This window comes from Rhodococcus sp. LMD (assembly GCF_056108245.1).
Genome location: NZ_CM148557.1, coordinates 3082452 through 3140122, shown reverse-complemented (window position 1 = coordinate 3140122; position 57671 = coordinate 3082452). Strand labels below are relative to the sequence as shown.

At 70.9% G+C, this 57671-nt stretch carries 52 protein-coding genes and 1 riboswitch (2 of these 53 cut by a window edge); of the genes, 30 read left to right on the top strand and 22 right to left on the bottom strand.

Annotation, left to right across the window (positions count from 1 at the left end):
- Positions 1-739, bottom strand: the 5' portion of a protein-coding gene (panB, locus tag ACWPQI_RS14370; protein WP_010594310.1) for a 3-methyl-2-oxobutanoate hydroxymethyltransferase. Its footprint begins 110 nt before the window's first position; only the first 739 of its 849 coding nucleotides appear in the window; the start codon lies at positions 737-739; its stop codon lies off the left edge, out of view.
- 222 nt (positions 740-961) lie between these two features.
- Here panB and ACWPQI_RS14365 point away from each other — a divergent pair, with 222 nt between their 5' ends.
- The 4 genes from ACWPQI_RS14365 to thiM all read left to right on the top strand — a co-directional run bounded on the left by ACWPQI_RS14365 (position 962) and on the right by thiM (position 7944).
- Entirely contained in the window at positions 962-2494 is a 1533-nt protein-coding gene (locus ACWPQI_RS14365) for an alpha/beta hydrolase (protein WP_040275225.1), read from the top strand.
- A gap of 84 nt (positions 2495-2578) precedes the next feature.
- Entirely contained in the window at positions 2579-3916 is a 1338-nt protein-coding gene (locus ACWPQI_RS14360; protein WP_010594312.1) for a glutamine synthetase family protein, read from the top strand.
- A 118-nt stretch (positions 3917-4034) separates the two neighbouring features.
- A complete protein-coding gene (locus tag ACWPQI_RS14355) occupies positions 4035-7046 on the top strand; it encodes a bifunctional [glutamine synthetase] adenylyltransferase/[glutamine synthetase]-adenylyl-L-tyrosine phosphorylase (protein WP_040275228.1) in 3012 nt (1003 codons plus the stop codon).
- 55 nt (positions 7047-7101) lie between these two features.
- Positions 7102-7944: a hydroxyethylthiazole kinase gene (gene thiM / locus ACWPQI_RS14350; protein WP_026137662.1), complete on the top strand. Its 843-nt coding sequence runs from the start codon at positions 7102-7104 to the stop codon at positions 7942-7944.
- 19 nt (positions 7945-7963) lie between these two features.
- On the opposite strand, the gene ACWPQI_RS14345 is transcribed toward thiM, so the two are convergent.
- Complete coding sequence (locus ACWPQI_RS14345; RefSeq protein ID WP_010594315.1) at positions 7964-8284, bottom strand: PASTA domain-containing protein; 321 nt, start codon at positions 8282-8284, stop codon at positions 7964-7966.
- Between the two features lie 579 nt (positions 8285-8863).
- Between ACWPQI_RS14345 and ACWPQI_RS14340 the strand changes: the two genes are divergently transcribed.
- A complete protein-coding gene (locus ACWPQI_RS14340) occupies positions 8864-12325 on the top strand; it encodes an indolepyruvate ferredoxin oxidoreductase family protein (protein ID WP_237210810.1) in 3462 nt (1153 codons plus the stop codon).
- Positions 12326-12426: 101 nt separating this feature from the next.
- Complete coding sequence (locus ACWPQI_RS14335) at positions 12427-13500, top strand: Leu/Phe/Val dehydrogenase (RefSeq protein WP_210062894.1); 1074 nt, start codon at positions 12427-12429, stop codon at positions 13498-13500.
- Between the two features lie 146 nt (positions 13501-13646).
- Here the strand turns inward: ACWPQI_RS14335 and ACWPQI_RS14330 are convergent, their stop codons facing one another.
- Positions 13647-14156: an Lrp/AsnC family transcriptional regulator gene (locus ACWPQI_RS14330; protein WP_010594318.1), complete on the bottom strand. Its 510-nt coding sequence runs from the start codon at positions 14154-14156 to the stop codon at positions 13647-13649.
- Between the two features lie 215 nt (positions 14157-14371).
- Between ACWPQI_RS14330 and ACWPQI_RS14325 the strand changes: the two genes are divergently transcribed.
- Positions 14372-15913, top strand: coding sequence for an amino acid permease (locus tag ACWPQI_RS14325; protein ID WP_010594319.1), 1542 nt, complete (start codon positions 14372-14374; stop codon positions 15911-15913).
- A gap of 123 nt (positions 15914-16036) precedes the next feature.
- On the opposite strand, the gene ACWPQI_RS14320 is transcribed toward ACWPQI_RS14325, so the two are convergent.
- Positions 16037-16651: a TetR/AcrR family transcriptional regulator gene (locus tag ACWPQI_RS14320; protein ID WP_040275251.1), complete on the bottom strand. Its 615-nt coding sequence runs from the start codon at positions 16649-16651 to the stop codon at positions 16037-16039.
- A 242-nt stretch (positions 16652-16893) separates the two neighbouring features.
- On the opposite strand from ACWPQI_RS14320, the gene ACWPQI_RS14315 reads away from it, so the two are divergent.
- Both ACWPQI_RS14315 and ACWPQI_RS14310 read left to right on the top strand, forming a co-directional pair.
- The gene (locus ACWPQI_RS14315) at positions 16894-17820 is read left to right on the top strand and encodes a metal-dependent hydrolase (RefSeq protein ID WP_059174729.1); all 927 of its coding nucleotides are present in this window, start codon (positions 16894-16896) and stop codon (positions 17818-17820) included.
- A 12-nt stretch (positions 17821-17832) separates the two neighbouring features.
- A complete protein-coding gene (locus ACWPQI_RS14310; RefSeq protein WP_048770953.1) occupies positions 17833-18978 on the top strand; it encodes a hypothetical protein in 1146 nt (381 codons plus the stop codon).
- Positions 18979-19082: 104 nt separating this feature from the next.
- Here ACWPQI_RS14310 and glnA read toward each other — a convergent pair whose 3' ends face one another.
- A complete protein-coding gene (gene glnA / locus ACWPQI_RS14305; RefSeq protein ID WP_010594323.1) occupies positions 19083-20519 on the bottom strand; it encodes a type I glutamate--ammonia ligase in 1437 nt (478 codons plus the stop codon).
- Positions 20520-20731: 212 nt separating this feature from the next.
- Here glnA and ACWPQI_RS14300 point away from each other — a divergent pair, with 212 nt between their 5' ends.
- Entirely contained in the window at positions 20732-21208 is a 477-nt protein-coding gene (locus ACWPQI_RS14300; RefSeq protein WP_026137663.1) for an RDD family protein, read from the top strand.
- 72 nt (positions 21209-21280) lie between these two features.
- On the opposite strand, the gene ACWPQI_RS14295 is transcribed toward ACWPQI_RS14300, so the two are convergent.
- The 6 genes from ACWPQI_RS14295 to ACWPQI_RS14270 all read right to left on the bottom strand — a co-directional run bounded on the left by ACWPQI_RS14295 (position 21281) and on the right by ACWPQI_RS14270 (position 28509).
- Positions 21281-22021: a DUF4191 domain-containing protein gene (locus ACWPQI_RS14295; RefSeq protein WP_010594325.1), complete on the bottom strand. Its 741-nt coding sequence runs from the start codon at positions 22019-22021 to the stop codon at positions 21281-21283.
- Positions 22022-22077: 56 nt separating this feature from the next.
- Complete coding sequence (gene lipA / locus ACWPQI_RS14290; RefSeq protein WP_026137664.1) at positions 22078-23088, bottom strand: lipoyl synthase; 1011 nt, start codon at positions 23086-23088, stop codon at positions 22078-22080.
- 66 nt (positions 23089-23154) lie between these two features.
- A complete protein-coding gene (gene lipB, locus ACWPQI_RS14285) occupies positions 23155-23937 on the bottom strand; it encodes a lipoyl(octanoyl) transferase LipB (RefSeq protein WP_017680361.1) in 783 nt (260 codons plus the stop codon).
- Positions 23938-23983: 46 nt separating this feature from the next.
- Positions 23984-24874, bottom strand: coding sequence for a TIGR01777 family oxidoreductase (locus ACWPQI_RS14280; RefSeq protein ID WP_010594328.1), 891 nt, complete (start codon positions 24872-24874; stop codon positions 23984-23986).
- Positions 24875-24985: 111 nt separating this feature from the next.
- Complete coding sequence (gene sucB / locus ACWPQI_RS14275; RefSeq protein WP_474738383.1) at positions 24986-26743, bottom strand: 2-oxoglutarate dehydrogenase, E2 component, dihydrolipoamide succinyltransferase; 1758 nt, start codon at positions 26741-26743, stop codon at positions 24986-24988.
- 257 nt (positions 26744-27000) lie between these two features.
- Positions 27001-28509, bottom strand: coding sequence for a leucyl aminopeptidase (locus tag ACWPQI_RS14270; protein ID WP_064066134.1), 1509 nt, complete (start codon positions 28507-28509; stop codon positions 27001-27003).
- A 74-nt stretch (positions 28510-28583) separates the two neighbouring features.
- Here ACWPQI_RS14270 and gcvT point away from each other — a divergent pair, with 74 nt between their 5' ends.
- Positions 28584-29684: a glycine cleavage system aminomethyltransferase GcvT gene (gene gcvT, locus ACWPQI_RS14265; protein WP_026137665.1), complete on the top strand. Its 1101-nt coding sequence runs from the start codon at positions 28584-28586 to the stop codon at positions 29682-29684.
- Between the two features lie 33 nt (positions 29685-29717).
- Complete coding sequence (locus ACWPQI_RS14260; protein ID WP_010594332.1) at positions 29718-30821, top strand: branched-chain amino acid aminotransferase; 1104 nt, start codon at positions 29718-29720, stop codon at positions 30819-30821.
- A 15-nt stretch (positions 30822-30836) separates the two neighbouring features.
- On the opposite strand, the gene ACWPQI_RS14255 is transcribed toward ACWPQI_RS14260, so the two are convergent.
- A complete protein-coding gene (locus tag ACWPQI_RS14255; protein ID WP_048770961.1) occupies positions 30837-31589 on the bottom strand; it encodes an adenosylcobinamide-GDP ribazoletransferase in 753 nt (250 codons plus the stop codon).
- Positions 31589-32692, bottom strand: coding sequence for a nicotinate-nucleotide--dimethylbenzimidazole phosphoribosyltransferase (gene cobT, locus ACWPQI_RS14250; RefSeq protein ID WP_474738382.1), 1104 nt, complete (start codon positions 32690-32692; stop codon positions 31589-31591). The genes ACWPQI_RS14255 and cobT overlap by 1 nt, the downstream gene beginning before the upstream one ends.
- Positions 32693-32826: 134 nt before the next feature.
- On the opposite strand from cobT, the gene ACWPQI_RS14245 reads away from it, so the two are divergent.
- Positions 32827-33042, top strand: coding sequence for a hypothetical protein (locus tag ACWPQI_RS14245; protein WP_040275257.1), 216 nt, complete (start codon positions 32827-32829; stop codon positions 33040-33042).
- A gap of 103 nt (positions 33043-33145) precedes the next feature.
- Here ACWPQI_RS14245 and ACWPQI_RS14240 read toward each other — a convergent pair whose 3' ends face one another.
- Positions 33146-33811, bottom strand: coding sequence for a DUF3043 domain-containing protein (locus ACWPQI_RS14240; RefSeq protein ID WP_010594336.1), 666 nt, complete (start codon positions 33809-33811; stop codon positions 33146-33148).
- A 145-nt stretch (positions 33812-33956) separates the two neighbouring features.
- Here ACWPQI_RS14240 and ACWPQI_RS14235 point away from each other — a divergent pair, with 145 nt between their 5' ends.
- Positions 33957-34307: a HesB/IscA family protein gene (locus tag ACWPQI_RS14235; RefSeq protein ID WP_010594337.1), complete on the top strand. Its 351-nt coding sequence runs from the start codon at positions 33957-33959 to the stop codon at positions 34305-34307.
- Between the two features lie 113 nt (positions 34308-34420).
- Positions 34421-35392, top strand: coding sequence for a carbohydrate kinase family protein (locus tag ACWPQI_RS14230; protein WP_010594338.1), 972 nt, complete (start codon positions 34421-34423; stop codon positions 35390-35392).
- 63 nt (positions 35393-35455) lie between these two features.
- Here ACWPQI_RS14230 and asnB read toward each other — a convergent pair whose 3' ends face one another.
- Positions 35456-37381, bottom strand: coding sequence for an asparagine synthase (glutamine-hydrolyzing) (gene asnB, locus ACWPQI_RS14225; protein ID WP_010594339.1), 1926 nt, complete (start codon positions 37379-37381; stop codon positions 35456-35458).
- Between the two features lie 272 nt (positions 37382-37653).
- Between asnB and ctaC the strand changes: the two genes are divergently transcribed.
- Together ctaC and ACWPQI_RS14215 are read left to right on the top strand one after the other, a co-directional pair.
- Entirely contained in the window at positions 37654-38718 is a 1065-nt protein-coding gene (gene ctaC, locus ACWPQI_RS14220; protein WP_119699851.1) for an aa3-type cytochrome oxidase subunit II, read from the top strand.
- Positions 38719-38749: 31 nt separating this feature from the next.
- Entirely contained in the window at positions 38750-39166 is a 417-nt protein-coding gene (locus ACWPQI_RS14215) for a cytochrome c oxidase subunit 4 (RefSeq protein WP_010594341.1), read from the top strand.
- A gap of 102 nt (positions 39167-39268) precedes the next feature.
- On the opposite strand, the gene ACWPQI_RS14210 is transcribed toward ACWPQI_RS14215, so the two are convergent.
- The gene (locus tag ACWPQI_RS14210) at positions 39269-39580 is read right to left on the bottom strand and encodes a hypothetical protein (protein WP_010594342.1); all 312 of its coding nucleotides are present in this window, start codon (positions 39578-39580) and stop codon (positions 39269-39271) included.
- A gap of 167 nt (positions 39581-39747) precedes the next feature.
- Here ACWPQI_RS14210 and ACWPQI_RS14205 point away from each other — a divergent pair, with 167 nt between their 5' ends.
- Positions 39748-40623, top strand: a complete 876-nt coding sequence (locus ACWPQI_RS14205) for a cytochrome c oxidase assembly protein (protein WP_461874953.1) — start codon at positions 39748-39750, stop codon at positions 40621-40623.
- 138 nt (positions 40624-40761) lie between these two features.
- On the opposite strand, the gene qcrB is transcribed toward ACWPQI_RS14205, so the two are convergent.
- The 4 genes from qcrB to ctaE form a co-directional block, all read right to left on the bottom strand.
- A complete protein-coding gene (gene qcrB, locus ACWPQI_RS14200) occupies positions 40762-42411 on the bottom strand; it encodes a cytochrome bc1 complex cytochrome b subunit (protein ID WP_010594345.1) in 1650 nt (549 codons plus the stop codon).
- A complete protein-coding gene (gene qcrA, locus ACWPQI_RS14195; protein WP_010594346.1) occupies positions 42408-43535 on the bottom strand; it encodes a cytochrome bc1 complex Rieske iron-sulfur subunit in 1128 nt (375 codons plus the stop codon). The genes qcrB and qcrA overlap by 4 nt, the downstream gene beginning before the upstream one ends.
- Positions 43532-44401, bottom strand: a complete 870-nt coding sequence (gene qcrC / locus ACWPQI_RS14190; RefSeq protein ID WP_026137666.1) for a cytochrome bc1 complex diheme cytochrome c subunit — start codon at positions 44399-44401, stop codon at positions 43532-43534. The genes qcrA and qcrC overlap by 4 nt, the downstream gene beginning before the upstream one ends.
- Positions 44402-44464: 63 nt before the next feature.
- Positions 44465-45076 carry an aa3-type cytochrome oxidase subunit III gene (ctaE, locus tag ACWPQI_RS14185; RefSeq protein ID WP_010594348.1) on the bottom strand — a complete coding sequence of 204 codons (612 nt, stop codon included), beginning with the start codon at positions 45074-45076 and terminating at the stop codon, positions 44465-44467.
- A gap of 137 nt (positions 45077-45213) precedes the next feature.
- Here ctaE and ACWPQI_RS14180 point away from each other — a divergent pair, with 137 nt between their 5' ends.
- Positions 45214-45660, top strand: a complete 447-nt coding sequence (locus ACWPQI_RS14180) for a hypothetical protein (RefSeq protein ID WP_048770970.1) — start codon at positions 45214-45216, stop codon at positions 45658-45660.
- A 65-nt stretch (positions 45661-45725) separates the two neighbouring features.
- A complete protein-coding gene (gene trpD, locus ACWPQI_RS14175; protein ID WP_026137668.1) occupies positions 45726-46799 on the top strand; it encodes an anthranilate phosphoribosyltransferase in 1074 nt (357 codons plus the stop codon).
- An 83-nt stretch (positions 46800-46882) separates the two neighbouring features.
- On the opposite strand, the gene ACWPQI_RS14170 is transcribed toward trpD, so the two are convergent.
- Both ACWPQI_RS14170 and ACWPQI_RS14165 read right to left on the bottom strand, forming a co-directional pair.
- Complete coding sequence (locus ACWPQI_RS14170; RefSeq protein WP_003934124.1) at positions 46883-47158, bottom strand: Lrp/AsnC family transcriptional regulator; 276 nt, start codon at positions 47156-47158, stop codon at positions 46883-46885.
- A gap of 42 nt (positions 47159-47200) precedes the next feature.
- Positions 47201-48982, bottom strand: a complete 1782-nt coding sequence (locus ACWPQI_RS14165; RefSeq protein ID WP_017680372.1) for a DEDD exonuclease domain-containing protein — start codon at positions 48980-48982, stop codon at positions 47201-47203.
- Between the two features lie 195 nt (positions 48983-49177).
- On the opposite strand from ACWPQI_RS14165, the gene ACWPQI_RS14160 reads away from it, so the two are divergent.
- The 10 genes from ACWPQI_RS14160 to ACWPQI_RS14115 all read left to right on the top strand — a co-directional run.
- Complete coding sequence (locus tag ACWPQI_RS14160; RefSeq protein ID WP_268965619.1) at positions 49178-49339, top strand: hypothetical protein; 162 nt, start codon at positions 49178-49180, stop codon at positions 49337-49339.
- 148 nt (positions 49340-49487) lie between these two features.
- Positions 49488-49654, top strand: a riboswitch (cyclic di-AMP (ydaO/yuaA leader).
- A 14-nt stretch (positions 49655-49668) separates the two neighbouring features.
- Positions 49669-50250: a C40 family peptidase gene (locus tag ACWPQI_RS14155; protein ID WP_010594353.1), complete on the top strand. Its 582-nt coding sequence runs from the start codon at positions 49669-49671 to the stop codon at positions 50248-50250.
- 198 nt (positions 50251-50448) lie between these two features.
- Positions 50449-51492, top strand: a complete 1044-nt coding sequence (locus ACWPQI_RS14150) for an NlpC/P60 family protein (protein WP_174557560.1) — start codon at positions 50449-50451, stop codon at positions 51490-51492.
- A gap of 56 nt (positions 51493-51548) precedes the next feature.
- On the top strand, positions 51549-52877 hold the full coding sequence (locus ACWPQI_RS14145) for a gluzincin family metallopeptidase (RefSeq protein ID WP_099527994.1): 1329 nt from the start codon (positions 51549-51551) through the stop codon (positions 52875-52877).
- A gap of 42 nt (positions 52878-52919) precedes the next feature.
- Positions 52920-54047 (top strand): glycosyltransferase family 4 protein, encoded by a 1128-nt coding sequence (locus tag ACWPQI_RS14140; protein ID WP_165276435.1) that lies wholly within the window; start codon positions 52920-52922, stop codon positions 54045-54047.
- 75 nt (positions 54048-54122) lie between these two features.
- Positions 54123-54521 (top strand): polyketide cyclase / dehydrase and lipid transport, encoded by a 399-nt coding sequence (locus tag ACWPQI_RS14135; RefSeq protein ID WP_165276462.1) that lies wholly within the window; start codon positions 54123-54125, stop codon positions 54519-54521.
- A gap of 124 nt (positions 54522-54645) precedes the next feature.
- Entirely contained in the window at positions 54646-55083 is a 438-nt protein-coding gene (locus ACWPQI_RS14130; RefSeq protein WP_010594359.1) for an SRPBCC family protein, read from the top strand.
- Between the two features lie 32 nt (positions 55084-55115).
- Positions 55116-56336 carry an ArsA family ATPase gene (locus ACWPQI_RS14125; RefSeq protein ID WP_017680376.1) on the top strand — a complete coding sequence of 407 codons (1221 nt, stop codon included), beginning with the start codon at positions 55116-55118 and terminating at the stop codon, positions 56334-56336.
- Complete coding sequence (locus ACWPQI_RS14120; protein ID WP_010594361.1) at positions 56333-56773, top strand: hypothetical protein; 441 nt, start codon at positions 56333-56335, stop codon at positions 56771-56773. The genes ACWPQI_RS14125 and ACWPQI_RS14120 overlap by 4 nt, the downstream gene beginning before the upstream one ends.
- Positions 56774-56786: 13 nt before the next feature.
- Positions 56787-57671, top strand: the 5' portion of a protein-coding gene (locus tag ACWPQI_RS14115; RefSeq protein ID WP_010594362.1) for an ROK family protein. It continues 90 nt past the right edge of the window; the window shows 885 of its 975 coding nt (coding positions 1-885); its start codon is at positions 56787-56789; its stop codon lies beyond the right edge, outside the window.

The following is a 57671-nucleotide window of genomic DNA, read 5'->3' as shown; positions in this document are numbered from 1 at the left end:
TCGCGGTCCTGCCGCTGGTGTATCCGGCCATGTCCTGCCACACGAGGACCTGGGCGTCGCACTCGTTTCCGGCACCGATCCCGACCGTGGGGATGGTCAGCTTGCGGGTGACCTGACCGGCGATGTCGGCGGGCACCATCTCCATGACCACGGAGAAGGCGCCGGCCTCCTGCACGGCGATGGCGTCGGCGACGAGCTGTTCGGCGCCGTCGCCGCGACCCTGCACCCGGAAACCGCCGAGGCTGTTGACCGACTGCGGGGTGAACCCGACGTGCGCCTGGACGGGGATGCCGGCGGCGGTGATCGCGGCGATCTGCGCGGCGACCCGCTCGCCGCCCTCGAGCTTGACGGCGTGGGCGCCGCCTTCCTTCATGAAGCGGATGGCGGTGGCGAGGGCCTGCTCCGGCGATGCCTCGTAGGTGCCGAAGGGCAGGTCGGCGATCACCAGTGCGTGCGGGGCGCCGCGCACCACGCCGCGTACGAGGGGGAGCATCTCGTCGACCGTGACCGGCACGGTCGTGTCGTAGCCGTAGACGACGTTCGCGGCGGAGTCGCCCACGAGCAGCACCGGGATGCCGGCCTCCTCGAAGATGCGGGCGCTCGAGTAGTCGTACGCCGTCAGCTCGGCCCAGCGCCGGCCCTCGGCCTTCATGGCCTGCAGGTGATGGACCCGCGTCTTGCGGCGAGGAGCGTCGGACGGAGTCGAGCCGCCGTAGAGGGCAGTCGTGGATTCGGACATCAGAGGTCCCTTTCTGCCTCGAGGCCCGTGCGGGTCCCCGGGTTGGGTGATGACGGTCTCAGTCTGCCACCGGCGTCATCCGGGCAGTAGCGGCACCGGTGGTGCGATTGGTCACATCCGCCGGTCGCGGCCGCAGGACCGGTCCCGAACCGCCGACCCGGCCGCAGGACCGGTCCCGAACCACCGACCCGGCCGCGGTTGCTCCCGTGGCACCATCGCTGGGTGTCGTCCCTTCCACTCCGCGCCGTCGCGGTGACCGCCGTGGCGCTGCTCGCCGCCGGATGCAGCACCACGACCGAGACCGCGCCGCCGCGGACGGCGCCGCTCGGCGCCCCGGCCGGCCTCGAGCAGTTCTACGGACAGCAGGTGCAGTGGGAGTCCTGCCGGGACTACGGCGCCGACGCCGGCTCGCTGCCGCGCGGCGTGCAGTGTGCGCGGATCACGGTGCCGCTGGACTACGACGACCCGGGCGGGGAGACGATCACCGTGGCGATCTCGCGTTCGCCCGCGTCGGGGCAGCGGATCGGCTCGCTGCTCGTCAACCCCGGCGGGCCGGGTGCGTCCGGGCTCGGGCTGGCCACCGTCGCCGACGGCACCGAGCTGACCGACCGTTTCGACGTGATCGGCTTCGATCCCCGCGGCATCGGCGCCTCCGAGCCCGCGGTGCGCTGCCGCACCGACGCCGAGGCGGACGCCGACCGCGCGTTCGACGACGGCGACATGAGTCCCGAGGGCATCGCGCGCACGGAGCAGCGGCACCGCGACTACGCCGAGGCCTGCGCGCAACGCACCGGCACCGACCTGCTCGCCCACGTGGGCACCCGCGAAGTGGTGCGCGACATGGACGTGCTCCGTTCCGTCCTCGGCGACGAGAGACTCAATTACCTCGGCTTCTCGTACGGCACCCGGATCGGCACGCTCTATGCGGAAACCTTCCCCGACCGGGTGCGGACGATGGTGCTCGACGGTGCGCTCGATCCCGAGCAGGATCCCCTCGACGAGGTCCTGCTGCAGGCGGCCGGCTTCCAGACCGCATTCGACGCGTTCGCGGCGGACTGCGCCCGCTACGACGACTGTGCGCTCGGCACCGACCCGGCTGCGGCGGTGGAGAAGTTCCGCGCTCTCGTGGATCCGTTGATCGCGGCGCCCGCGGACACCACGGATCCGCGGGGCCTGAGCCACCGGGACGCGGTCACCGGGGTGCAGCAGGGCCTGTACTCGCCGCGGCTGTGGGGTTCGCTGCGGGCGGGCCTCGCGGCGCTGACCGACGGCCGGGGCGACACGCTGTTGCTGCTCGCGGACCTGTACGAGGGACGCGGCGACGACGGCACCTACACCAACGCCACCGACGCGTTCAATGCAATCCGGTGCGTGGACGATCCGCCGGTGACGGACCCGGCCGTCGCGGCCGAGGCCGACCGGCTGTACCGGCAGGCGGCGCCGTTCCTCGACGACGGGCGGGCGAGCGGCGCCGCGCCGCGGGATCTGTGTGCCTTCTGGCCGGTGCCGCCCACCGGTGCGCCGCACACCCCGGACGTGCCGGGCCTGCCGACCGTGCTCGTCGTCTCCACCACCGGGGACCCCGCGACGCCGTACCAGGCGGGGGTGGACCTGGCCCGGCAACTCGGTGGCACGCTCGTCACCTTCACGGGTACCCAGCACACCGTCGTCCTGGACGGCGAGGACTGCGTCGACGGCCCGGTGACCGGCTATTTCGTGACCGGGCAGGCGCCCGCCGCGGACCTGCGGTGCTGACCACCCGACGATGTGAGCGACACGCCGGAACCACAACCCGCGGATGTAACACGGATTTAACGCACTGTGCCTAGTCTCGGCCGTATGGATCGCCAGAAGGAGTTCGTGCTCCGCACCCTCGAAGAGCGCGACATTCGGTTCGTGCGCTTGTGGTTCACCGACGTCGTCGGAACCCTCAAGTCGGTGGCGATCGCCCCGGCCGAACTCGAAGGAGCCTTCGAGGAGGGCATCGGGTTCGACGGCTCGGCCATCGAGGGTTTCTCCCGCATCTCCGAGGCCGACATGGTCGCCCGCCCGGACGCCTCGACCTTCCAGGTGCTGCCGTGGGCCGACGGCAAGGGTCAGCAGTACTCGGCCCGCATGTTCTGCGACATCACCATGCCCGACGGCACCCCCAGCTGGGCCGACCCGCGACACGTGCTGCGTCGCCAGCTCAACAAGGCGTCCGACCTGGGCTTCAGCTGCTACGTGCATCCCGAGATCGAGTTCTTCCTCATCGAGAACGGTGAACCGGGGGCGCTGCCGGTGCCCGCCGACGACGGCGGCTACTTCGACCAGTCGGTGCACCGCTCGGCCCCGAACTTCCGCCGCCACGCCATCGACGCGCTCGAGTCGATGGGCATCTCCGTCGAGTTCAGCCACCACGAGACCGCACCCGGTCAGCAGGAGATCGACCTGCGGTACGCCGACGCGCTGTCCATGGCCGACAACGTGATGACCTTCCGCTACGTGGTCAAGGAGATCGCGATGTCGGAGGGCGTGCGCGCGACGTTCATGCCCAAGCCGTTCCGCGAGCACGCGGGCTCGGCCATGCACACCCACATGAGCCTGTTCGAGGGCGAGAACAACGCGTTCCACGATCCGGACGATCCGTTGCAGCTCTCGGCGACCGGCAAGGCGTTCATCGCCGGGGTGCTCGAGCACGCCAACGAGATCAGTGCCGTGACCAACCAGTGGGTCAACTCGTACAAGCGCATCGTGCACGGCGGCGAGGCGCCCACCGCAGCGTGCTGGGGCCCGTCCAACCGTTCCGCCCTGGTGCGGGTGCCGATGTACACGCCGAGCAAGGCGTCGTCGCGCCGGGTCGAGATCCGCACACCCGACTCGGCCTGCAACCCGTACCTGACGTTCGCGGTGCTGCTCGCCGCCGGCCTGCGCGGCATCGAGAAGGGCTACGAGCTCGGGCCCGAGGCCGAGGACGACGTGTGGGCGCTGACCTCCGCGGAACGGCGTGCGATGGGGTACCGCGAGCTGCCCACCGACCTCGACATCGCCCTGCGGGAGATGGAGAAGTCGGAACTGGTGGCCGAGGCACTCGGGGAGCATGTGTTCAACTTCTTCCTCCGCAACAAGTGGACGGAGTGGGAGAACTACCGCAGCCAGGTCACCCCGTACGAACTGGATCAGTATCTGGGCTTGTAACCCCTTGCCGGCCGCGGCCGCCCGGGGGAGTCGCCGCGGACCGGCCGGTTGACGACGACGAAGAGGTGAGGTCCGTGCCCACTCGGGCGGCAGTGTCCCGCGCCGGAACGACGCCACCATGGTGAGACCGCCGGCGGCGCGCTCGGCGATACCGAGCGCCGGGCGGCTCGGCCTGCTCGCTCCGACCGCGCCGGACGAGCTCCGGCAGCTCGGCTGGACCGGCACCGAGAGCACCGAACTGCTGTGGGCGCTCTCGCGCGCACCCGACGCGGACCTCGCGCTGCGGACCCTGGCCCGCCTGCACGACGCGCTCGGGGATGGCTGGGCGGAACTCGTCGCCGCGCTGCGCACCGACAAGGGACTGCGCGGGCGGCTGTTCGGCCTGTTCGGAGGCTCGTCCGCCCTCGGCGACCACATCGTCGCCCACCCGGAGCGGTGGCGTGATCTCGCCGGGGCGCTGCACCTGCCCGACCGGCGAACCCTCACCGAGCGGATGCTCGGCTGTGTCGACGCCGAGCCCGAGGCCGGGACGGGCGAGAACCGTCTGATCTACCGGGCGAAGATCACCGGTCCGGCCGCGGTGGCGGCTCTGCGCACCGGCTACCGCGATCAGTTGGCGCTGCTCGCGGCCGCCGATCTCGCCGCCGTCGTGGAGAACGAACCGGTCCTGCCGTACCTCGAGGTGGGCCAGCGGCTCGCGGATCTCGCCGATGCGGCCCTGACGGCGGCCCTGGCGGTGGCCGTCGCCAACGTCGTCACGGACGGTCCCTGCCCCGTCGACCTGGCCGTGATCGCGATGGGCAAGTGCGGGGCCCGCGAGCTCAACTATGTCAGCGACGTCGACGTCGTGTTCGTCGCCGAGCCGTCCGATGCCCGCGCCAGCCGCATCGCCGGGGAGATGATGCGGATCGGCACCTCGGCGTTCTTCGAGGTCGACGCCGCGCTGCGTCCCGAGGGCAAACGCGGCGAACTGGTCCGCACCCTGGACTCGCACGTCGCGTACTACCAGCGCTGGGCCAAGACCTGGGAGTTCCAGGCGCTGCTCAAGGCCCGGCCGATGACCGGCGACCTCGATCTCGGTCGCCGCTACGTCGAGGCACTCAGTCCGATGGTGTGGACGGCGTCCGAGCGGGATGCGTTCGTGCCCGAGGTGCAGGCGATGCGCCGGCGCGTCGAGGAGCTCGTGCCCGCCGAACTGCGCGAGCGCGAACTCAAGCTCGGCCGCGGCAGCCTGCGCGACGTCGAGTTCGCGGTCCAGCTGCTGCAGCTCGTGCACGGCCGCGCCGACGAGTCGCTCCGCGTGCCGAACACGGTGCAGGCGCTGTCCGCCCTCGCCGACGGGGGATACGTCGGGCGCGACGACGCCGCGAACCTGCGGGCCTCCTACGAGTTCCTGCGGTTGCTCGAGCACCGGCTGCAGCTGCAACGGCTCAAACGCACGCACACGCTGCCGCCCCCCGAGGACCGGGAGGCGATGCGCTGGCTCGCTCGCGCCGCGCACATGCGCCCCGACGGCCGGCACGACGCGCTCGGCGTGCTCGAGGCGGAGATCAAGCGCAACGCGGCCCGGGTACGCAAACTGCACGCGAAGCTGTTCTACCGCCCGCTGCTCGAGTCGGTCGCCCGGGTGGACAAGGAGGCGCTGCGGCTGTCGCCCGACGCCGCGGTCCGCCAGCTCGCCGCACTCGGCTACAGCGCACCGGAGAACGCCCTCGGCCACCTGACGGCGCTGTCCGGTGGCGCCTCGCGCAAGGCCCGCATCCAGGCGCTGCTGCTGCCCCAGCTGCTCGAGGCACTGGGGGAGACGAGCGACCCCGACGCCGGCCTGCTCGCCTACCGCCGCCTGTCGGAGGCGCTCGTCGACCGGGTGTGGTTCCTGCGGACGCTGCGCGACGAGCCGTCCGTCGCGGACCGGCTCATGACCGTGCTCGGTTCCTCCGCCTACGTGTCGAATCTGCTGGTTCGGGCCCCGGACGTCGTCCGGCTCTATGCGGACGGCGCCGGTGGTCCCCGGCTCCTCGAACCGCAGCCCGAGGAGGTCGCCAAGGCCATCGTCACCTCCTCGGCCCGCTACGGCACCCCCGACAAGGCCATCAACGCGGCCCGGTCGTTGCGCCGGGCCGAACTCGCCCGTATCGCCAGCGCCGACATTCTCGGAATGCTGGACGTACCGCAGGTGTGCCGCGCGCTGTCCGCCGTGTGGGCGGCCGTGCTCGAGGCTGCCCTGAGCGCCGTGATCAAGGCGTCCGAGCTGGAGGACGGGCCGGCTCCGGCACGGCTCGCGGTCATCGGCATGGGCCGCCTCGGCGGTGGCGAGCTGGGCTACGGATCCGACGCCGACGTGCTGTTCGTGTGCGAACCGACCGCCGGCGCCGACGAGACCGCCGCGGTGAAGTGGGCGAACCAGGTCGCCGAGCGGGTGCGCGCCCTGCTCGGTGCGCCGAGCACGGATCCGCCGCTCGAGGTCGACACCGGGCTGCGACCCGAGGGGCGCAGCGGCCCGATGGTGCGCACCCTCGCGTCCTACCAGGCGTACTACGCGCAGTGGGCGCAGACGTGGGAGGTGCAGGCACTGTTGCGGGCCGACGCGGTGGCCGGGGACGCCGACCTCGGGCTGCGCTTCCTGCACATGATCGACGCCACCCGGTACCCGGCCGGCGGGGTGTCGGACGACGCGGTGCGCGAGATCCGCCGGATGAAGGCTCGCGTCGACTCGGAACGGTTGCCGCGCGGCGCCGATCCCGCCACGCACACCAAGCTGGGCCGCGGCGGTCTGGCCGACATCGAATGGACCGTGCAGCTGCTGCAGCTGCAGCACGCTCACAACATCGAGTCGCTGCACAACACGTCGACGCTCGAGACGCTCGACGCGATCGGTGCCGCCGAACTGCTCAGCAGCGCGGACGTCGCACTGCTGCGCGACGCGTGGCTCACCGCCACCCGCGCCCGCAACGCGCTCGTGCTGGTGCGCGGCAAACGGACCGATCAGCTGCCCGGTCCGGGGAAGCTGCTCTCGGCGGTGGCGCAGGTCGCCGGCTGGCCGGGGGGTGACGCCTCCGAGTTTCTCGACCACTATCTGCGGGTCACCCGGCGTGCGCGGGCAGTCGTGGAACGTGTGTTCGGGACGTGAGATCCCGGATCCAGCTGCCGCACCCACGCGATTCGTATGTGAGAAAGGGAGATTCGTGACGACTTCGCGCCGTGTCCCGACGGTCGACGCCGTGGCCGGGGCGCTGGGGGAACTGCGGTCGCGGACGCCGGTGGTGCAGTCCCTGACGAACGTGGTCTCGGCGAACTTCGTGACCAACGTGCTTCTGGCGGCGGGCGCGAGCAATGCGCACATCGACAACGTGCACGAGGCCGGCGGATTCGCGCGGGCGGCCGACGGCGTCCTGATCAACGTCGGCACCCCCGACGATGCCACCGCGGAGGCGTTCCGTCTCGCGGCCCGCAGCGCTCACGAGGCCGGCACCCCGTGGGTCCTCGACCCGGTGGGCGTGGGGGGTCTGCCGTGGCGCAGCGACCTCGCCGCCGAACTGCTGGCGCACCGGCCGACGGCGATCCGCGGCAACGCCTCCGAGATCATCGCCCTGGCGGGCCTGCGGGGCGGGACCCGCGGCGTCGACAGTTCCGCCGACGCGGCGGCGGCGGTCCCGGCGGCGCTGGCCCTGCTCGATCGTGCCGAGGCCGTATCGGCTTCGGGCGCAATCGATCACCTCGTCGGCCGGGACGCCGGCGGGGCAGTGATCGGGGTGCGGGTCGGCGGTGGCAGTGCGATGCTGCAGCAGGTGACGGCCACGGGTTGTGCCCTCGGCGGTCTCGTCGCCGCATACCTCGCCGTCGCACCGACGCCGTTGATCGGGCTCGCCGCGGCCCACGTGCACGTCGCCGTCGCCGCGGAGATCGCCGAGGCGGCCGCCGCGGGCCCCGGCACGTTCGCCGTGGCCTATCTCGACGCCCTCTACACCGTGGACGCCGACACGCTCCGTGCCCGCGCGCAGCTCGAGATCTTCGAACCGCGCAGGTAGCTCGGCGACTCCGGATCTCTCAGCGGCAGACGACGACGAGACCCACGCCCAGCCACACCTGTCGTTCGACGCGATCGAACTCGTCGTCGTCGTGGTCGTACACGTAGTCGACCTCGGTGCGGTAGCCGCGATCTCGTTGTTCGGTGACGCGGCAGTCGCCGGACAGATTCCCGGCGCGGTTGGTGATCCTGTAGGGGATGCCTTCCGCGTCCAGGAGGGCGATCGCCTGCTGTTCGCTGAGGCCGACGACATCGGGCGCGGGTTGCGCTGCGGCGAGGCCGGAACCGAGAAGGAGGGTGGCGGCGGCCGCGCACAGCGCGGCCGGGAGGGTGGTGCGCATGACAACGTCCTTTCGGGAACGATGTCGCGATGGAGTGAATCCGGTGGGGGACATCCGTGCCGCCGGTGGTGGCGGGGGCGGCGTCCGTCAGATGTGGTCTATCGGCGCGATCCGGCGGTGGATCCGGGCGGCGAGCGCCCCCGCGGCGCGGACCGTGGTCCGGCCGTGGACGACGGTGCCCCGGCACGGCGGGGTGCGCAGACGTTCATCAGCAGTTCCCCAAGGCGCCCCGACCCGGAACCGGCCGGCGCCACTTCAGGGTACTCCCGGCTTCTGACAAATCCGGCAGAACTGGCGGACCTGCCGGAACGGGCCGCTGCGTGCGGCCCGCAGTCCGTCGGTCGGAACCGGACGGCGGAGCCCGTACCGGATCGGTCGGCGGGAGCGCGCGCCGGGCGAGGCGCCGACGGCTGATCACCGTGACCATCTGCCCGATGTGTCGCACGTCACAACTGAACAGAATGATCCGCTGAAAAGTTGTCTGTTGACTGATTCAATCAGCTGTGTCGATCATTGCTGAACCAGTTGATGTGACTCGAGCGACGTGCGCAGCACCTGTCGCAGCAAAGGAACAGTGCGATGACCGAAACCGTGGTCCGCGAAATCGAGCGTTCTCCCTACGATCTGGACGACCGGTACCGCTCCGGCTCGGGCACGGTGCTCCTCACCGGTGTCCAGGCGATCGCCCGCCAACTCGTCGAACAGCACGTGCGCGACATCCGCGACGGCCGCCGCGTGGCCACATTCGTCTCCGGGTATCCCGGCAGCCCGCTCGGCGGGCTCGACAAGCTGCTGCACGGCATGCCGAAGGTCCTCGCCGAGCACGACATCACCTTCGTGCCCGGATTCAACGAGGAACTCGCCGCAACCTCCGTATGGGGCAGTCAGGGCCAGCTGGGGGCGGGCACGCCCACCCACGACGGCGTGGTCGGCGTCTGGTACGGCAAGGGGCCCGGCCTGGACCGGGCCACCGACGCGCTGCGGCACGCGAACATGTACGGCGTGGACCCGAACGGCGGTGTCCTGCTGATGGTCGGCGACGACCCGGCGTCGAAGTCGTCGACCGTGCCCGCGGTGAGCGAACGGTCCCTCGCCGCCCTCGGGATCCCGGTCCTGTTTCCGCGCAACGCCGCCGAGATCGTCACGATGGGCCTGCACGGAGTCGCGCTGTCGCGCGCGTCCGGCTGCCTCGTCGCTCTCAAGGTCGTCGCAGACGTCGCCGACGGCGCGTGGTCCGTCGACGGTTCGGTTGCGGACCTGCGCATCACCGTTCCCGAGATCGAATGGGAGGGAAGGCTGTTCGTGTACCGGCAGCGCCCGATGGCGGCCCCGGGCGACAGCGTGATCGCCGAGGCGGACCTGTACGGGCCGCGCTGGGCGATGGTGCACGCGTACGGGAAGGCCAACGGCCTGGACGTCGTCGAGGTCGACCCCCCGCACGCCCGGATCGGACTCGCCGCCACCGGTACCACGTTCGACGCGCTGCGACAGGCCCTGCTCGATCTCGGGGTGACCGACGCCGACCTGCACCGCGCCGGCATCCGGCTGCTGCGCATCGGAATGCCGTACCCGATCGGTCCCGACCTGGTACGCGAATTCGCTTCCGGTCTCGACCAGCTCGTCGTCGTCGAGGACAAGACCGCGTTCGTCGAAACCCAGATCCGGGAGATCCTCTACGGCACCGACCATCCGCCGCGCATCGTCGGCAAGAAGGACGCCGACGGCCGGCCGCTGATGCCCGTCGACGGCGAGCTCACCGCCGGACGGATCCGCGGTCCGCTGCGCCGGGTGCTGCGCGGACACGTCGACCTCGGACCTGCGCCGTTGCCCCAGTTGCCGCTGGAGGTGCTGTCTGCCAAGCGCGCCCCGTACTTCTGCAGCGGCTGCCCGCACAACCGCTCCACGGCCCTGCCGGACGGCTCGATCGGCGGCGGCGGCATCGGCTGTCACGCACTCGTCACCATGTCCGGCCGCGCCGACAGCGCCGTCACCGGCCTGACCCAGATGGGTGGCGAGGGCGCGCAGTGGATCGGGCAGGCACCGTTCACCGACATCGGCCACATGTTCCAGAATCTCGGCGACGGAACGTACTTCCACTCCGGTCAGCTCGCCGTGCAGGCGTGCGTCGCGGCCGGGGTGAACATCACCTTCAAGCTGCTCTACAACGACGTCGTCGCCATGACCGGCGCGCAGGACGCCGAGGGCGCACTGACCGTTCCTGCGCTCACCCGCAAACTCGCCACCGAGGGCGTGCGCAGGATCATCGTCTGCTCCGACGACCCGAAGCGGCACCGCAAGCGCTCCCTCGCCCGCGGCGTGCAGGTCTGGCACCGCGACCGGCTCGACGAAGCACAGCGCGTGTTGCGCGAGGTCCCCGGCGTCACCGTGCTCATCTACGACCAGCACTGCGCGGCCGACGCGCGCCGGCAACGCAAGCGCGGGACCCTGCCCGCCCGCACCACCCGGGTGGTGATCAACGAGGCGGTGTGCGAGGGCTGCGGCGACTGCGGCGTCAAGAGCAACTGCCTGTCGGTGCAGCCGGTCGACACCGAGTTCGGGTCGAAGACCCGAATCGACCAGACCTCCTGCAACACCGACTACTCGTGCCTCGACGGGGACTGCCCGTCGTTCGTGACGGTCGAGGCGTCGCCCGGCCGGAAGGCTCGGCGCCGCAGCGTCCCGACGCCGCCGGCCGTGCCCGACGTCGACGTCGACACCCCGGAGGGCACCCGCAACGTCTTCCTCGCCGGCATCGGCGGCACCGGCATCGTCACCGTCAACCAGGTGCTCGCGACCGCCGCGCTGCGCGCGGGCTTCGACGTCGAGTCCCTGGACCAGATCGGCATGAGCCAGAAGGCGGGCCCGGTGGTCTCGCACCTGCGGTTCGCCGCCGACGGCCTCGCACCGGGGAACCGGGTGACCACCGGCGGTGCGTCGTGCCTGTTGGCGCTGGACCTGCTGACCGCGGCGGATGCGAAGAACCTTGCCTACGCCGACCCGCACTCGACCGTCGCGGTCGCCTCGACGAGCCGCACCCCCACCGGGGACATGGTGTACGACAGGTCGATCCGGCACCCGGACGAGCAGCAGCTGCTCGCGCGGCTGGGCGCGGTGACCCGTCGGCTGGTCTCGTTCGACGCCCTCGCCGCCGCGCAGGCGCTCTTCGGTGACACCTCCGCCGCGAACTTCCTCGTCGTCGGCGCCGCCCACCAGCTCGGCGGACTGCAGATCCCCGCCGCGGCCGTCGAGGAAGCGATCGAGATCAACGGCGTGGCGGTCGCGGCGAACATCGCGGCGTTCCGGTGGGGGCGGGTGGCGGTCGCCGACCCGGACGCGTTCGCGGCCGCGACCGAACCGGCGCGGCCCGAGCGGAGAGCCACCGTCGTACCGGAACACCTGCTGGCCGGCACCACCTTCGACGGCGAGGTGCTGCGACTCGTGCGGGTGCGCGCCGCGTCACTGATCGACTTCCAGGGTGACCGTCTCGCCGCCCGGTACATCGAGCGGGTGCAGGCGGTGTGGGAGGCCGAACGCCGCGTCACCGCGCGCACGGACTTCAGCGCGGCCGTCGCGCGCGGACTGTTCAAGTTCACCGCCTACAAGGACGAGTACGAGGTCGCGCGGATGCTCGTCGACCCCGCCTTCCTCGACGAGGTGCAGTCCCAGGTGCCCGGCGGAGCGCAACTGACCTATCGGCTGCACCCGCCCGTGCTGCGCGCACTCGGTCGCACGAAGAAGGTCGGGTTCGGTCCGAAGTCGCACGTGGCGCTGCGGGTGCTGGCCAAGGGCCGCCGGCTGCGCGGCACCCGGCTCGATCCGTTCGGGTACGCCCACGTCCGCAGGGTCGAACGCGCCCTGCTCGCGCACTACACCGCGACGATCGACCGTCTCGCTGCCGAATTGGACATCGAGAACTACGACCGTGCGGTGCAGGTCGCGGAGCTGGCGGACGCGGTCCGCGGCTACGAGGACGTCAAGCTGCGCTCCGTCGAGCAGTACCGCACACGCCTCGCCGGCCTGGGCATCGACACCGACTTCTGATGCCCCCGTCTTCCGATGTCACCGCCTTCCGATGTCACCGCCTTCCGATGTCACCGCCTTTTGACGTCACCGAATCGTCTCTGTCCGAAAGGAATCCACTCGTGACCGCCTCCCTTCTCGACCACGCGCCGGCCGGAGTCTTCGACCGTTCCCGTCGCCTGTCCGACCGCCCGCACGAGCAGGTCGTCTTCTGTCAGGACGCCGCCACCGGCCTGCGCGCGATCGTCGCGATCCACTCCACCGCGCTCGGCCCCGCCCTCGGCGGCACCCGCTTCTACCCCTACGCCGACGAGGCCACCGCGCTCGAGGACGTGCTGCGCCTGTCGTGGGGCATGACCTACAAGGCCGCGGTCGCCGGGGTGAACCTCGGCGGCGGCAAGGCCGTCATCCTCGGTGACCCGGTCACGGACAAGAGCGACGCGCTGCTCGCCGCGTACGGACGGTTCGTCGAGTCCCTCGGCGGTCGCTACGTCACGGCCGCCGACGTCGGCACCGCCGCCGGTGATCTGGACGTCGTCGGCCGGCACACCCGGCACGCGGTCGGACGCACCACCGCAGCCGGCGGATCCGGGGACAGCTCGCCGCTCACCGCGCTCGGAGTGTTCCGTGCGATGCGGGCCGGCGCCGAACATGTCTGGGGCACAGCATCTCTGGACGGACGCACCGTCGGTGTCGAGGGGCTCGGGAAGGTGGGCTACGAGCTGGTGCGGCTGCTCGTCGCCGACGGGGCCGCCGTGATGGTCGCCGACGTGAACCCCGGGGCCGTGGCCCGGGTGGCCGCCGACTTCCCCGTCCGCATCGCGAGCAGCGTGGTCGACGCCCCGGTGGACGTGTACGCACCGTGTGCGCTCGGTGGGACGCTCACCACGTCGACCGGCAGCGCGCTCGGGGCGCGGCTGGTGTGCGGTGCCGCGAACAATCAGCTCGCCCGCCCCGAGGTCGAGGATCTGCTCCGCGACCGGGGCATCACCTGGGTGCCGGACTATGTCGCCAACGCCGGCGGCCTGATCCAGGTCGCCGGTGAGGTCGACGGCTCCGAGCCGAGCGTCGTCCGGTCCAGGGTGGACGCGATCTTCGACCGCACCGCCGAGATCTTCGCGATGTCGCGAACCCTGGGCATCGGGCCCGGCGCGGCGGCGAACCGGCTCGCCGAGCAGCGCATCGACGCGGCCTGACGGACGCGGGCGGCGTACCGTCCCGGCCGGTCGCACGGCGAACAGGGGAGGCACCACGGTGCCTCCCCTCTCGCTCGTGCACCGGGTGCGGGCGCGACCCGGAAGCGGTTGTCCCCGAGCGCCGGTGGGCCGAACGGCGACGTCCCTCAGCGACGGTCGCTCGTCGGCACGGAGCGCCCGTGCCCGGAGTCGCGGGTGAGATGTTCGAGCAGGGGCTGCGTCCGGTACGCCACGGGCGTCGTCAGGGCCAGCGTGGTGGTGGTGTGGGCGACGCCCTCGATCGCGTGGATGCGTTCGAGTTGCAGGAGCAGGTCCTCCTGCGACTGTGCCGCCATCCGGATCAGCAAGTCCTCCCGGCCCGTCGTCGCGTGCACCTCGAGTACTTCGGGGAATCGTTCGAGCTCCGCGATGACGTGCCCCATCCGCGCCTGCACGAGTTCCGCGCCGATGAACGCCTGCAGCGGCAGGCCGAGCTTCGGCAGATCGACCACCGGGCGATATCCCGTCACGGCGCCCGACTCCTCGAGCTTCCGGATCCGCGACTGGACGGTGTTGCGGGCGACGCCGAGCTTCGCTGCCAGATCGACTATGCCGGCTCGCGGATTGTGGGTGAGCTCGGCGAGGAGAGCCGCGTCGAGCCGATCGAAACTGAGCACGGTGACATCCTTTCGGTTGTGATGGGCGTCACATTTGAGCATCGTGCGTAGCTGTTGCCGAAGATGTTGACACGAAGAGTGACAGTGCCATGATTGCTGCACTGAATTGCTCACGCAATCCCTCTCTGCGGCACCACAATGCGTCGCCCACGAGGGCCGTGCCCCCGGTCGCCCACGAGGTCCGGCGGGCCCCATTCCATCCCGAGGAGCACACCATGCCCGGAGTCGGCATCTGGCGCACCAAGTCCGTCGAACAGTCCATCGCGGACACCGACGAACCCGGTTCGCGGTTGCGGCGGCAGCTGACCGCCAAGGACCTGACCGTATTCGGCGTCGCCGTGGTGATCGGCGCCGGCATCTTCACCCTCACCGCGCGCACCGCGGGCAACGTCGCGGGCCCGTCGATCTCGCTGGCCTTCGTGCTCGCCGCGATCACGTGCGGCCTCGCGGCCCTGTGCTACGCGGAGTTCGCGTCGACCGTCCCCGTCGCCGGAAGCGCCTACACCTTCTCGTACGCGACCTTCGGTGAGTTCGCCGCCTGGATCATCGGCTGGGACCTCATCCTCGAGTTCGCGCTCGCCTCCGCCGTCGTCGCCAAGGGCTGGTCGCTGTATCTCGGCGGCATGCTCGGCGGCACCGCACACACCACGATGCACCTCGGGCCGCTCGCGGTCGACTGGGGCGCGTTGCTCATCGTCGGCGCGATCACGGTCGTGCTCGCCGTCGGCACCAAGATGTCCTCGCGTGTGTCGGCCGTCGTCACCGCCGTCAAGGTCGCCGTCGTCGTGCTGGTCATCGCGGTCGGCGTCTTCTACATCGACAAGAGCAACTACTCGCCCTACATTCCGCCGGCGGAGGGCGCGCAGGGCACCGCGAGCGGCGTGCACCAGTCGCTGTTCTCGGCGCTCACCGGGGCCGACGGCAGCAGTTACGGGTGGTACGGCCTGCTCGCCGCCGCGAGCCTGGTGTTCTTCGCCTTCATCGGCTTCGACGTGGTCGCCACCACCGCGGAGGAGACGAAGAACCCGCAGAAGTCGCTGCCGCGCGGCATCTTCGCCTCGCTCGCCATCGTCACGGTCCTCTACGTCGGCGTGACGCTGGTGCTGACCGGCATGGTGAAGTACACCGACCTGCGGACGGGCAGCGCACTCGTCGGCGACGGCAGTGCCACCCTGGCCACCGCGTTCGAGGCTCACGGCATCACGTGGGCGCAGACGGCGATCAACATCGGCGGCCTCGCCGGCCTCACCACCGTCGTGATGGTGATGATGCTCGGCCAGACTCGCGTGCTGTTCGCGATGTCCCGGGACGGGCTGATGCCGCGGCGGCTGGCCACGACGGGCCGCAAGGGCACCCCGGTACGCATCACCCTGCTGGTCGGCAGCATCGTCGCCGTCCTCGCCGCGGTGTTCCCGATGGGTGTGCTCGAGGAGATGGTCAACATCGGCACCCTGTTCGCCTTCGTGCTGGTGTGCATCGGTGTGATGGTGCTCCGCCGCACCCGCCCCGACCTGCCGCGTGGGTTCCGGGTTCCGCTCGTGCCCCTGGTGCCGATTCTTGCGGTCCTCGCGTGCGGCTGGCTGATGCTCAACCTGTCCGTCGAGACGTGGCTGCGGTTCGGGGCCTGGATGGCCCTGGGCGTGGTGGTCTACGCCGTCTACGGCCGCCGCACGTCGGTGCTCGGGCAGCGACTCCGGGCCGAGGCGGCCCGGCGGGCCGAGGCCTCGCACGCCGCCCGCGAGCCCCAGCCGGTGTAGCGCGGCCCCGGACCCGGCCCCGCGGCGACCGCTGCGGGGCCGCGACCGTGCGACGGGTCGACGCCTCGGCGGCCACCCCGGGGCCCGCCCGGCCGGGCGGATCCCGTCACCTGGTCGCGGTCGTCAGCGGGGGAGGTCGCGCTGTGCGAGGATCGCGGGTCCCATCCAGCGTCGGAGGTATCGCCGCAGGTCGTCGTCGCTCCGCGGGGGATCGTCGGGGGAGACGAAGAAGGACTGCATCGTGCGCAGCACGTACTCGACGAGCTCGCGCAGGGCCGCCTCGTCGTATCCGTAGCGCGCCCAATCGACGTCGAAGCGCTCGATCATCGTCATCCCGAATTCCTGCGCCTCGTCGGACGTGAGGCCGTCGGGACGGACGTTCGAATACGTGCCGGTGAGCAGGAGGCCCAGATGTGGCGTGCGCCGAACCTCGGAGAGGGTGTAGACGACGCCTTCCGTCATCGCGTCCACGGGGTCCGCGAGGCCGTCGATGTGCCGGGCGAGGCGATCGAGGAATCCGTCGACCGACGCGATCGCCGCGGCCCGCATCAGCGCATCCGCGCTGGGGAAGTAGCGGTAGACCGTCTGGCGGATGACACCCAGCGATTCCGCGACCTCGGCCAGGCTGATGACGGAACCCGTCCGGCCGATCAGATCGACTGCGGCGGAAACGATTCGGCGAGACGCTTCGTCGTCGTTCTCCGGGGGGCTGCCGCCCCAACCGCGTCGTCGTGCCACTGCTCGCTTCCTCGGATCGGGCCGCATCGGGACCGGCGGATCCCCCTCGGCGGGGTCCTGTCGACCGTCCGCTCGAACGACCGACGGTAGCACGGGGGCGGTACCTCGCCCGCGCCACCCACCGTGTAACACGTTCTCATCATACGTAGGCTGCGTTATATGTATGATCGCTGCGCCGGGGCTTCGGAGCCGTCGCGGGGCCGCCGGACCAGCCCATTCCCGCAAGACGAGGTGCAACGCCCGTGACCGACCTGCAGATCCGAAGAATGAACTTCGCGTTCGAGGAAGACGACGTGCCGTTCCTGTGGAACGAGGAGAACCCGGCCTTCTCGAGCATGGCGAACGCGGTCTCGTTCCTGGCGATCGGCTTCGAGAAGATGATCGTGAAGATGATCCTCCAAGCCAAGCCGCTGATCACCGACCCCGACGTCGCCGCGGAGGCGGACGCGTTCATGCGTCAGGAAGGCCAGCACTCGACGGCACACCGGCAGCATGTCAAGGCCCTGATCGTGCGGTACCCCGGGCTCCGGGAAACCCTCGACGCCGTCATCGGGGAATTCGACCGGCTCACCGCACAGACGTCGCTGAACTACCGGCTCGCCTACACCGCAGATCTCGAGGCAACCTTCACGCCGGTGTTCAAGTTGATGCTCGACAACGAGGCCACCCTGTTCCGGCCCGGCGACGACCGGGTGGCGTCGCTGTTCATCTGGCACTTCGTCGAGGAGGTCGAACACCGGAGTTCGGCGCTCGTCGTCTTCGACTCCGTCGTCGGCTCCGACATCTACCGGATGCGCGTGGCCCCCTCGGTCTTCCGTCATGTGCTGCACGTCATCCGGCTGGCCTGCCAGGGCTTCAACGACCACGTTCCGTTGGAGGATCGCGGGATCGACGCGCTGTCGATGTTCGCGTCGTACCGGCGCGCCCAGCGTCTGCGCAGATGGTTGCCCCTCCTGCGCGCGCAGGACCACGGCCCGATGCCACGCGCCTTCGACGATCTGCCGCTCGCCGAGCAACTCGTCGCACTGGCGGGAGTGGTGCGCAGCCAGTTGCCGAAGCACGATCCGGCCCACGAGAAGTTGCCGGTACTCGCGGACGTGTGGTTCCGGCGCTACGAGGACGGCTACGACGTCACGCGCTGGTACACCGCCGACGCGGTCGCCTCGTAGGGAGCCGCCTCGATGACCGACCTGTGCTCACCCACCTTCGCCGAACTCGCCGCGTCCCTGGGCTTCTCGTGCCAGGAGGCCGGTGGCCTCGTCGAGGTCCGCAACCCCTCGGCCCTGGAGAACTGGACCCTTCCCGTTCTCGAGGTCACCATCGTGCTCGGCGCGGTGCTCGCGCTCGTGCTCGCCGTCGTGCGCCTGCGCCGCCACGGCGACCCCACCACTCTGGTGCTCTGGTTCGGTGCCACCGCCTACCTGTTCGTCATCGAACCTCCGCTGTACTTCCCGGCTGCCTTCGGCATCGAGGAGCACGTGGACACGATGTTCGCCCACAACGTGTTCACCGTGGAATTCCTGTGGGGCCGGCTCCCGCTGTACATCGTCGCGATCTACCCGCTGATGGCCACGCTGGCGTTCGAGATCGTCAGAATGCTGGGGGTGTTCCGCCGCCACGGAGTTCTCGTCGGGGCCGTGTGCGTGGGATTCGTGCACCACGCGTTCTACGAGATCTTCGACCATCTCGGACCCCAGTTGCGCTGGTGGCACTGGGCGGTGACGAATCCGATCAACCAACCCCTGTTCGATGCGGTCCCGCTCCCAAGCGTGGTGGTGTTCGCCGCGCTCTGGCCGATGTCGCTGGCGCTGTGCGTGCAGTTCTTCGTCGGTCGCCACGTCGACCGCGGCCGACACTTCTCCGGTCTCGAGCTGGTGTGGCGCACCGTCGTGATCGGCCTGCTGGCGTCACTGGGCACGTTCGTTCTCCCGCTCCCGGCGACCGTCCTGGGCATGGGCAGTACCACGGTCCGGGCGGTGGTCTATGTGGTGGAACTGGCCGTCGTCACCGTCGTCGGGGTCGTGGTGCTCGTTCGCCGCTGGGTGTGCCTGCGACGGGGCGAGCCGGCGGTTCCCGCGTACACGAACCGATTCGTCCAGGTCTACAGCGTGGTGTATCTCGTCGTCATGGCGTTCCTGTGGGTCACCGCGCTGCCTGAGTTCTTCCGTGCCGTCGACGGCGTGACGAGCACCGGCGACCCGGTGGGCAACCTGTGGTACGCGCTGGCGTGCTTCGTCGTCGCGGCACTGTGCGTGGCCGCCACGCTGACCGTGCCGCAGGGCACGAGCGACACCACGCCCGCCCACGCGCGGGCGCCTGCCGCATAGCGGATCCGCGTACCCCGCAGGTACGAGGGGCCGCAGACACGAGTCCACCCGCCTCGCGGAACGCAAGGCGGGTGGACTCGTGACGAACGACGTGCGGAATCGACTCAGCAGTCGTAGTACAGCTGGAACTCGTACGGGTGCGGCCGCAGGTTGACCGGGGCGATCTCCTGCTCGCGCTTGAGCGAGATCCAGGTCTCGATCAGGTCGGAGGTGAACACGCCGCCCTCGGTGAGGTACTCGTGGTCGCGCTCGAGGTTGTCGATCACGGTCGCGAGGCTGGTCGGGGCCTGCGGGATGTTCCGGGCCTCCTCCGGCGGGAGCTCGTAGAGGTCCTTGTCGACCGGCGCCATCGGCTCGATCTTGTTCTTGATGCCGTCCAGACCGGCGAGCATCTGCGCCGCGAACGACAGGTACGGGTTGCCCGAGGCGTCCGGCGCGCGGAACTCGAGGCGCTTGGCCTTCGGGTTGTTGCCGGTGATCGGGATGCGGACCGCGGCGGAGCGGTTGCGCTGGCTGTAGACCAGGTTGATCGGGGCCTCGTAGCCGGGCACGAGGCGGTGGTACGAGTTGATCGTGGGGTTGGTGAACGCCAGCAGCGACGGCGCGTGGTGCAGGATGCCGCCGATGTACCAGCGCGCGAGGTCCGACAGGCCCGCGTAACCGGCCTCGTCGTGGAACAGCGGCTTGCCTTCCTTCCACAGCGACTGGTGCACGTGCATGCCCGAGCCGTTGTCGCCGAACAGCGGCTTCGGCATGAAGGTCACCGACTTGCCGTGCTTCCACGCGGTGTTCTTGACGATGTACTTGAACAGCTGCAGGTCGTCGGCCGCGCCGAGCAGGGTGTTGAACTTGTAGTTGATCTCGGCCTGACCGGCGGTACCGACCTCGTGGTGGCCGCGCTCGAGTTCGAAGCCGGCGTTCTGCAGGTTGGTGGAGATCTCGTCGCGCAGGTCCACATAGTGGTCGTACGGCGCGACGGGGAAGTAGCCGCCCTTGGGGCGGACCTTGTAGCCGAGGTTCGGCGAGCCGTCGGCGTTGGCCTCGACGCCGGTGTTCCACGCGCCGGAGACCGAGTCGATCTCGTAGAACGCGCCGTTCATCTGCGAGTCGTAGCGGATCGAGTCGAAGATGTAGAACTCGGCCTCGGCACCGAAGAACGCGGTGTCGGCGATGCCGGTGCTGGCCAGGTACTCCTCGGCCTTACGGGCGACGTTGCGCGGGTCGCGGCTGTAGGACTCGCGAGTGAACGGGTCGTGGACGAAGAAGTTGACGTTGAGCGTCTTGGCGGCGCGGAAGGGGTCGATGCGCGCGGTGGTCACGTCCGGCAGCAGCATCATGTCCGACTCGTGGATGGACTGGAAGCCGCGGACGGAGGAACCGTCGAACGCCAGGCCGTCCTCGAACACGTCCTTGGTGAACGCAGCCGCGGGGATCGAGAAGTGCTGCTGGATGCCGGGGAGGTCGCTGAACCGGACATCGACGTACTCGACGTTTTCGTCCTCGATGTACTTGATGACCTCTTCGGCCGAGGTGAACGCCACGCTTGTGCTCCTTCAGTCAATGCGCGCCATGGGGATGGGGCGTCTGCGTCGGATACAGACCGTATTGAGCTGGTGTTGCCCGACCATCAATCCCATGTTTCACCGATGTTACAGCTCGTCTTCCGGTGTCGTGAGGACTGCATTTGTGGTAGAAGTCACCGGCGGGCACGTGGGTCGGGCCGGTCCGTCCGTTGCACCCTATCCTGGACACCATGGCACGCATGACCGGCAGCTGGCTCTCCGGACCCGCTGCGGCGATCCCCAAGGGGCAGGACAAGGCCCAGGACTACCGCGGGCAGCTGCTCGGACTACCCGCGAGCGGGCGCGGTGCGCTCGCCGGTACCGGCCGGCGCGCGAGCGCGCTGGCGATCGACTGGCTCACCTCCGTCGGCATCGCAACCGCGATCGTGGGGGAGCGGCCCTTCGAGAATCCCCAGCTGTCCACCTACACCCTGCTCGTGTGGTTCGTGGTCGGGGTGCTCACGGTGACGCTGTTCTCGTTCACGCCGGGCCAGTATCTGGTCGGCCTGCAGGTCGCCCGGGTCGACGCGCCGGTGCGGGTGGGACTGATTCGCGCCCTGGCGCGGCAGCTGCTGCTCGTGTTCATCGCGCCGGCCGTCGTCACCGACGTCGACGGCCGCGGCCTGCAGGACCGGGCGACCGGCACGGCGCTCGTGCGGTCCCGCTGACGCGTCCGTCCCCGAAACGTCGAACGGGAGCCTGCACCGGGTAGGTGCAGGCTCCCGTCGTCTGGACGGACCTCAGCGCCGGCGCATGGTGCGCTGCACGCTGCGCATCTTCGCGCCGGCGGGCATCGGACCCTTCGGGAGCGCGGCGCCGGACTTCTTCGTGCTCAGGGCGGCCAGCCGGCCCTCGATCGCGTCCATCCGCTTGGTGTCGATGTTGCGCGGCAGTTTCGACAGGTGCTTCTGCAGCTGTGACAGCGGGACCTGACCCTCGTCGTTGCCGACCACGATGTCGTAGATCGGCGTGTCGCCCACGAGGCGCGCGACCCGCTTCTTCTCCTGTGCGAGAAGGGCTTTCACGCGCTGCGGTGCTCCCTCGGCCACCAGGATCACGCCCGGGCGGCCGATGACGCGGTGCACGGCGTCGAGTTGCGTGGTGCCGGCCACCGCATGCGTGACGCGCCAGGAGCCCTGCAGGTTGTCCAGCGCCCACGCCGCCGCACCGGCCTGGCCCTCGGCCTTGCCGTACACCGTCTTCTGCACCCGGCGACCGAAGATGACGAACGCGAGCAGCACCCCCACGAGCAGGCCGACCGGCAGGAGGAACCACTCGATACCGAAGATCAGCCCGATCAGGAAGAACACCAGGGTGGAGACGACGATCGCACCGATCATCCACGGCAGCAGCAGCTTGTCTTCCTTGCGCTGCAGCTGGAACGCCTGCCAGAGCTGGGTTCGCCGCTCCTTCGACGCCTGCTTGCGCGCGGCCTTCGCTGCGGCCTTCGCTTCCTTGTCGGGTTTGCTGCCTCTCGCCATAGCATCCAGGATACTTTCCCCGCGGCGCCCTTCTCGCCACCGCGGGTCGGGTACGGCTACGAGGTCAGGCGCGCCAGCACCGAGCTGGCTTCCTGGGCCGCCGTGCCCCCCTCGGCCAGGTGCGCCTGGGCGGCGGGCAGCTCGCGGCCGTGGTGCGCCATCGCCTGCGCGTACAGGCGCCCCGCGCGGTACGACGACCGGACCAGCGGCCCGGCCATCACGCCGGCGAACCCGATCTCCTCGGCGGTCTTCGAGTGCGCCACGAACTCCTCGGGCTTGACCCAGCGCTCGACGGGATGGTGCCGCGGCGACGGGCGCAGGTACTGGGTGATGGTGACGATGTCGCAGCCGGCGGCGTGCAGGTCGTGCAGCGCCTCGGTGACCTCCTCCGGCGTCTCGCCCATGCCGAGGATCAGATTGGACTTGGTCACCAGCCCGAACTCGCGGGCCGCGGTGATCACGTCCAGCGACCGCTGGTAGCGGAACGCCGGGCGGATGCGCTTGAAGATCCGGGGCACGGTCTCGACATTGTGCGCGAGCACCTCGGGACGTGATTCGAAGACCTCGGTGAGCAGCTCCGGCTTGCCGTTGAAGTCGGGGATGAGATTCTCGACGCCGGTGCCCGGGTTGAGCTCGTGGATCTGCCGCACGGTCTCGGCGTAGAGCCACGCACCGCCGTCGGGCAGGTCGTCGCGGGCGACACCGGTGATCGTGGAGTACCGCAGGCCCATGGCCTGCACGGACTCGGCGACCCGGCGCGGCTCGTCGCGGTCGAGCTCGGCGGGCTTACCGGTGTCGATCTGACAGAAATCGCATCGACGGGTGCACTGCTCGCCACCGATGAGGAACGTCGCCTCCCGATCCTCCCAGCATTCGTAGATGTTGGGACAACCGGCCTCCTCGCAGACCGTGTGCAGGCCTTCGCGCCGCACCAGTCCCTTCAGCTCGGAGTACTCCGGGCCCATCTTCGCCCGGGTCCTGATCCAGTTCGGCTTACGTTCGATCGGCGTCTGTGCGTTTCGGGTCTCGATCCGCAGCAGCTTGCGTCCTTCTGGGGCCACAGTCACGGACCCGATCCTACGCCCGACGGTACGGACCGGGCTCACCCCGGGGCGGGCCCCCGGAGGCGCCGCTCAGCCGTACCGCACCGTGGTGAACTCCGGGCGCGGGGTCTGCGGCGGCTCGGCACCGACAGCCTGTTCGAACGTCACCCGTTCGATGTCGTGGTCCGTCACCGGCAGGCGGCCGTCGAGCGCGTCGATCACCGCCGCCGTCACCGCCGGCATCACCTCGGCGACGGTGACGTCCCGGCCGAGCTCACCGGTGAGCGAGGTGACGCCCGCGTCGCGGATGCCGCACGGCACGATCGAGTCGAACGCGTCCAGGGTGGCGTCGCAGTTGAGGGAGAACCCGTGCATCGTCACCCCGCGCTGCACCCGCACCCCGATCGCGGCGACCTTGCGCTCGGGCAGCCAGTGCCCGTCGCGCAGCTCGGCCGGCAGCCACACCCCCGAGCGGCCCTCCACGCGGCCGCACGTGAGCCCGAGGTCGGTACAGACCTCGATCAGTGCCTGCTCGAGACGTCGCACGTAGCCGACGACGTCGATGGGTTCACCGAGCCGGATGATCGGGTAGCCCACCAGCTGTCCGGGTCCGTGCCAGGTGATCTTGCCGCCGCGGTCGACGTCGATCACCGGCGTGCCGTCCGTGGGGCGGTCCTCCGGGTCGGTGCGCTTGCCGGCGGTGTACACGGGCGGATGTTCGAGCAGCAGCAGGGTGTCGACACCGCGGCCCTCGGCCCGGTCGGCGGCGATCTCCCGTTGCCGCTCCCACGCTTCCAGATAACCGATCAGCCCCAGATGCGCCACCGCGACGGGTTCGGAATCGAAACGGGCGGAGGAAGATGCGCTGCTCATAGTCCCCGACCCTACGCCGTCGGGGAGCCGTCGCGAAGAGGTGGCTTCAGGTTCCGAGCGCGTGTGCCAGGGCGGCTCCGATCGTCGGATACCGGAACTCGAAGCCCGCCGACTCGAGCACCGCCGGCAACGCGCGCTGCCCGGTGAGCACCAGGGCGTGCGCCATCTCCCCGACGACCGCGCCGACCACGAATCCGGGCGTCGTCCACGGCGCCGGGCGGTGCACCGAATGCGCCAGCGCCTCCGTGAACCGGGCGTTGGTCACGGGAGCGGGGCCGGTGACGTCGACCGGACCGGCGATATCGCCGCGGCCGAGGACGAAGCCCAGCGCCGCCACCACGTCCTCGAGCGCCACCCACGACATGTACTGCCGGCCGTCACCGAGCCGGGAACCGAGGCCGAGCCGGAAGAGCGGATGGAGGCGGCGCAGGATGCCGCCGTGCGGGCTGAGAACGATCCCGACGCGGAGGACGATCGTGCGCACCCCGGCGACGCGTGCGGGCGCGGTGGCGGCCTCCCAGTCGCGGCACAGGTCCGCGACGAACCCCCGCCCGGCGGGGCTGCGTTCGTCCACCACGTCCTCGCCGGTGTTCCCGTAGACGCCGACGGCGCCCGCATTGACCAGCGTCGGAACCCCGGCGGAGGCGGCGGCGGTGGCGAGGACGTCGGTCGGGACGATCCGGCTGTCGCGCAGTTCCTGCTTGACCGCGCCGGACCAGCGACGCTCGTCCATTCTCGAGCCGCACAGATTCACCACGGCGTCGACGCGGTCGAGCGCCGCGGGATCGACCCGGCCCGTCGGCGGGTCCCAGAACCATTCGTCCGGCGCTGCCGGCGGACGGCGGACGAGGCGACGCACCTCGTGCTCGTGCGCCCGCAACCATGCCACCGAGGCCGTTCCGATCAGCCCCGACGAGCCCGCCACGAGGATGCGCATGCCGGTGATTGTCCCGCATTCGCAGAGGCCGGGACGCGGAAGCGGGGGCCTCGTCGGTGTGACGATGCCCCCGCTTCCCGGTCCGGTGAGTGCCGGGCTACACCCGGTGGATCACAGGCCCAGATCGGCGTCGAACGCCGCTTCCTCGAGACGGTGCTTGATCGTGGTGAGGAACCGGCCCGCGTCCGCACCGTCGATCAGGCGGTGATCGTAGGTCAGCGGCAGGTAGCACATCGACCGGACACCGATCGACTCGTTGCCCACCTCGTCGGTGACGACCACCGGTCGCTTGACGATCGCGCCGGTGCCCAGCATCGCCGCCTGCGGCGGCACCAGGATCGGCGTGTCGAACAGGGCGCCCTGGCTGCCGATGTTCGTGATCGTGAAGGTGCCGCCGGCCAGCTCGTCCGGCTTCAGGCCACCGCTGCGCGCCCGCTTGGCGATGTCCGCGATCGCGCGGGCCAGGCCGGCCAGCGACAGGTCGCCGGCGTTGTGGATCACCGGGGAGAGCAGACCCTGCTCGGTGTCCACGGCGATGCCGAGGTGCTCGGCGGCGTGGTAGGTGATCTCCTTCTTGTCCTCGTCGTAGGAGGCGTTGATGTTCGGATGCGCCTTGAGGGCCTCGACGACGGCCTTTGCGAAGAAGGGCAGGAAGGTGAGGTTGACGCCCTCACGTTCGGCGAAGGTCGCCTTCGCCTGCGACCGCAGATGCGCGATCTTGGTGACATCGACCTCGAAGGTCTGGGTGAGCTGTGCGGTGGTCTGCAGGGACTCGCGCGTCTTGATCGCGGTGATCTGGCGGATCCGGTTGACCTTCTGCGTGGTGCCGCGCAGGTGGGCGAGCTCGGGCCGGACGCCGGCGGTCGTGGCCGGAGCGGCGGCCGGAGCCTTGGCGGCGGGAGCCTTCGGGGCCTCGGCAGCGGGGGCCTTCGCGGCCTCGGCGGCGGCGAGCACGTCCTGCTTGCGGATGCGTCCGCCGACTCCGGTGCCGGACACCTTCGACAGGTCGACGTCGTGCTCGGCGGCGAGCTTGCGGACGAGGGGCGTGACATACGGCGTGGCGCCACCCGGGGTCTCCGCGGCAGCGGGCGCCGGGGCGGGCGCCGGAGCGGCCTGCTTCGCGGGCTCCGGGGCGGGCTGCTTCGCGGGCTCGGGGGCCGCCTGCTTCGCCGGCTCGGGCTCGGGCTCGGGCTTCGGTTCCGGCTTCGGTTCCGGCTTCGGTTCGGGCTTCGACGGCGCCGCGGCCGGGGTTCCCGACCCGATCACCGCGAGCTGTCCGCCGACCTCGACGCTCTCGTCCTCGTCGGCGTTGATCTCGAGGAGCACACCGGCCACGGGGGACGGGATCTCCGTGTCGACCTTGTCCGTGGACACCTCGAGCAGGGGCTCGTCTACCGCGACCTCGTCTCCGACAGACTTCAGCCACCGGGTGACGGTGCCTTCGGTCACGGACTCACCGAGCGCCGGCATGGTGACCGGGGTGCCTTCGGCGGAGCCGGTGTCGGAACCGGACGAAGCCGGCGCCGGCTCGGGCTCGGGCTCGGGTTCGGGCTCCGGGGTGGACTGCTCCTCGGGCGCCGCCTCCTCCGACGGGGCGGCAGTGGGAGCGGTCGACGATCCTCCGTCGTCGGCGGAGTCACCGATCACCGCCAGCTCACCGCCGATCTCGATCGTCTCGTCCTCCTGGGCGACGATCTTCACCAGCACACCGGCCGCGGGCGAGGGGATCTCGGTGTCGACCTTGTCCGTGGAAACTTCGAGCAGCGGCTCGTCGACTTCGACCGTGTCTCCTTCCTGCTTGAGCCATCGCGTGACAGTTCCCTCGGTGACGCTCTCACCAAGCGCTGGCATCTGGACGGAGAAGGCCATGTCTGTTGACTCCTCGACGGTTGTATTCGGGTGTGTTGAGTTGTGCCGACCGATGGTCGCGGACCATTGTGTGGTCGCTGACCATTGTGCTCGAGGCCACGGTCTCGTGCGGTGTCTTGCGGTGTTCGGTTGAGACCACACCCGATGCCGGGTATGACCTCGACCATCCTTGCACTGATCCCTCGGCGGCGTTCGACGAGGGTTGGGTCGCGTGCGCCCGCGCGTCCCCGCAACCCGGCAGGGACGCGCGGGACGGATCACCCGTTGTTCGCGATGTCCTCGATGACGGCGATGAGGGTGCGCACCGGGACGCCGGTGCCGCCCTTGCCGACATAGCCGAACGGGCTCCCGGTGTTGAAGGCCGGCCCGGCGATGTCGATGTGGGCCCACTGCACACCCTCGGCGACGAACTCCTTCAGGTACAGGCCGGCGGCGAGCATCCCGCCCCAGCGATGCGGCGTGACGTTGGCCAGGTCGGCGACCCGGGACTTCAGGTCCGCGCGCAGTTCGGCCGGCAGCGGCATCGCCCACCCGTTCTCCCCCACCTCCTGCGAGAGCCGGGCGACGCGGTCCCGGAACTCGTCGGTGCCCATGACGCCGGGCGTCCGCGTCCCCAGCGCGACCATCTGCGCGCCGGTGAGCGTCGCGGTGTCGATCAGGTAGTCGGGCTCGTCCTCGCAGGCGCGGACGATGGCGTCGGCCAGGATGAGACGGCCCTCGGCGTCCGTGTTGATCACCTCGACGGTGGTGCCGCCGTACTGGGTCAGCACGTCGCCGGGTCGCTGTGCCGTCGCGGACGGCATGTTCTCGGCCATCGGTACCGTCGCGGTCACGTCCGCCGCCACGCCGAGCTTCGCGGCGAGCACGACCGTCGCGACCACCGCCGCCGCACCCCCCATGTCGGACGTCATGTTCTCCATCCCGGCGGCCGGCTTGATGGAGATGCCGCCGGTGTCGAACGTGATGCCCTTGCCGACGAGCGCGACCTTCGGAGCCTTCCGCTTCTTCGCCGAGTAGCTCAGGCGCACGAGCCGCGGCGGACGCGACGATCCCTTGCCGACCCCGACGATGCCGCCGTAACCCTGCTGCTCGAGCGCCTTCTCGTCCAGCACCTCGACCTTCAACCCGGCGGCGGTGCCGAGCGCCTTCGCGCGCTCGGCGAACTCGGCCGGGAACAGGTGACTCGGCGGGGTGTCGACGAACCGGCGGGCGGTGGCGACCGCCTCGGCGACGGCGACCGACCGGGCCAGCTCCGCCTTGGCCTCTCGGGCGCGGGGCGACGAGACGAGCAGTTCGATCCGGGCCGGCGGCTGCGCGTCGCCGGCGTTCGACTTGGTGGTGCGGAACTCGGTGAACGTGTAGGCGCCGAGCGCGAAGCCCTCTGCGGTTGCGCCGAGATCCACGGCGGACAGGGTCGTCGCGACCACGGGGACGCCGGCGAGGGCGCGCGCCGCAGCGCCGGCGGAGCGGCGCACCTGCTCGGCGTCGAGCTTGTCGGCGGCGCCGAGCCCGACGGCAAGGACGCTGGTGACCGGCAGGGCGGCGGGCGCGGGGATCCGGGTGACCTCCTCGGCTCTGCCCTCGGCGCCGACGGACTGCAGGGCGTCGAGCAGTCCGCCGAGGACGTCCTCGTCCACCAGGCCGTCGCCGAGCAGGGCCTCGGGGCCGCCGTCGCCGGCGGTCAGCCCGACGACGAGGACGTCCGCGCGCTTGGACACGCTTCCGGCGAGAACGAGTTCGGGAAGGGTGGGCGAAAGGGCACTCACAGGCGTCTCCTAGGGGGGAAGGGGGTCGTGGCACCGATGCTAGTGATCTCGGGGGGTGGGATAGCGTGGGGCACATGAGCGACCAGCCACTGCTGCAGGGCCCGATCCACGCCGTCCACACCGAACTCGGAGCGACCTTCGCGGCCTTCGGTGGCTGGCAGATGCCCGTTTCGTACGCCGGTACCGTGGCCGAGCACACCGCCGTGCGCGAGAACGTCGGCCTGTTCGACGTCAGTCATCTGGGCAAGGCTCTCGTCGCCGGACCGGGCGCGGCGGACTATGTCGACGCCACCCTCACCAACGACCTGCGCAAGATCGGGCCGGGCAAGGCGCAGTACACCCTCTGCTGCACCGAGTCCGGCGGTGTCACCGACGACCTGATCGTCTACTACGTCTCCGACGAGGAACTGTTCCTCGTGCCGAACGCCGCGAACACCGCAGCGGTCGTCGAGGTCCTCGCCGCGCATGCCCCCGAAGGCGTGACGGTGACGAACCAGCACCGGGACCACGGTGTGTTCGCCGTGCAGGGACCGAACTCCGAGGCCGTCCTGCAGGGGCTGGGGCTGCCCACCGACCTGGGCTACATGAGCTTCGTGGACGCCCGGTGGAACGATCTGCCGGTACGGGTGTGCCGCACCGGATACACCGGTGAGCGCGGCTTCGAACTGGTGCCGCGGTGGGCCGACGCCGAGTCGCTGTTCCGTGCCCTGGCCGACGCCGTGCGTGCGGCCGGCGGTCAGGCCGCCGGCCTCGGGGCTCGCGACACTCTGCGGACCGAGATGGGATACCCGTTGCACGGGCACGAACTGTCGGAGGCCATCTCGCCCCTGCAGGCTCGCTGCGGGTGGGCCGTGGGCTGGAGCAAGCCGGCCTTCCGCGGCCGCGCGGCGCTCGTCGCGGAGAAGGAGTCCGGTCCGGCGCGGCGACTGTGGGGCGTGCGGGCGCTCGACCGCGGGGTGCTGCGACCCGGCCTGAAGGTGTTGCGCGACGGAACTCCGGTGGGGGAGACGACGTCCGGCACGTTCTCCCCGACGTTGAAGGTCGGGATCGCGCTGGCGCTTCTCGAGACGGCGGGGGACCCGGCCGCCGGTGACGAGGTCACGGTCGACGTCCGTGGACGCGCCCTGCGCGCCCAGCTCGTCGCGCCTCCGTTCGTGCCCGACCACACCAAGTAGGACCGTGCGGGCGGTTCGATAGGATCAACGGTCATGACCGGTGTCCTCGAATTCGCCCATGTTCCGCACCCCTCGCCCGCTTCCGCGGAACGGCGCGGAGAAGTATTGGCGGATCCCGGTTTCGGCCGGTACTTCACCGATCACATGGTCACGATCGACTACACCGAGGGCCGCGGCTGGCACGACGCCACCGTCCAGCCGTACGGACCGATGCAGCTCGATCCGGCCGCGATGGTGCTGCACTACGGTCAGGCGATCTTCGAAGGTCTGAAGGTCTACCGTCAGCCCGACGGCAGCATCGCGGCCTTCCGCGTCTACTCCAACGCCGAGCGGATGCGCCGGTCCTCGCGGCGCCTGGCGATGGCCGAGCTGCCGGACGAATTGTTCGTCCGGTCCATCGCGGAGCTGGTCGACGCCGACCACGAATGGGTGCCGGCCGCCGGGGGTGAGGAGTCGCTGTATCTGCGGCCGTTCATGTTCTCCACCGAGGCGGGTCTCGGCGTGCGGCCCGCGAACCAGTACCGGTACGTGCTGATCGCCTCCCCGGCCGGCGCGTACTTCCCCCGCGGCGTCAAGCCGGTGAGCGTGTGGATCTCGCAGGAGTACGTGCGGGCCGCCCCGGGCGGCACCGGCGACGCCAAGTTCTCCGGCAACTACGCGGCGTCGCTGCTGGCGCAGGCGCAGGCCGTCGAGCAGGGGTGCGACCAGGTGGTGTGGCTCGACGCCGTCGAGCGCCGCTACATCGAGGAGATGGGCGGCATGAACCTGTGCTTCATCTTCGGTTCGGGCGCCGACGCGAAGCTGGTGACGCCGGAGCTGTCCGGCTCGTTGCTGCCCGGCATCACCCGGGACTCGCTGCTCACGCTGGCCAGGGAGGCCGGCCTCGAGGTGGAGGAGCGCAAGATCTCGGTTCAGGAGTGGGAGTCCGAGGTTGCCGACGGGCGGATCACCGAGGTCTTCGCGTGCGGGACCGCGGCGGTGATCACCCCGGTCGGCACCGTCAAGAGCCGTGACGGCGAGTTCACCGTCGGCGACGGCGAGCCCGGCAAGGTCACCATGGCGTTGCGTGACACCCTCACCGGGATCCAGCGCGGCACCTTCGCCGACACCCACGGCTGGCTGACGACGCTGCGCTGAGGCCGGCGGCCGTCGCTACCCGACGGCCGCGCTCAGCGCCGCCGCCACCACCGTCACCGTCGTCTCGAGGCCGGCTCCGAGCGCGTCGCCGTTGAGGCCGCCGAACCTGCGCACGCAGTGCCGCACCAGCAGCAGTGCGGCCACGAGCCCCACGGCGACCGTCGCCGGACCGGCCCACCAGGCGCCGGGCACGCACCAGGCGGCCGCGACGACCGCGACGACGGCCCACAGGACGCCCACCCCCAGCGGCTGCGTCCCGGCGACCAGGGCACCGAACCCGCTGCCCGGTGCTGCGGCCACACCGCGGCGGCATGCGAGCACGACCGCGACCCGGCCGGCGGTGACCGCGAGGACCACGGCGAACCACGATCGAACGTCGGCGAGCGCCCCGAACGAGGCCGCCTGCGCTCCCAGCACGAGTACCAGGGTGGCCGCCCCGAACGGCCCGGCGCCGCCCGACTTCATCACCTCACGTGCCCGCTCCGGCGGCCCGTAGCAGCCGAGCCCGTCGGCGGTGTCGCACAGGCCGTCGAGGTGCATGCCCCGCGTCGCGAGGCCCAGAAATCCCACCCCGATCAGGCCGGCGAGCAGGGGAGTGCAGCCGGCGGCGACGGCCGCCCAGAGCGCGCCCGCGGTGCCCAGGCCCAGCACGAGGCCGGCCACCGGTGCCGCAGCGATGGCCGCGCCCGCCGCGCTGCGATCGATGTGCCCCGGCCCCCGGATCGGCAGCACCGTGAGCCAGGACAGAGCGAGAGCGACGCCGCGCATCAGTCGCCGCGCGGCCCGGCGACCGGCGCGCCGTCCTCGTCGCGGGTGCTCACGCCGGCCTCGGCGAACGTGGCCATGTTCGTGAGCACCGCGACCGCACCGTGCAGGATCGGCAGCGCGGCAACCGCTCCCGAACCCTCGCCGAGACGCATTCCCAAGTCGACGAGGGGGTCGAGGTTCAGGTGCCGCAGGGCCAGCGTATGGGCCGGTTCGGTGGAGCGGTGCCCGGCGACCCACCAGTCCCGGGCCCCGGGAGCCAGCTCCTCGGCGACGAGCGCGGCAGCGGTGACGACGACCCCGTCGAGCACGACCGGGGTCCGGCGCACCGACGCCTGCGCGAGGTAACCGGCCATCGCGGCGAGGTCGGCACCGCCGGCGGTGCGCAGCAGGGCCACCGGGTTGCGGGCGTGAGGCCGGGCGCGGCGCATTGCGTCGCGGATCGCGGCGACCTTGCGCATCCAGGCGGCGTCGTCGATCCCGGTGCCACGGCCCACCGCCGCGACGGGTTCGGTGCCGGTGAGGGTGGCGATCAGCGCCGTGGCAGGGGTGGTGTTCCCGATACCCATGTCGCCCGCGACGAGGAGGTCGGCTCCCGCGTCGACCTCCTCGTCGGCGACGGTTCGTCCGGCGGCGATCGCCTGCAGGGTCTCCTGCTCGGTGAGCGCGTCCTCCCGGTCGACGGCGCCGCTCGACCGGCGCACCTTGTGCGCGGAGACGGCCGGATCCGTGTCGCCGTCGACGGCCATGTCCACGACCCGGACCCCGGCGCCGGCGACCCCGGCGAGCACGTTGACCGCGGCGCCACCGGCGAGGAAGTTGGCGACCATCTGAGCGGTGACCTCGGGGGGGTACGCGGAGACGCCGCCGCGGGCTACCCCGTGATCACCGGCGAACACCACCACGCGGGGACGGGCGAACGGCCGGGGCGGGACCTGCCCCTGGCAGGACGCGACCCAGCAGCCCAGTTCCTCCAGCCGGCCGAGGGAACCGGCGGGCTTGGTGAGGTCGCGCTGTCGGCCTTCGGCGCGCCGGCGGATCTCCGGATCGGGCGCGACGACGGGCGGGAAGACGATGTCGGCGGAGAAAACGGATTCGCTGCTCACGGGGCACCTTTCACGAAGTCGCGGAGGCCGAAGCCACCGCTGGACGCTATCAACCCGCTCTGCGGCAGAAAATCGACGGTAGATGGCCTTGCTGCCACTGTCTCGGCCGGGTCGCCGGCGACAGACTGTCCGTCATGAGCCAGGTCGTCGTGATCGTCCTCGTGCTGGCCACGCTCTTCGCCGGGCTCGAGCTCGCGCGGGCCCGTTCCCGTCCCGCGCCGCGCTGGGTGACCCGGGCATGGTGGCGCTGTGACCATTTCCGGCCGCACGATCCGTCGCCCCACGGTGGCGACCCGTCGGCCGGCTGGGTGCGCACCACGATCGACGCGCGCCGGTCGCCGCAGCACTGACCGGCGTGCCGGTCGCCGCAGCACTGATCGGCGTGCCGGTCGCCGCAGCACTGACCGGCGTGCCGGTTGCCGCAGCACTCACCGGCGTGCCGGTGGGCTGCGGTCAGACGGCGTCGCCGGGGGAGACCCGGGGCAGCGGCGCCCGGAGCTTGCGTATCTGGGAGGCCCGCACGAACGCGTACCACCCGAGACCGAAACCGCCCTCGGTGGTGTCGGGGAAACGGGCCCGGACCTTCTTGTTCACGAGACGGCCGAGGTAGATCCCCTCGATCACCATGAGCACGATCATCGCGAACATCGCGAGCGTCACGTACTGCTGGACCACCGGACCGAGGAACATCGTCATGATGAGGATGAGCGCCATCGGCATGAACAGACCCACGAGGTTGCGACGGCTGTCCACCAGATCGCGGACGTAGGCCCGCACGGGACCCTTGTCGCGGGGCAGCAGGTACTTCTCCTCGCCGGCGAGCATCCGGGTGCGGCGCTCGCCCGCGGCGGCGCGGCGCTCGGCGGCTCGAGCCTTGCGTTCGTCCTTGGAGAGGGACTGCTTGGCTGCCTTGCGGCGTGCCCGCGCCTCCTTGGCGGTCAACGGAGCCGGAGCGACGGGACCGCGCCGACGCGCTTCGGCCTCCCGGCGCTTCGGAGTGGGACGGCCCTTGCCGGTCGTCCCCTTGCCCCCCTCGGACTGCGGGGCGGCGACGGACTCGGACACACCGAGGTCCTCGTTGTCGGATTCGTCGGAACCGCCGCGGCGTAGCAACTTCACCCCTCCAGGCTATGGGAAAACCGGCCCGGCCGGGAAATCGCCCCCGGTCAGGCCCCCGCGCGGTCCGGTACCGCGCATGAGGAATAGATCCGCGCGCGGTACCGTTGAGGGAACCGGGTTTCACACGAAAGACGAGGGAGCGCCCATGACTGTGCAGGACGAGACCGCCACTCACGGCGTCACCATGACCGAGGCCGCCTCCGCCAAGGCGAAGGCACTGCTCGACCAGGAGGGCCGCGACGACCTCTCGCTGCGCATCGCCGTGCAGCCGGGTGGGTGTGCCGGCCTTCGCTACCAGCTGTTCTTCGACGACCGGACGCTCGACGGTGATCTCACCCGTGACTTCGGTGGCGTCGTCCTCGCCGTCGACCGGATGAGCGCGCCCTACGTCGAAGGCGCGTCGATCGACTTCGTCGACACGATCGAGAAGCAGGGCTTCACGATCGACAACCCGAACGCCACCGGCTCCTGCGCCTGCGGCGATTCGTTCAACTGACGCAGGTCCCGTAGTGCGGCCCCGGCGCGATCTCGCGTCGGGGCCGCACTGCTGTCCGGTGGGTGCGGGTAGCGTGAGATCGATCCCAGTCCTCCGCTGAAAGGCCCAGCCACGTGACCATCGCCGTGACCGGTTCCATCGCCACCGACCACCTCATGCGTTTCCCCGGACGCTTCGCCGAGCAGCTCGTCGCCGACCAGCTCAGCCACATCTCGCTCAGCTTCCTGGTCGACGACCTGGTGGTCCGCCGTGGCGGTGTGGGCGGCAACATCGCCTACGCGATGGGCGTGCTCGGCGGGGCACCGGTGCTCGTCGGAGCGGTGGGCGCCGACTTCGCCGAGTACCGCGCGTGGCTCGAGGGCAACGGCGTCGACTGCAGCCCCGTGCACGTGTCGCAGACCGCGCACACCGCGCGTTTCGTGTGCACGACCGACGAGGCGATGGCCCAGATCGCGTCGTTCTATCCGGGCGCGATGTCCGAGGCGCGGGACATCTCCCTCGCCGGGGTGACCGGGGCGCACGGTGTCGACCTGGTCCTGATCGGCGCCAACGACCCGGAGGCGATGGCCCGGCACACCGACGAATGCCGGCAGCTCGGCGTGCCGTTCGCGGCCGACCCGTCTCAGCAACTCGCCCGCCTCAGCGGTGAGGAGGCTGCGCGGCTGATCGACGGCGCCGCCTACCTGTTCACCAACGAATACGAGTGGGGACTCCTGCAGCAGAAGACCGGCCTGACGGAGGAGCAGATCCGCGCCATGGTCGGGTTGCGGGTCACCACGCTCGGCGGTAACGGTGTCGAGATCGTCGAACGGGACGGCCGCCGGACGCACGTGGGCGTCGTGCCCGAGCGGGCCAAGGTGGACCCCACCGGCGTCGGCGACGCGTTCCGGGCGGGGTTCCTGCTGGGACACCGGGCGGGCCTCACCCTCGAACGCGCCGCCCAGCTCGGCTCGCTCGTCGCGGTTCTGGTGCTCGAGACGACCGGCACCCAGGAATGGACCTTCGACCGCCCCGACGCGGTCAAGCGGCTGACGGTCGCGTACGGGCAGGCGGCCGCGGACGAGATCGCCGCAATCCTGCCGTGACCGGCCGGTGTGCCTTTTGGGCGGTCCCCACCGCCCAAAAGGCACACCGGCCGCGGAGCGGCCCTACACCTCGACGGGGTACGCCGGCTCCTGGATCTCCGGCACGATGCGCTGCTCGACGAAGATGCCGTGCCAGATCATGAACACCAGCACCGTCCACAGCCGCCGGCTGTGATCGGTCCGGCCCTCGCGGTGCTCGTCGAGCATCCGGGCCACGGCCGCCTTGTCCAGCAGGTGCTCGGTGCCCGACTCGGCGATCACGTCGCGTGCCCAGTCGAATAGTTCGGGTCCGCGCAGCCAGTGCCGCAGCGGCACGGGGAAGCCGAGCTTCGCGCGGTGCAGCACGTGCGGCGGGACGATGCCCTCGAGGGCTCGTCGCAGCGCGTACTTGGTGGTGTTCTTCGTGATCTTCTGATCCAGCGGCACCTGTGAGGCGACGCGGAAGACCTCCGGGTCGAGGAACGGCACGCGCAGCTCCAGCGAATTCGCCATCGTCATCTTGTCGGCCTTGACGAGGATGTCGCCGCGCAGCCAGGTGAACAGGTCGAGATGCTGCATCCGCGCGACAGGATCCCACCCGGCCGAGCGGGCGTAGATCGGCGCGGTGACGTCCTGGTGCGTCCACTCCGGACGGAAGTCGCGCAGCACGGCCCGCAGCTGCGCATCGTTGAAGCTGCGGGCGTTGCCGTAGTACCGCTCCTCGAGCGTCATCGACCCGCGATGGAGCAGGCTCTTCCCGCGGGTGCCCTCGGGGATGCGCTCCGACAACTTGCCGGCCGCACGCCGCATCGGCTTCGGCAGGTACTCGAACGGCTTCAGCGACAGCGGCTCGCGGTAGATGGTGTAGCCGCCGAACAACTCGTCGGCGCCTTCCCCGGACAGCACCACCTTCACGTGCTTGCGCGCTTCCTTGGCGACAAACCACAGGGGCACCAGCGCGGGATCGGCGACGGGGTCGTCCAGGTACCACACGATCTCGGGGATCGCGGCGGCGAACTCGGCGGGGGAGACGACCTTGACGACGTGGCGCGCGCCGATCGCGGCGGCGGACTCGGCGGCCACGTCGACCTCCGAGTAGCCTTCGCGCTCGAACCCGGTGGTGAAGGTGATCAGATTCGGGTTGTGCCGCATCGCGAGAGCCGCGACGGCCGTGGAGTCGATACCGCCGGACAGGAACGATCCCACCGTCACGTCGGCGCGCATGTGCTTGGCGACGGAGTCCTCGAGCGCCTCCGCGATCTCCCGGTAACGGTCGTCCTCGCGACCCGCGGCGAAGGGACGGACGGGAAACGTCGGCTCGAAGTACCGGGTGATCTCGGGGCGGCCCCCCGGACGCACCCGGGCGAAGCACCCGGACTCGAGCCGCCGGATCTCCGCGTGCAGGGTCTCGGGTTCGGGCACGTACTGCAACACCGTGTAGTGCTCGACGGCGCGGGGATCGAGTCCGGTGCCGATCCCGATCACCTCGGCCAACTCGAGCAGGCTCTTCTTCTCGCTGCCGAACGCGGTGCCACCCGTGCCCGTGGCCAGGAACAGCGGCTTGATCCCGAACGGATCGCGGGCGAGGAACAGCTCGCGCGTCTCGGTGTCCCAGACTGCGAACGCGAACATGCCGCGAAGTCGTCGCACCGCGTCGGCACCCCAGTGGTGGAACGCGGCGACGATCGTCTCGCTGTCGCCCTCGGTGGCGAACTGTGTCCCGTACTTCTCGGTCAGCTCGGCACGCAGCTCCAGATAGTTGTAGATCTCACCGTTGAAGGTCAGGGCATAGCGCTCCGGAGACTCCGGCGGGCCCCAACGCAGCGGCTGGTGCGAGTGCGCGATGTCGATGATCGACAGCCGATTGAAGCCGTAGACCAGGTCACCGTCGTGCCAGGTGCCGTGCTCGTCGGGTCCGCGGTGGCGCAGGCAGTGCATCGCGGAGTCGACCTTGGCGACGGCGTCGTCGCTGGTGCCGTCAGTGGTCAGTAACCCGAGCAGTCCGCACACGGCGTCCGATACCTCATTCCGGTTGGGATGGATTCGGCCCCCGGGAATGTTGCCGCGGCAGGGACCGACGGTCTGCATGGCAGTATGCCGCAGCCCGGGGGTTGCGGCAGCCGGCGGCCGGTGTCGACCCTGTCGTGAGCAGCGGGCACGCAACGACGCGACACGTTGTGTGCGCCCCGGGGATGGATCGCAGCCGGGTTTGGTCTACGCTGCGTAGTAATTGGGTCTGCCCTCCGGGTGTGCCCTAGTGGAATTGCGGCGATCAGGAAGGCGTGAACGTGGCGCAAGGTCGGATCCTTCGGCGGTTCGGGCTGGCAGCATCTCTCGGTATTGCAGCCCTGCTGCTGACGGGATGCAGCAGCGAGGAAGTCCTGCGTTTCGGCTGGCCGGAGGGGATTACCCCGCAGGCCGAGCGTATGCGTGAGCTGTGGACGTGGTCGGTCGTCGCCGCCCTCGTCATGGGTGTGCTGGTGTGGGGCCTGACCTTCTGGGTGGTCATCTTCCACCGCAAGAAGAAGGACTCGCCGGAGTTCCCGCGGCAGACGGCGTACAACGTGCCGCTCGAGCTGCTGTACACGGCTGTGCCGTTCGTCATCATCGCGGTGCTGTTCTACTTCACCGTGGTGGTGCAGAACTACGTCCTCGAGAAGGAGGACAACCCGAACGTCGTGGTCGACGTCACGGCGTTCCAGTGGAACTGGAAGTTCGGCTACCGCACGATCGATCTCGGTGAGGGCACGGCGCGCTACGAGGGCACCGACGAGATCGCCCAGGCCGCGGTCGCCGGTGACGACGAGGAGCATGCCGGCGGCGAGCACGAGGTGCCGGCACCGATCCACGGTCAGGAGGCCGAGGACCTGTCGTACCTGCACTACAACAAGATCGAGACCGTCGGCACCAGCAACGAGATCCCGGTCCTCGTCCTGCCGACCGACCGCCGGATCGAGTTCGTGCTCGCCTCCTCCGACGTGATCCACTCCTTCTGGGTGCCGGAGTTCCTGTTCAAGCGGGACGTCAATCCGAACCCGCTGAACAACAGCTCCGATCCCGTCTTCCAGATCTCCGAGATCCAGGAGGAAGGCGCGTTCGTCGGCCGCTGCGCCGAGATGTGCGGGACCTACCACGCGATGATGAACTTCGAGGTCCGCGCGGTGAGCCCGGAGCGGTTCGCGGAGTACATCGAGCTCCGCAAGCCCGTCGAGGACGGCGGTCAGGGCCTGACCAACGCGCAGGCGCTCGAGCGTATCGGCGAGTCCCCGGTCGCGACGTCCACCACCCCGTTCAAGACCGACCGCACCGACCGGGCGGCCAGCGGCGTCGTCACCGCGGGCAACTGACCGGTAACCCTCCGACCAAGGACAAGCTGATATGAAGATCGAAGCCAAGCTCTTCGAAGTCGTGACGGTGTTCTTCGTGCTCGTCGCCATCGTCTACGGAGTGTTCACCGGACTGTCCCGCACGGGCATCGAGTGGGCCGGCCTCACGGCGATCGTGCTCTCGGCGGGCCTGACCCTGATCGTCGGCACCTACTTCCGCTTTGTGGCCCGTCGCCTCGACACCCGCCCGGAGGACTACGAGGAGGCCGAGATCAGCGACGGCGCAGGCGACCTGGGCTTCTTCAGCGCGGGGAGCTACTGGCCGATCCTGCTGGCGGGGGCGGCCGCCTTCGCCGCCATCGCGCTGGCCTTCTTCCAGCCGTGGCTGATCGTCCTCGCCGTGGTGCTGATCCTGGCTGCGGCGGCCGGCCTGGTGTTCGAGTACCACGTCGGACCCGAGAAGCACTGAGCGCACGCAGAAGCACGACGCCCGCGGGGCGGCCTCATCGTGAGGCCGCCCCGCGGTCTTCTGCGTCTCCGGGAGCACCGTGCTGCGGACGACGGTCGGGGGTCACCGTGGCGACCGGCCCGAGGCGAGGTCGCGGGGCACGGGACCGACACCGGCATGCCGGCCCGGCAGAGTCGCGGCGTGCAGCTGTCCCGGTCCGCGGCCCCGGCGAGCTGCCAGAGCGTCCGCGACCACCCCGGTGACGAAGGCGTACACCGCCTTGTGCAGGACGTCGACCACCAGTTCCGAGCGTGGCCACGTCTGTGGCGGGGCACCGACCCCGGTGGCATTCTCCAGGATCTGATCGTTGGTCAGCCGCAGAACCGTGAACTTCGCGGACGCCCACGGCCCTCGTAACCCCACCTCCGACATCACCGACCGCACTATTCTCAGCACGGCACCCTGCCCGTAGTGCACGGCCCGGTTGTCGAGCTGCTGCCGTACGACCTCGCCTGGAACGGTTTCGCCCTGGTGCTCCTCGTCGGGGGCGCGGTCCTGCTGGTGCGGGCAGTCCGTGCGGACCACCGGTAGGCGGCGACGGCATGCACGACCACTCGATGCTCGCCCCGGGCAGTCCGGGGCTGCTGCACCTGCTCGTGGTCGTCGTCGCCGCGGCAATCGCCGGTACCTACCTTGCCGCGTCGAGCCGTCTTCGGCGGCGCGGCGACGTCTGGTCGCGGGCACGGGATGCGTCCTTCGTCGCCGGGTGTGCGATCGTCGCTGCGGCGACCGTGCCCCTGCCGGTGCCGGCTTTCACCGGCCACATGGGTGTCCACTTGGGGGTGGGGATGGTGGGCCCGGTGCTGCTCGTGCTCGCACGCCCCGTCACGCTCGCCTTGCGAGCGGTGCAGTCGGGTCCCGCGCGACGGGCGCTGGTGTCGGTAGCGCACTCGGGGCCCGTCGCGGTGCTCACAGCTCCGCCGGTCGCGGCCGTTCTCGATCTGGGTGGGCTGTGGCTGCTGTATCGCACCGGCCTGTTCGCGGTCATGCACCATAGTCCGCTGCTCGGGGCGGTCGTCCATCTGCACGTGTTCGCGGCCGGGGTGCTGTTCGCCTACGCGATCTGCCAGGTGGACCCCGTCCGGCACCGCTACGGTCTCGGATCGCGGGCAGCGGTCCTGTTCCTCGCCGGGACGGCACACGCGATCCTGGCCGAGAGCCTCTACGCGTCCCCACCGCCCGGTCACGAGGTCGCCACGTCGGATCTGCAGGCCGGTGCGTTGGTGATGTACTACGGCGGTGACCTCGTCGAGGTGGCGCTCGCCGTCGTGCCGGCCGTGGAGTGGTACCGCCGTACCGGCCGGGACCGGGCCCGGAGCGTCCGCCGGGACGCAGCCGAGGGCCTCCACGCTCCTCCTCGGACCGGTGTCGGCGCGACGCCGCGTGGGCACCGGAGTGCCGACACACCCGGACGGTAGCGGGCGGTCGCCCCGGGCGTCTGCCGAGGTGGGGGAGCGGTCGGATGCGCGCACGCGGCTCGGAGGGGTGCGGGATGCCCGCGAACGGCAGAGGCCCCGAACCGCGTGCGGTTCGGGGCCTCCGGCTTCGGACGGGCGTCAGTGCGTCCGGCCGTCACCGTCCGTCGGCGTGCCGTGGACGCGTTCCTGGTACTCGCTCAGGATGGCACGCTGCTCGACCTCGGCCTCGTGGTGCGCGGCCTCGAGGGCGGTCGCCTCCTCGGCCGGGTCCGCGCTCCACCAGCTGCCCGCGCCGGGCTTGCCGGCGGTGCCGAGCTTGTTCATGCGCTTGGGCACCGGAGCGCCCTGGTACTCGAGCGGGATCGGATGGCCGTGCTCGTCCACCGGGCCGAGCGGCTGGTGGATCTCGATGTACTCGCCGTGCGGCAGGCGACGGACGATGCCCGTCTCGATGCCGTGCTCGAGCACCTGACGGTCGCTGCGCTGCAGGCCCAGGCAGAACCGGTAGGTCAGGTAGTAGGCGAGCGGCGGGCCGAGCAGGATGCCGATGCGGCCGATCCACGTCATCGCGTTCAACGAGATGTCGAACTTGTAGGCGATGATGTCGTTGATGCACATGATGGTCGCGATGGCGTAGAAGGTCAGGGCCATCGCGCCGATCGCGGTCCGGACCGGGACGTCCCGCGGACGCTGCAGCAGGTTGTGGTGCGCGTCGTCCTTGGTGAACTTCTTCTCGATCCACGGGTAGGCGATCAGCACCGCGAAGACCAGGCCCATGATCACCGCGATCCAGAACACCGCGGGGATCGTGTACCGGCCGAACAGGTAGATCTCCCAGGCCGGCCAGATCCGGGCCAGGCCGTCCGTCCACATCATGTAGATGTCGGGCTGCGAGCCGGCGGACACCTGCGACGGGTTGTACGGGCCGATGTTCCAGACCGGGTTGATCTGGAGCAGACCGCTCATCAGGGCCAGCACCGCGAAGGTGATGGCGAAGAACGCGCCGGACTTGACGGCGAACACCGGCAGGATCCGGACGCCCACGACGTTCTGCTCGGTACGGCCGGGGCCGGGGAACTGCGTGTGCTTCTGGTACCAGACGAGCGCGAGGTGGGCTGCGATCAGGGCGAGAATGATGCCCGGAAGCAGCAGGACGTGCGCGACGTACAGGCGCGGGATGATGAGCATGCCCGGGAAGTCGCCGCCGAAGATCAGCCAGTGCATCCACGTGCCGATCACCGGGATGCTGATGGTGATGCCGGACAGGGCGGCGCGAAGACCGGTGCCGGAGAGCAGGTCGTCGGGCAGCGAGTAGCCGAAGAAGCCCTCGAACATCGCGAGGATCAGCAGCAGCGAGCCGATCACCCAGTTCGCTTCGCGCGGACGGCGGAACGCACCGGTGAAGAACACGCGCAGCAGGTGCACGATGATCGACGCGGCGAACATCAGCGCAGCCCAGTGGTGGATCTGCCGGACGAACAGACCGCCGCGCACCTCGAACGAGATGTCCAGGGTCGTCTCGTACGCGCGCGACATCGTGACGCCGCGCAGCGGGGTGTAGGCGCCGTCGTAGACGACGTGCGCGAGGGACGGATCGAAGAACAGCGTCAGGTACACGCCCGAGATCAGCAGGATCACGAAGCTGTACAGCGCGATCTCACCCAGGAGGAAGGACCAGTGGGTGGGGAACACCTTGTTGATCTGACGCCGCAACCCGGCCGCCGGGTGATAGCGCGAGTCGATGTTCTCCGCCGCGTGGGCGGCGCGGGACGGTGTTGCAGTACTCACGGGCGACGCTCCCAAAATGCCGGACCGAGAGCCTCGATGAAGTCGCCGCCGGCGACGAGGAAGCCCTCTTCGTTCACTGTAATAGGCAACTGCGGCAGTGCGCGAGCAGCAGGACCGAACAGGGGCTTGCCGTACTCCAGAGCATTGAACTGCGACTGGTGGCAGGGGCACAGGATGCGGTTGGTCTGCTGTTCGTACAGCGAGGTCGGGCAGCCCAGGTGGGTGCAGATCTTCGAGTAGGCGAAGTAGTCGCCGTAGTTGAAGCTCTCCTGGCCCTTGCGCTTGATCACCTTCGCGGTGTCCTCGGTGCGCAGGCGGATCAGCATGACGGCGTTGCGGATGCCGCGCAGGCCCTCGAGGAGGGCGTGCTCGTCACCGCGGTCGGACTCGCGGAACGGGAACACGGTCTCCATGCCGCCGGCGTCGAGGTCCTCCGGGCGGACCAGGACGATGTCGTTCACGCGCCCGGTGTCGCGGCGCAGGTAGATCGTCTCGCCCGGGTACCGGGGGGTCCAGCCCGAGACCCACAGCGGGGAGTCGTCGCCTTCGGCCCAGGGGTTCTTGATCAGGCCGCCGAGCGGCATGATCAGGCCGAGGCCGAGGGCACCGCCACCGAACAGCGCCGTGCGCTTGATCAGCTTGCGGCGCGGCAGCGTGGAGGTGTCCAGCGAGTCGGAGAGCTCGGCGACGATCGTGCGCCGGTCGACCTCCGAGGAGACACCGTCGTGCCGATCCTGGATCGACACCTCCTCCGGAATGAACTTCTTGGTGAACTGCACCGCACCGACGCCGACGCCGAGGATGGCCAGACCCAGGGTCAGGCCCAGCAGCGGCGTGTACAGGTTGTACAGCGCGTAGTTGTCCTCCCCGGGGCCCTGGTACTCCCACGGCCAGAAGATGAACACCGCGATGAACGCGAGGGCCGACACGCCCGCCAGCCCGAACCAGAAGGCGACGTTGCGTTCCGCGCGCTTCTCGGCGCGGGTGCCGCCGACGGGCCAGCGATCCTTGCGGAACGCCACGTCCACACCGTCGAGGTTGGTGCCGAGCGCGACGAGATCGTCGCGGCTCATCTGATCGAGATTCTCGATCGTGTGCTTGTTCGGCGTTTCGCCGCCACTCATGACCTTGCTCCGATCCACAGTGCCGCACCCACGACGGCGACGATCCCGACCACCCACATCGTCGGGCCCTCGGAGGCGGGGCCGAAGCCGCCCAGGCCGTATCCGCCGGGGCTCTGCGTCTCGCTGGACGCCTTGACGTAGGCGATGATGTCCTGCTTCTCCTCCAGCGTGAGCTGACGATCGGAGAACTTGGGCATGTTCTGCGGACCGGTCAGCATCGCGGTGTAGATCTGCTGCTCGTTCGCCGGGTCGAGGACGGGCGCGAACTTGCCGGACGACAGTGCGCCACCCCGGCCGGTGAAGTTGTGGCACGAGGCGCAGTTCTGGCGGAACAGTTCGCTGCCGCGCGCGACGTCGTCGCCGCGCAGCGAGGACTGCGCGATCTCACCGTTCTCGTCGCGGATGAGCGTGGGGCCGCCACCGTTGGCCTGGATGTAGGCGCCGAGGGCGTCCGTCTGGGCCGCGTCGAACTTCGGCGTCTTGCGCAGGGCCTGGGCCTCGTTGCGCATCATCGGCATGCGGCCGGTGGAGACCTGGAAGTACACGGCTGCCTCGCCGACACCGATCAGGCTCGGGCCGCGGTCCTGCACACCCTGCAGGTTGGCGCCGTGGCACGTGACGCAGGAGGTCTCGTAGAGCTGCTTGCCTTCGCGGATCAGTGCCGACTGATCCTCGTTCGCCGTCGCCACCTGCGGCGCGGGGGTCAGCGCGGAGGCGAGGAAGCCCGCGCTGAGCAGGCCGAGGGCGAGCACCAGCGCACCGGTGACGCGGCGGCGCAGCTTGCGCTGACGGCGGGACTTGGCGGACGCGGCCGCGGACTGACCGGGCATGTCACCCTCGGAAGCGAGAGGTGGGGATGAACTCATCTGTATCCCTTTGGTATGTCGGGACGGACTGGACGTCAGGGGGCTGCCTGGGCGTTCAGCTGGCTAACGGATGAAATAAATCGTGGCAAACAGCGCAATCCACACGATGTCGACGAAGTGCCAGTAATAGGAGACGACGATCGCTGCGGTGGCCTGCGCCGGCGTGAACTTGCTGACCCTCGTGCGTACGAGGAGGAACACGAAGGCGACGAGGCCGCCGATGACGTGGAGGCCGTGGAATCCGGTCGTGATGTAGAAGACCGACCCCCAGACCATGCTCGAGATCGTCACGCCTTCCGCGACCAGCTGGGTGTACTCGAAGCCCTGGCCGAGCACGAAGAACGTGCCCATGGCGAGGGTGATGAGGTACCACCGCCGGAGGCCGAACACGTCGCCGCGTTCGGCGGCGAACACGCCCATCTGGCAGGTGAAGGAGGAGGCGATCAGCACGAGGGTGACCGGCACCGCCAGCGCCAGATTGAGATGGACAGGCTCCGGCGGCCAGTTGCCGTCGGCCTGTGCCCGGGCCACGAAGTACATGGCGAAGAGCCCTGCGAAAAACATGAGCTCACTGGACAACCACACGATGGTGCCGACGCTGACCAGATTGGGCCGGTTCAGCGAGTGCACGCGCTGGGTGATTGCAGTTCCTGAAGTCCCTACTGCGCTCGTCACGTTCGCAAGTATGACTGGTCGTAGTAACTCTTGGGCACTCGGGGCTGAAATCGGCGCGTCTTTGCTGGTGACCGGCCTGTGAGTCCCCGATCCGGGGGGTCGTCGCGCCCCGTCGCCGAGCATGGGATCGTGGTGCGATGAGCAGTGGTGCAGGGGTGTGGAGCCGGGTCCGCCGGGTGTTCTCACGCAGGCGTCCGGAGCCGCTCGATCCGTCGCGGCCGGACCTGGTGGTGGTGGTCTCGTCCTTCGACGACGTCGAGGCCTGTTCGACCGCCCTCGAGCGGGGCTCGGCGTCGGAACCGGCCTGGTCCCCGGAAGCGGAAGCCGTGCTGCGCCATCACCTCGAACTGCCGGCCGATTCGGTGGATCAGGCGATCGCCCTCTGTGGACGGGACGGGTACGCCCCCGCACAGCCCGCGCGTCCCGCCGGGACCGGCCTCGAGGCCGTCCTGCTGCAGCGGGTGCAGGTGCTCGATGCGCTGCACTGTTCGCAGGAACGGTCGCGGATGGCCTCCCTCGCCCAGCGCCTGGGCGGCACCGCGCTGGGGTGGGACGCCCTGCAGCCGGCGACGGGCGCTGACTAAGCTCCTCCGTGCGCCGCCGACGACGGCGTCGGACAAAGGAGCGAGATGCGGCGAGGGCAGGTGCGATGAACGCTGGACGACAGGCGGATGCGGTGGCCCGGAGCTGGCCGGCGGTCCTCGGTGCGCTCACCGCCGGACGCGACCTCGCCCGGGCGGAGGCCCAGTGGGCGATGGACGAGATCATGTCCGACAACGCCACGGCCGCGCAGATCGCCGCGTTCGGCGTCGCGCTGAAGATGAAGGGCGAGACCCCCGAGGAACTGCTCGGCCTCGCCGACTCGATGCTCGCTCATGCGCGCCTGGTGCCGGTGGACGACGACGTCGTCGACATCGTGGGCACCGGAGGGGACCGGGCGAACACGGTCAACATCTCCACCATGGCGTCGCTGGTGGTGGCGGCGTGCGGGATCCGGGTCGTCAAGCACGGCAACCGGGCGGCGTCGTCGAAGAGCGGCGGCGCGGACGTGCTCGAAGCGCTGGGCGTGCACATCGACCTCGGTCCCGAGGCCGTCGCGGAGTCGGTCGCCGAGGCCGGTATCGGCTTCTGTTTCGCACCCGTCTACCACCCGGCGCTCCGGTTCGCAGCCGCACCGCGCAAGCAGATCGGCATTCCCACGGTGTTCAACGTGCTCGGGCCGTTGACCAACCCGGCCCGGCCCCGCGCCGGCCTGATCGGATGCGCCTTCCCGGAGTTGATCGGCACGGTCGCCGGGGTCCTCGCCGAGCGGGGCAACTCGGCCCTCGTCGTGCGCGGCGACGACGGTCTCGACGAACTGACCACGTCCACGACGTCGACGGTGTACGTCGTCCGGGACGGCCACGTGAGCACCGTGAGCCTCGATCCCACCGACCTGGGCGTCGCCCGGGTGCCGCTCGAGGCGCTGCGCGGCGGCGACGCCACCGACAACGCCGTGATTGCGCGGGCGGTCCTCGCCGGGGAGCACGGCCCGGTGCGCGATGCGGTCCTGCTCAACGCCGCCGGGGCGATCGCCGCCTTCCGGGGGTTCGAGGGGTCGCTCGCCAGTGCCCTGGCGGCGGGGATGCAGACCGCAGCCGAGGCGCTGGACTCGGGCGCTGCGGCGGCTGTCCTCGCTCGCTGGGCCGAGGTGACCACCCGGCTCGCCGCCGGGTCGAGGTGACCACCCGGCTCGCCGCCGGGTCGAGGTGACCACCCGGCTCGCCGCCGGGTCGAGGTGACCGCGGGGCGGACCGGGCATCCGTCCTATTCGCCGATCGAGAACCCGGCCTCGACATCGGCGCTCGAGTACGACTGGAAGGCGATGTGCGTCGCCGTCTTGGCCACGCCCTCGAGTTTGTTGATCCCGCGGGTGACGACCTCGGCGATCTCTTCGTGGTCCCGCACCCGCAGCAGCGCGATCAGGTCGATGTCGCCGGCGCAGGAGTACACCTTGTCGACACCGGCCAGATCCGCGACCGCCTGAGCGGTCTCCGGAATCCGGTGGGCGTCGGCGTGGATCAGGACGATGGCGTGGATCATGAGCTCTCCTCGGCTGCCGGGAACGGACGTGCGGGCGAGCACTCAGCGTAGGGGGTGCGCGACCGGGACCGGCTCGGCCCCGGCACGTGCCGTCCGGGCGAGTTCACCCCACTGCGCCCAGGCGCCGGCGCCGCGAAGCGGCTCGGACCAGCCCTGGGAGGTTCGGACGATGCGGACCCCGTCGTCGTGGAGCCAGCGGACCAGCAGGCCGAGTTCCTCGACGAGCGCGCCGCGCAACGGCGCCGTCGTCGGCCGCACCGTCTCGGCTGCCGCGACGATCGCGTCGACCACGGGCATCGGCGGGACGCCGCGCGGAGCGACTCCCGCCCCCGCGAGCCGGCCCGCCCGGATCACCGCGAACTCCCAGCCGCCCTCGACGCGCCGGCGGGCGGCGACCAGCTCGTCCACCGCCGCGAGCGCGGCCAGGCGCTGCGTCCGGCGCAGTGCGAGCACGGCGTCGGCCGTCCGGTCCCGCAACCGGGCCGCGCTCTCGAACAGTTCGGCAGCGCCGAGGTGTTCGACACGCCGGCGCATCCGATGCAGCGGCTCGTCGTCGTCGCCGCGAAGCAGGGCGCGGGCGAGATCCACCTGCTGCGCGTACTCGGCGGGTGTCTGCAGTCCGGCTACTGCGGCAGCGCAGGCTCCGACGGCGTCCGGCGGGCAGTGCTCGCCGTGGCGCTTCGTGCGGGGGATCCGGCGGGTGCAGGTCCGAAGGCGGCAGAACTCGGCGACGGTGGTGGCGACGGCGGCGGCGTCGGCCCGCGACGAGAACGGGCCGACGGCGTCGACGGTGGGGCCGCCGACCGGATGCGGGGGAGCCGCGGCGGGTGTCCGCACGACGGACAGCCGGGGGAACGCCTCGTCGGTGAGGGTGATCCACCAGCCCCGGGCGGGGAACTTGGAGCGGCGGTTGTAGGGCGGGGCGTGCGCGGCGAGCAGCCTCAACTCCCGCACCCCCGCCTCGAGGGCATGGGCGCATTCCACGTGGTCGATCCGGGTGGCGAGCGCCACCATCTCCCTCAGCCGGGGCCGGGTCTCGGAACCGGTGAAGTAGTTGCGCACGCGGCGGCGCAGGTCGACGGCCGTACCGATGTACAGCACCTCGTCGGAGGGCCCGCGGAACAGGTACACACCGGGCCGTCGCGGCAGGTGTGCCGCGAGGGACCGCTTGGCGCGTTGCTCCGCGGTGACCGCCGGCAGATAGTCCCGCAGTTCGGTGAGGCTGTGGACGCCCTGGTTCCCGACGCGCTCGATGAGCGCGTGCAGGACGTCGACGGTGGCGCGGGCATCGTCGAGAGCACGGTGCGTGGGCGTGGTGGACACACGGAACAATTCGGCCAGCGCCGACAGTCGCACGGACGGGGCCTCGTCCCGGCCGAGCACGCGGCGGGCGAGCTTGACCGTGCACAGCACCGTGAACCGGGGCCACGCGACCTCGGCGCGGGACGCTGCGGCCCGCAGGAACCCGACGTCGAAGCCCGCGTTGTGCGCGACGAGCACGGCCCCGGCGGCGAACTCGAGGAACGAGGGCAGAACCTGCTCGATCCGGGGCGCGGAACGCACCATGGCGGTCGTGATGCCGGTGAGCTGGACGATGTTCGGCGGGATCGAACGGCCCGGGTCGACGAGCGTGGCGAACTCGCCGAGAACCTCGCCGCCACGGATCTTGACCGCGCCGATTTCCGTGATGGCGTCGTCCGTGGAACTGCCGCCGGTGGTCTCGAGGTCGACGACGACGAACAACGTCTCCCGCAACGGCGTGTCCAGTTCGTCGAACCCGAGCTGCACCCCGACGGCGGGATCGGGTCGGCGGGGCACGGTCACGTCGTCAGGGTAGGAGTCGGGTCCGACACCGCGGGGAGGGGGATCCGGCACGCCGGCAGAGGGATCCGACACCGCCGGGTGGGGGAAGAGAGGGGTCGGACGCCCGGAGTCGGCTCGACGAGACGAGGATCACATCGTCGATCGCCCGGGCGGGTGTGGGCGGCGTGCCGACGGGGTAACGACTCGGGTGGTGCGGTGGGACGTGTCGCCGCGGTGGGCGGTGTCGCGGGCGTCCTCGCCGCCGCGATCGCCCGCGAGACCTGCGACGACGTGGCAGCGGGCCGGTGGTCGGCGCGGGACGTGCCGGAGGTGGCCGCCGTGCCGTCGTCCCTCGAACCGACCGTTACGTTTCCGTGATCGAACGGCCGGAGCCGTCCGGCCCGAATCGGGCATATCCGTCAATCCGCGGCGCGTACGGCGCGGGCGGTCGACATCCTCCGATGCGATTTCGTAATCTTTTCGAGACCAAGCGGTGAGGATGTCGAACCACCAGAGGGGAGACGCCGCTCGGTCACCGCCTAATCGGCGCATCCGCAACGGGTGCCCGAGCCGGGGACCCACGTTGTCCTCTGGGGTGAATCCCTCCGACCGCACCCGCGGAACGGGGGGTAGGGCTGATCTTCCCAGCCCGAACCCGTCAGCTAACTCGGTCGGCGGACGAACGGAAGAAATGGAGCAAACCCCTCGTGGCGTCTCAGATTTCCAAGCGCACCGTCCGGCGCGCTGTCGTTGCCGGTGCCCTCGCTCTCGGTGCGGTCACCGTCTCTGCCGGACCCGCACTCGCCGAGCCGGTCACCATCCCCGGCGTCGGCTCGTTCGACCTGCCGGCCGGCGTGACCCTCCCGCCGGAGGTCGCCAACCTCGTCCCGCCGGCCCCGCAGGGTGCCGCACCGGCTCCGGCCGCGCCCTTCAGTGCGCCGGTCACCTCGGTCGCCCAGCGCGCCGTGGACGCAGCCCACAGCAAGCTCGGCGCCCCCTACGTCTACGGCGCCGCCGGTCCGAATGCCTTCGACTGCTCCGGCCTGGTGCAGTGGGCCTACAAGCAGGCCGGTCTGAACCTGCCGCGCACGAGCTACGACCAGGCCGCCGCCGGCCGGGCCGTGGACGTCTCCGCGCTGCAGCCCGGCGACGTCGTGTCGTTCTACGGCGGTAGCCACTCCGGCATCTACATCGGCAACGGCAACGTCATCCACGCGTCGACCTCGGGTCAGCCCGTGAAGATCGCGCCGATGAACTCGATGCCGGTCGACGGGGCCCGCCGCTACTGAGCGACGACTCCACGACTGTCACGCACTGCAGCGGGGGCGGACCGGTCGACGCCGGTCCGCCCCCGCTGACGCTCCGGACGGGCACTACCGGCGCAGGGTGAGCTACCGGCGGGTAGACACGAACCGGAGCCCTTCCGTAACCTGATCGAGATTTTTCGGGTAACGGGTGCGCAACGTCGAACGAAAGGACCTGGTCCCGTGGTGGTGGACAGGACGAAACGGTCGCTTCGGGCGCTGATGATCGGGGTGCTCCTCGCGGTGTTCTCGGTGGCCGTCCCGGCCGGTGCCGATCCGGTGGGGGAGAGCCCCACCGCCGCACTGGAACGGCTGGCCGAGTTGTCGCGCAAGTCCGAGCAGACCACCGAGGCGCTGCACAACGCCGGAATCGACCTCGACGCGAAGGTCGAGGCCCAGCGGGCCGCCGAGGCAGCTCTGGCGCGCGATCGCGAGGCGCTGGCCGCCGCGGAAGCGGAACTGGCCGTCTTCCGGCCCACCGTGGACAAGCTCGCCGTCGCCAACTATCGCGGCGCCCGCACCAACCGGCTGTTCGCCCTGATGGTCAGCGATTCGCCCCAGCAGCTGCTCGACCAGATGTCGGCGCTCGACGTCATCGCCCACCAGACCGCCGACCAGGTCGCGGGATTCCGCACCGCGTCGGCCGCGGCCGCGGAGGCTGCGCTCGCATCCGAGCGTTCGGCCGACGAGGCCCGCGCCGCCGCCGAGCAGGCCCAGGTCGTGCGGGACGAGCTGCAACGGCAGCAGAGCGAACTCGAGGCCCGGATCGACGAGGTGCTCGCGGCCTTTGCCGACCTGAGCGCCGAGGAGAAGGCCACCCTGGCCGGCGCCCCCTTCCCCCCGGGATTCGATGCCGAGAAGATCCTGTCGAGTCTGGCCCCCGGCAGCGGCAGCGGCGCCCTGCAGGCCGGCATGACCCGGATCGGCAGCCCGTACAGCTGGGGTGCCACCGGCCCGTCCGAGTTCGACTGCTCCGGCCTGGTGGTGTGGGCCTACAAGCAGATCGGCAAGAACCTGCCGCGGTCGAGCCAGGCCCAGGCGCAGGGGGGCACCCCCGTCCCGCGGGATCAGCTCCAACCCGGCGACGTCGTGACGTTCTACGACGACGCCTCGCATGTGGGGCTGTACGCGGGCAACGGCAACGTCCTGCACGCCTCCACCTACGGCGTGCCGGTCAAGGTTGCCCCGATGGACAGGATGCCGTTCCACAACGCCCGCCGGTACTGACGTCCGTCGCGCCCACCCCCGCGGCGCGGTCGTGGGCGCGACCTACACTGGCCGCCGTGCCCGCGCCCTACTCGTCGCCCCGTCCCCCTGGCAGTCGCCGGTGGGAACGGCTCGGTGTCGCCGGACTGGTCGTCGCGGTCGTGGCCGTCGGTCTCTCGCTCGCGTTCACGCCCGACGACGGCCCGGCCGAACCGGCGTCGCACCGCGCCGTGCAGGGACTGCTCGATGCATGGTCCCGGGCCGTGCGCACCGCCGACCGGGCGGTGCTCGCCACCGTCGTGGATCCCCGCGCCCGCCCGGGTCTGCTCGAGGCGGAGGTGCGCCGCGCCGAAGCCCTGGCCGCGTTGCCGCTGGCGGACTTCGCCTACGAGCTCGGACCGGACCTCGGGACCGACGTCACCGGCGACCTGGTGGCCCGGCTCGGCGCCGACGAGGCCCGTGCCCTCACCGTCCTGCTGCGCTACGCCGTCGAAGGGATCGACGACGAACCCACGCGCAAGCCCGTGACGGTGGTCCTCGCCCGCCGGGGAGAGCGGTGGCACCTCGTCGACGACCGCCCGCTGCCGGGTACGGACACCACCACCTGGCGGGGGCCGTGGGACTTCGGCCCACTCGAGGTCCGGGCAGTGGAGACCGGGGCCGGGAACCGGTCCCTCGTCGTGGGCCACCCCGAGCACTCGTCCCTCGTCGCCGACATCGCCGCCGAACTCGCCTCCGCCGTCGAGGCCGTGGACGCCGTGTGGGGAACCGGATGGCCCCGCCGCGCCCTCGTGCTCGTCACCGCCTCGCACGACGAGTTCACCGCGCAGGTCGGCAGCCGCTACAACGGCGCGGACATCGCTGCCGTCGCGGTCTCCGACGTCGTCGACCACGAGCGGGGCCGGGCCACCGGTCAACGCATCGTCTTCAGTCCCGCCGCCGAGCAGCGGCTGGACGAGGCGGGGCTGCGGGCGATCCTGCGCCACGAACTCACCCATGTCGCGGCGCGCACCGACACCGTGGACGGGTCGCCGCTGTGGATTCTCGAGGGCTATGCCGACTACGTGGGCTACCGCGGTGCCGGCGGCGACCTCGCCGCGATCGCGCCCACCCTCGCCGCGGTCGTCGCCGAGCGCGGGGCGCCGAGCACGCTGCCCGCGGACGCCGAGTTCGCCGGCGACGGCGCGCGCCTGGCGTACGAGAGCGCGTGGTCGATCGCGGCGTTCGTCGCCGAGGAGTTCGGCAGCGAGCGGCTCACCGCCCTGTACCGGCGGCTGTCCGCCGGGCCTGCCGGCACCCGGGAGCTCGACGCCGCCCTCGGCGACGTGCTCGGTGTGGACGCGGATCAGCTCGTCGACCGATGGGGGAGCCGGCTCGAGAGGCAGGTGCCGGCTCCCGTCGGCTGACCCGCCGTCCGGACCCACCGCGGCACCGCCTACGGTGAGCGCATGCCCCGAACGCTGCTGGTCACCAACGACTTTCCGCCCCGGCCCGGGGGGATCCAGTCCTACCTGCAGGCGTTCGCGGCCCAGGTGCCGCCCGACGACCTGGTCGTCTACGCCCCGCGATGGCGAGGGGACAGTCACGTGACGTTCGACGCCCGGCAACCCTTCGAGGTCGTCCGCCACCCCACGACCCTGATGTTGCCGACCCCCGCCGTGGCCCGGCGGGCGGCCCGGCTGATGACCGATCGCGGCTGCGAGACCGTGTGGTTCGGCGCTGCGGCGCCGCTGGCCCTGCTCGCTCCCGGGTTGCGTCGCGCCGGCGCCCGCCGGATCGTGGCCAGCACCCACGGGCACGAGGTCGGCTGGTCGATGGTGCCCGCCGGACGGCGGGCGCTGCGCCGCATCGGCAACACCACCGACGCCGTCACCTACGTCAGCCGGTACACCCGCGGTCGATTCGCCTCGGCGTTCGGGCCCGGCGCAGGTCTCGAGCACCTGCCGTCCGGCGTGGACACCGAGGTGTTCCGGCCGGATCCAGCGGCGCGCGCGGACCTGCGCGCCCGGTACAGGCTCGGGGACCGCCCCACCGTGCTGTGCCTGTCCCGGCTCGTGCCGCGCAAGGGCCAGGACATGCTCATCCGTGCACTGCCCGAGATCCGGCGCCGTGTCGACGGGGCGGTGCTCGTGATCGTCGGCGGTGGCCCGTACCACGACCGCCTCCGCAAGCTGGCCCGCACGGTCGGGGTCGAGGACCACGTCGTGATCACCGGAGGAGTGCCGGCCGCCGAGCTCGCCGCCCACCACACCATCGCGGACGTGTTCGCGATGCCGTGCCGTACGCGTGGCGCCGGTCTCGACGTCGAGGGTCTCGGAATCGTCTATCTCGAGGCCTCCGCCACCGGGGTGCCCGTGGTGGCGGGCCGCTCCGGCGGCGCGCCCGAAACCGTGCGGGAAGGAGAGACCGGTGTCGTCGTCGACGGCACGTCGGTCGCGGCGGTGGCGGCCGCCGTCGCCGACCTGCTCGCCGACCGCGACCGCGCGGCGGCGATGGGCGCGGCGGGCCGCGCCTGGGTGGGCGCCGAATGGCGGTGGGACGTGCTCGGCGAGAAGCTGCGGCGTCTGCTGGCCTGACGTGCCGACCGTCCGGCCCCGACCCCATGCAACCCCCTGGACGAGCCGGGACCGGCCATGTGTGAAGCTGTCCCCGTGAGCAGCATTCAGGTGGCCGATCAGGCCTTCATCGCCGCGGCGCCGAGGCGGATCGCGGCCGAGATCGCCCAGCCCCACCGCTGGCGTTCGTGGTGGCCCGACCTGGACCTCACGGTCCGAGAGGACCGAGCCGAGAAGGGCATCCGATGGTCGGTCGGCGGGGCGCTGACCGGCACGATGGAGGTCTGGCTCGAGCCGATGCTCGACGGCGCGATCGTGCACTACTTCCTGCACTGCGAACCGGCCGGGATGCCGCCGGAGAAGGCGGGGGGGTGGGATCTCGCCGCCATGAATCACCGGCGCCGCGTCGACGGCAAGGTCATGACGTTCGACGTCAAGCGGCGGCTCGACGCCGGGCGCGCCGCCGGCGAACCTCCACAGGACCCCCGCCCCTGACCGACGGGGCCGTACCTGCAGGCGACGAGCCCGCACCGGAACTACTACGGTGTGATAGACAGCGGTTCCCGCGTGTGCCGATCCGGTAGGACGAGGGGACAGACGGAAAGGAAGCGTTCGTCGCATGGCCGAGAAGACCAAGCGGTCGATCACCATCGATGCTCCGTCGGATCGGGTGATGGCCGTGATCGCCGATTTCGACGCGTACCCGGCCTGGGTCTCGGCAGCGAAATCCGTGGAAGTGCTCGCCGTCGAGTCCGGAGGCCGCGCCGAACGGGTCCGGTTCGTGCTCGACGCAGGCGTGGTGCGCGACACGTACGAGCTGGTCTACGAGTGGGCTTCCGACGGCCGGTCGGTCAGCTGGGAGCTCGTCGCCGGGGAGATCCAGAAGGCCCAGTTCGGTTCCTACATCCTCACCGAAGCGCCGGAGGGCGGCACCACCGTGTACTACGAGCTGACGGTGGACCTGACCATCCCGATGATCGGACTGTTCAAACGGAAAGCCGAGAAGGTGATCACCGACACCGCGCTGAAGGAACTCAAGAAGCGGGTGGAAGGCTGAGCGGGCTCGCCGGGCGGCCCGGCCCCGCCGCCGTGCGGCTGTTCGTCGGCAAGGGGGGCGCCGGAAAGACGACCCTCGCCGCGGCGACCGCCCTCGCGGCAGCCCGCTCCGGAGTTCCCACCCTCGTCGTCTCGCTCGATCAGGCGCACTCGCTGACCGACGTGCTGGCCGTCGATCCGGCGTCGACCGGGTCCGTGGACGCCCGCATCGTGCCGGTCGCCGAGGGTCTCGACGCGCTGGAAATCGATTCGCTCGCGCTGCTCGAGCAGCGGTTTGCGCTCCTGACCGCGCTCGCCGCCGCGGGCGGTGCCCACGGGCACGGTGACCGGTTCGGGATCCCCGCGGCCGAGGAACTCACCGGCCTGCCCGGCGCGCAGGAGATCCTCGCCCTCGGGGAGGTGGCCCGCCTGGCCGAGTCGGGACGCTGGGGCGAGGTGATCGTCGATCTGCCCGCATCCGCGGACGCCTTCCGCATGCTCGCCGCGCCGGCAACGGCCTCGGAGTACATCGAGCGGATCTGGCCCCGGCACAGCCGCATCGTCGCGGCGACCGGGGCCGACCCGCGCCTCGCCCTGGTCGTGGCACTGGTCGACCGCGTCGTCGAACACGTCTCGACCGTGCAGGACCTGCTCGGCGACCGCACGCGCACCCGAGTCGACCTCGTCGCCACCGCCGACCGGCTCGGCATCGCCGAAACGCGACGACTCCGGTCCTGGACGGCCCTGTCCGGGCTACGGCTGGAACGCGTGATCCTCAACCGGATCGTCCCGGACCTCCCGGCAGAGGAGACCGGACCCGCCGCGGCCTGGCTCGCCGAACAGCGCGGCGGACAGCGCCGGATCGTGGCCGAGATCGCGTCGACCCTCGGCGACGTCACCGTGGTCGAGTGCGAGCAGCGGTGTGCCGAACCGGTAGGGTTGGCCTCTCTGGCGGCGCTCGCGGAGTCGCTGCATCCGGACGGAGCAGCACCGCTCACGCAGGAGGATGCCGGCCTCGAGCCGGTGCGGGTCCAGCACGAATCGGGGACAGGGGTGGATGCGGTGTACACGATGCGGATGCATCTGCCGCTGGCGGATGCGGCATCGCTGACGCTCGGCCGGGTCGACGACGACCTGGTGATCGGCGCCGACGGCCTGCGCCGCCGGGTGCGGCTCGCGTCCGGTCTGCGGCGCTGCACCGTCGCCGGCGCCGAGTTCGAGGGATCCGACCTGCTGGTGCGGTTCCGTCCCGATCCCGCGGTGTGGCCCCGATGAGCGCCGACCACGACGTCCTCGTCGCCGAACTGCGGGCGCTGGCCGATGCCGTCCTCGACCGGCTCGAGCAGACGGTGCAGCGATTCGCCGAGCCGGAGTCGTCCCCCCGGTCGCCGGCGCCCGGCTCGGTGTCGCCCGATTCGGTGTCGCCCGATGCGGGGACCGAGCCCGCTACCGACACGTCCGCCTCGACGGCGGGCGGTTGCAGCTGGTGCCCGCTGTGCGCCGTGGCCGCCGCCGTCCGGGGCGAGCCGCACGAGCTCCTCACCCGGCTCGCAACTCAGATCGCGGCCCTGATCGCGCTGCTGCGGGACCTGCTCGCCCGGTACCTTCCGGCCCGAGGACCCGCCCCCGACGCGCCCGGTCCGCAGGACCCGCCTCCGGCTCCCGGCCGCAACGGCACGTTCGTGCCGATCTCGGTCACGATCCGACGCTGATCGGACCCACGCCGTGAGCACGGATCGACTCACGATCGGAATCGACGTGGGCGGCACCAGCATCCGCGCGGCCGTCGTCGACGGTACCGGCACCGTCGTCGACACCGTCCGGGCGCCGACCCCGCACTCGGCCCGTGCCCTCGACGGCGCCCTCGACCGCACCGTCGCCCTCCTGGCGGGCCGCAACGAGGTCACCGCCGTCGGTCTCGCCGTCGCCGGGTTCCTCACCGCCGACCGTCGCGTCGTCCGCTACGCCCCGCACCTCCCGTGGGCGGATGTGCCCGTAGCGGAGCGGATGAGCGCGCGGATCGGCCTGCCGGTGGTTCTCGAGCACGACGCCAACGCCGCCGCGTGGGCCGAGTACCGGTTCGGTGCCGCCGCGGGTGTCCGGACGACCGTGCTGGTCGCCGTCGGCACCGGGATCGGCGCCGCCCTGCTGCTCGACGGTGTGCTGTTCCGGGGTGCGCACGGCATCGCCCCGGAACTCGGGCACCTGCAGGTGGTTCCCGACGGGCGCGCCTGCGCGTGCGGGAAGCGCGGCTGCTGGGAGCGGTACTGCAGTGGCACCGCGCTGGTCGACACGGCGATCGAGCTGCTCGCAGCAGGTCCGGACCGCTCCTCCCAGCTCACCCGCGACGTCGCGGCGGATCCCGGCGCGCTGACCGGACGACGGATCGCCGGAGCCGCGCAGGACGGCGACCCGCTCGCCGTCGCGGCGATGGGGGAATTCGCCCGCTGGCTCGGACTCGGCCTGGCCATGGTCGCCGACCTCTTCGACCCGGAACTGGTGGTGGTCGCCGGCGGAGTGTCGGAGTCGGCGTCCCTGTTCCTCGACGACGCCCGCGGACACTACGCGGCGGCCCTGACCGGCCGGGGCCACCGGCCGCTCGCGCGGGTC

What these genes read in the sequence shown, in the direction of transcription:
- ACWPQI_RS14120 (WP_010594361.1), top strand. Translation starts at nt 56,333, where the DNA reads ATGAGCGCCGACCACGACGTCCTCGTCGCCGAACTGCGGGCGCTGGCC.
- ACWPQI_RS14140 (WP_165276435.1), top strand. Translation starts at nt 52,920, where the DNA reads ATGCCCCGAACGCTGCTGGTCACCAACGACTTTCCGCCCCGGCCCGGG.
- ACWPQI_RS14215 (WP_010594341.1), top strand. Translation starts at nt 38,750, where the DNA reads ATGAAGATCGAAGCCAAGCTCTTCGAAGTCGTGACGGTGTTCTTCGTG.
- sucB (WP_474738383.1), bottom strand. Translation starts at nt 26,743, where the DNA reads ATGGCCTTCTCCGTCCAGATGCCAGCGCTTGGTGAGAGCGTCACCGAG.
- ACWPQI_RS14310 (WP_048770953.1), top strand. Translation starts at nt 17,833, where the DNA reads ATGACCGACCTGTGCTCACCCACCTTCGCCGAACTCGCCGCGTCCCTG.
- trpD (WP_026137668.1), top strand. Translation starts at nt 45,726, where the DNA reads ATGAACGCTGGACGACAGGCGGATGCGGTGGCCCGGAGCTGGCCGGCG.
- ACWPQI_RS14130 (WP_010594359.1), top strand. Translation starts at nt 54,646, where the DNA reads ATGGCCGAGAAGACCAAGCGGTCGATCACCATCGATGCTCCGTCGGAT.
- ACWPQI_RS14245 (WP_040275257.1), top strand. Translation starts at nt 32,827, where the DNA reads ATGAGCCAGGTCGTCGTGATCGTCCTCGTGCTGGCCACGCTCTTCGCC.
- ACWPQI_RS14360 (WP_010594312.1), top strand. Translation starts at nt 2,579, where the DNA reads ATGGATCGCCAGAAGGAGTTCGTGCTCCGCACCCTCGAAGAGCGCGAC.
- ACWPQI_RS14180 (WP_048770970.1), top strand. Translation starts at nt 45,214, where the DNA reads ATGAGCAGTGGTGCAGGGGTGTGGAGCCGGGTCCGCCGGGTGTTCTCA.
- qcrC (WP_026137666.1), bottom strand. Translation starts at nt 44,401, where the DNA reads ATGAGTTCATCCCCACCTCTCGCTTCCGAGGGTGACATGCCCGGTCAG.
- ACWPQI_RS14300 (WP_026137663.1), top strand. Translation starts at nt 20,732, where the DNA reads ATGGCACGCATGACCGGCAGCTGGCTCTCCGGACCCGCTGCGGCGATC.
- ACWPQI_RS14205 (WP_461874953.1), top strand. Translation starts at nt 39,748, where the DNA reads ATGCACGACCACTCGATGCTCGCCCCGGGCAGTCCGGGGCTGCTGCAC.
- gcvT (WP_026137665.1), top strand. Translation starts at nt 28,584, where the DNA reads ATGAGCGACCAGCCACTGCTGCAGGGCCCGATCCACGCCGTCCACACC.
- ACWPQI_RS14170 (WP_003934124.1), bottom strand. Translation starts at nt 47,158, where the DNA reads ATGATCCACGCCATCGTCCTGATCCACGCCGACGCCCACCGGATTCCG.
- ACWPQI_RS14280 (WP_010594328.1), bottom strand. Translation starts at nt 24,874, where the DNA reads ATGCGCATCCTCGTGGCGGGCTCGTCGGGGCTGATCGGAACGGCCTCG.
- qcrA (WP_010594346.1), bottom strand. Translation starts at nt 43,535, where the DNA reads ATGAGTGGCGGCGAAACGCCGAACAAGCACACGATCGAGAATCTCGAT.
- ACWPQI_RS14260 (WP_010594332.1), top strand. Translation starts at nt 29,718, where the DNA reads ATGACCGGTGTCCTCGAATTCGCCCATGTTCCGCACCCCTCGCCCGCT.
- ACWPQI_RS14340 (WP_237210810.1), top strand. Translation starts at nt 8,864, where the DNA reads ATGACCGAAACCGTGGTCCGCGAAATCGAGCGTTCTCCCTACGATCTG.
- ACWPQI_RS14325 (WP_010594319.1), top strand. Translation starts at nt 14,372, where the DNA reads ATGCCCGGAGTCGGCATCTGGCGCACCAAGTCCGTCGAACAGTCCATC.
- lipB (WP_017680361.1), bottom strand. Translation starts at nt 23,937, where the DNA reads ATGAGCAGCGCATCTTCCTCCGCCCGTTTCGATTCCGAACCCGTCGCG.
- ACWPQI_RS14355 (WP_040275228.1), top strand. Translation starts at nt 4,035, where the DNA reads ATGGTGAGACCGCCGGCGGCGCGCTCGGCGATACCGAGCGCCGGGCGG.
- ACWPQI_RS14345 (WP_010594315.1), bottom strand. Translation starts at nt 8,284, where the DNA reads ATGCGCACCACCCTCCCGGCCGCGCTGTGCGCGGCCGCCGCCACCCTC.
- ACWPQI_RS14235 (WP_010594337.1), top strand. Translation starts at nt 33,957, where the DNA reads ATGACTGTGCAGGACGAGACCGCCACTCACGGCGTCACCATGACCGAG.
- ACWPQI_RS14295 (WP_010594325.1), bottom strand. Translation starts at nt 22,021, where the DNA reads ATGGCGAGAGGCAGCAAACCCGACAAGGAAGCGAAGGCCGCAGCGAAG.
- ACWPQI_RS14255 (WP_048770961.1), bottom strand. Translation starts at nt 31,589, where the DNA reads ATGCGCGGCGTCGCTCTCGCTCTGTCCTGGCTCACGGTGCTGCCGATC.